The following is a 45,316-nucleotide window of genomic DNA, read 5'->3' on the forward strand; positions in this document are numbered from 1 at the left end:
GATGGCCCGGATCGAGCGACACGAACAGAAAGAGCACCACTTCCAGCAACCCGCCGGCTGCGGCCACCAGCCTGTCGCACTACCAGCGGCCCTGTGAACCCTCGAATGACTTACGAACTGGACCACTTAGGAATGGAGAAGTGCCGGTTGGCGGCCATGGACAGCTCATGCCCGCTGACCCCGGGGATGTGCCGGGCCGCCTCGTATGGGCCCATGTTGGTGCCCTTGACGAACGTGGTGATCACATACCGGCCGAACGGGTCGCTCAACTTGGGGTCGCTGCCCGAGGCCGGGCCGAAGCGGTGCCACCATTCGATCCAGTACGCGGTGCGGGCCACGATGCCCAGCAGCGAGCGCTCCGGCATCCGCGCCTTGATCGCCTGCTCCAGCTTGCGGGCCGAGGGCCGCTGCTCGTCGGCCCGGTGGGCGGCCAGAGTCGGCACGCCGGTCTTCGGATCGATGAACAGGTCCTCGTTGTCGGGATAGCCGCCGTCGGCCGCGGCTGCCGCCGCGGTCAGCTTCTCGCGCAGCTCGGCGGTGAAGGCTGCGGCGTCGAACGGCCGCACATCGCCGGCCTCGCGCAAGCCCACGTCCACCAGGTACTGCGGCAGCTTGGCCTCCACCACCTCCCAGCTCAGCAGCTGCCGACTCCAGTCGGCGTACTCCTCCGACCCGATCACCGCCACGTCCCCGGTGCGCAGTTCTTCGGTCAGGTAGCAGAACACCATCGCCTCGAAATGGCGGCGCACCAGCATCCCCGGCCGGTGACGGTCCCGCACCGCCTTCTGCCAGTTCTGGGTGGCGAACGAGACGTCGACCACCTGGCCGTCGGCGTCCACTTCGGGCAGGTAGTCGCGGGCGGTGCGATGGCGCCGCGCGTGCTCCAGCGCCCGCAGCACGCGGTCATCGGCGCTGGTGGCGCGGAGCTCCAGCAGCTCGGTCAGCTCGTACATCACCGGCCGGTCCTTGCGCAGTTGCCCGTACAGCAGCACCTCCCAGTTGTCTCCGTGATGGGCTGAGACCTTCTCGATCTGCTCGTACTGCTGGGCGAACCCGCCCAGCCCGTCCACCGCGGCGCTCACCGCGACCAGCGCGCCGGCCTGGGCCCGCACCGCACCGGTCAACGCCATCAGGGCCGCCACCAGGCGGCCGTTCAACCGGCGCGCGGCCTCGGTCACGTCGGCCCCATCGTCCAGTCCGGCCAGCGCCTGCACCACCTCACCGCTCAGCTCTGCAGCCTTGGCTCGACCGGCCTGCACCGGACCGCCGTCATCGACCTGCCGCAGCAGCGTGTGATAGTTGGCGATCAACGTCTCCACCAGAGCCTGCTGCCGACGGTGAATCTCCTCCAGTTCCGTCTTGGCCCGCTTGACCTTCGCCGCCACCCGCTTGACGAACATCGTGGCCAGCTCGTCCCGAGCCCGCATCCGCGCCTTGTGCACTAGGCAGGCCAGCAGCGCCGCCCGCTTCATCACCGCGTAATCGCCAAGCACTCCAGCATCGGCCATCGCCGCCTCCCCGGCGAAGTCGGTGACCTTGCCCGCAGCCACCTCCTGCAGCCACACCGTGCTGTCGCCCAGGCCATCGACCCAGGCCAGGTGCTTGGCCAGGTTCTTGAAATGCGACCAGCTGGCCCGTTCGGCGCTCTGTTTGAGCCGGTTGAACAGCGTCTTGCCGTCCGGGCCACGGTCAGTCAGCAGCTTCAGCAGCCGCTCGCGATGCGCCTCGCTCAGCCGCTCGTAAATTCCCCCGCAGATCACCTTGTTCACCTCGGCGCGCAGCGCCGACGCCATCGCATCCAGCGTCGAGAACGCGGGCAGCTCCAGCCCCGTCTCCACCAGCTTCTCCAACGCGGTGTTGATCAGATCGGCCGGGTCGTTCTTCGCGGCGGCCTCGGTCCGGATCACCTCGTCAGCGACCTTGCGGGCCTGCGCCTGATCGTAGGTAAGCCCGACTCGCTGGCGGATCAAGGCTCGATGCTGCTCCCCGGTACGGGGCGACGCGTGTACCGGCACGGTTCCCTCCGGCAGTTCCACCACCCGCCGGACGAACTCCGCCACCATCTCCGGGACATCGGCCAGCTTGGGAAAGCAGCCCATCCGCTGGTACGACTTCAACATCACCAGCAGCGCGAGCTGATGGTCCTCTGACTGGGTGCGCTCGGTCGCCCACGCGGCCTCCGCCTCGCTCGGCGAGAAGAACACATGCAGCTCACGCGCCGTGATCAGCCGCTTGAACCGCGGATACGCCGTCCGCTCGATCGAGGTCATCCGCCGCCGCCAATCTCCCCAAAGCCCGGCCTCAACCCCCGATCCACCGCGCTCACCGTAACGGCGGTCTCATCCCACCCGCCCCAAAGTCACCAAACCGCAACCGCGCACCTTCAAGATCGCGATTGTGGGTTTTGGACTTACCTTGGCTACACCCCTCTGACGTGACGATGAGAATATCCCCGGGTTGGGGGTGCGGCTGCTGCACGGGCCCGGCGGGCAGGGTAAGACCCGGCTGGCCGCCCGCTTCGCTGAGCTGTCGAGCCAGCCCGGCTGGCGGGTCTGGCAAGCCACCGGCAACCCTCCGGGAGCTCCCGCGGCCCAGAGCATCGCCGAGGCCGGCCCGGGCGGGCAGGGCTTGCTGCTGGTGGTCGACTACGCCAGCGCTGGCCGGTGCCGGCCCTGCAGGAGCTGCTGCAAGAGCCGGTGCTGCACGCGGGCTGGGCGCGGGTGCTGCTGCTGGCCCGCCCCGCCGGAGTGTGGTGGGAAAGCATCGCCGCCTGGATCGAGCGGGTGCTGGACGTCGACGCCGACGCCCAGGCGCTGCCGCCGCTGGTGGCCGAACCGGCGATGCGCCGGCCCTTGTTCGCCGACGCCCGCGATCACTTCGCCGCCCACCTCGCCCTGCCGCCCGAACAGACGGCCACGATCGCCCCGCCCGCCGGGCTGGCCGACGACGATGACTACGCCCAGGTGCTGACCGTGCACATGGCCGCGCTGGCCGCAGTCGATGCCTGCCTACACGGCGAGCACGAACCCACCGATCCGGCACGTGCCTCGGCCTACCTGCTGAGGCGGGAACGGGAACACTGGGCCGAACTGCACCGGCGCACCCCCGAACCACTGGCCAGCGACCCGATCACCATGGGCCGGGCGGTTTTCACCGCTACGTTCACCAGGCCGCTGACCCGCCCCGACGCTCGGCAAGCCCTGCGCCGGGCCGGGCTGGCCGACAGCACCGAGCAGGCCAACACCCTGCTGGATGACCACCAGTACTGCTATCCGCCCGCACGCGCCGGCACCCCCGCGCCGGCGAGCGCTCAAAGTCACAGAGGTGCTCCAGGTCAGTATGACGGCGAACATGGGGTTGCCGCGGTAAATCCGGCATTTACCGCGGCAGGGTTCCCGGCTGTCGTTCGGCGGCGGCAGCGAGTTGACCCGCCAGGTCCTTGAGGGCTTGGCGGAGTTCGTCTGGGCTGTGGATGGTGAAGGGCCACTCGAGCGAGGCGAGCAGGTGTGCCATGCCGTCAAGGCGTTCCGCCCGTGCCTGCATCAGCACGCCGACGGGTTGGGCGGTGAGCGTGACAGCCGTGTGCGGCAGCCTTCGGGCGATCTCGTCGAGAGGGCCGTGGATCGTCACCTCGACCTGCCAGCGGTAAGGCCCCTGGGCGAGGGTCGCAGTGAGGTGGGCGACCGGGTCGAAGCCATCAGGGGTGGCGAAGGTCTGTGGGCGGGGGGTGATGGAGGCGATGCGGTCGATACGGAAGGTCCGCAGGTCGTCGCGGAGGTGGTCGTGGCCGACGAGATACCAGCGGCCGGTATGGAAGACCACGCCATAGGGGTCGATGTCGCGCTCGGTCTGGTCCTGCCGCCAGGACAGGTAGGCGATGCCAACGGTCGTCTTGGCACGCGAGGCCTGGGCCAGGGCCAGCAGGACACCGCTCCCGGGTGCCTGCGCGCTCACAGCATTGGCGGTGAAGTACAGAGTCTCCCGCATGGCGGCGAGCGGTTCCCGCAGGGCCTGCGGAAGCACCCTCTCGATCTTGGCGCGGGCGCCCGCGCCGGCCAGCACCGTCGTACCCATCCCGAGCCGTTCGGCCGCAAGGAGTCCGAGGACGACGGCGAGGGCCTCGTCATTGGTGAGCACCAGGGGCGGCATCCGGTAGCCACGGGCCAGCTGGTAGCCGCCATAGCGACCGCGCTCGGCCTCCACGGGGATGCCCAGGTCGCGCAGGTGGGCAACGTAGCGGCGGACCGTACGGACATCGGTGTCCAGCCGGTCGGCCAGCTCACTCCCGGTGAGCCCGGCGTTCGACTGGAGCAGTTCCAGCAGGGTTAGCACACGGGTCAGGGGATGTGACACGGATCACTCGACATTTCAGGGCTGATTCTGTCCTGTATCCACTCTACGCTCCCCGCAGCACCTCACTTCAGGGAGATCACATGACCACCTTCGTACTCGTTCCCGGCGCCTGGCTCGGCGCGTGGGCCTGGCAAGACACCACCGACGCGCTGCAGGAGCACGGCCACACGGCGCTGGCGCTGACACTGACCGGCCTGGCCGAGCGCGCTGAGGAGGGCGGGCCCCAGACGGACCTGGACACGCACATCGCGGACATCACCGACTTCGTCGAGAAGAACGATCTGCGCGACGTCACCCTGGTCGCCCACAGCTACGCGGCCGCCCCCGTCACCGGGGCAGCCGGGCGACTCGGCGACCGGCTAGAGCGCGTGGTCTATGTGGACAGCGCCCCGTTTGCCGCAGGCATGTGCATGCTCGACCTCATGCCGCCGGAGGCAGCGGACCAGCTGAGCCAGCAGGTCGCGGCCCACGGCGACGGCTGCCGGCTCCCGATGCCGCCTTTCGAGATCCTGGGCCTGTCCAACAGCCTCGACGGCCTCGATGAGGACCGGCGGGACGTGCTGAGCGCACGTGCCACCCCTCAGCCCTTCGGCACCTACACCCAGCGGTTGGCCGGTCCGGTCGAGCCCGGCCCCGGTGTGGACCGTGTCCTGGTCGCCTGCCGCAACTTCCAGGGCCTGCTGGACAGCGGGGTGCCGATGCTGGCCTTCCTCAACCACGCGCCGTGGCGGCGCTTCGACCTGTCCACCGGGCACTGGCCAATGCTGTCGGCACCTGCCGAGCTCGCCGACATCCTCCACACGGCCGTCTCCTGACCGAGACTGATGTACAAGCCCATGCTTGACCGCGAGAGCGTCCGCGGGCTGCGGGCCCGCGCGCAGGCCCTGGCCGACGGAGTGCGGGAAGCCTCCGCCGCGGCGGTCGTCCGCCGGGTCTTCGCCATCCAGGCCCAGGATGCCATGGCCGCCGACCTGGGCATCCGGGTGCGCGGGCGGGACATCACGGGCGCCGGCATCCGCGCGGCGTACGAGGACGAGCGGAGCATCGTGCGCGGCTGGTTCATGCGGGGCACCCTGCACACCATCGCCAGCTCGGATGCCCGCCGGGTGCTGCGGCTGCTCGCTCCCCGCATCCTCGCCGCAACCAGCCGCCGCTACCACCAGCTCGGCCTGGACGACGACCTACGCCAGCGATGCGACCGTCTCATCCGGCGCGTCCTCGCCACGCACGGACCGCTCACCCGGCCCGAACTGACAGAGCACCTGGCCACTGTCGGCGTTCAGCCGGACGGGCAGGCGCCGTTCCACCTGATCCGCCACGCGGCACTCACCGGAGTCCTCTGCCACGGTCCTCGGCGCGGCGAAAAGGCCACGTATGTCCTGCTCGACGACTGGCTGCCGGCCGGCGCCGGGGACTCCCGGCGGGAGGAGGACACGGCCGTCGCCGAGCTCGCCCGCCGCTACATTCGCGCCCATGCGCCCGTAGGGGTGGACGACTTCGCCACCTGGTCGGGTCTGCCGGCCACCCTGGCCCGCAGGGCCTGGAAGACGCTGGCGCAAACCGGCTCGATCACCGAGTACGGCGCGCTGAGCGTGCCGACCGAGCGCATGGAGGAACTTCGGGACAGCCCCGGCACCCTTGATGTGCGGATGCTGCCTGCCTACGACAACTACCTCGTCGGCTACCGCGGCCGAGAGTTGTCCGTTCCCGCCGCTCACCAAGGCCGGGTCTGGCCGGGCGGCGGCATCATCCGTCCCACGGTTGTCGCGGATGGCCTGGCCATCGGAACGTGGGCCCGCCGCGATGCCGGCCGTGTTGTCCAAGTGGCCGCGTTCGAACCCCTGTCGTCGCAGATCCAGGCCCTGGTCGACGCGGAAGCCTCAGCGGTCACCGCTTTCTGCGGCCACCCGCCTGAACGGGCAGGGGCCTCCCGGTAGGCGCAGATACGGAGCCGGCCGGGGCATTGCAGCCGTGCCCGGCCGCCGTCCGGACGGCGGCTTCCTACCTGGTTCCTCATGCTCGGCCCAGGCGGACCCTTCGCCTCCCGCAAACCCGCCAGCGCCCTGCAACAGCAAGCAGAACGTGTCCTTGCCCTGCTCGCATGAGCGAACAGTAAGAAGGATTCACCCTCAGTCAGCCTCTGAACGGGCGCCGTGATCTGCTCGGCGGAACACGAGTGTGGGGATCTGTCTCCTCGTCATTGCTCCAGATCGTCGTCAGCATCGGCGGGGTCACGCAGGTCACGCAACCGGCCGGGAAGTTCGGGCCGGTTGAACGGGTAGGAGCCCACGAAGTTGATGTGCTCCCACTGCAGCGGGGACAGGTGGGCCCTGATCTCCGGACTGATCTTCATGCCGCCAGCCGCGAGTTTCTTCACCGCGGCGTCGATGTAGAGCGAGTTTCAGTAGACGATCGCGTTCAACCCTAGGCCGAGAGCGCCGAGCTGGTCTTCCATACCGAGCTCGTAGCCGCGCTTCAGCTGGCCCAGGTTGCCGAAGAACACCGCCCGGGCCAGCCCGTTGCGGCCTTCGCCGACATTCAACTGGGCGCCCATCATCCGCCGGTAGTCCTCCAGGTGGGCCACATGCAGCAGGTGCATCGACTTGAAGATCCGCCCGTAGTGCGCGAACGCTCGCCCCAGGCTGGTGATGCGGCCCTCGGCCATCATCATCCGGATCAGGTCATAGGCCCGCACCTGATTGGTGACCAGCGACCCGGCGACCTGCAGCATGTCCGGCCAATGCTGCTTGATCGCCGCGATGTTCACCCGCCGCAGGTTCAGCTCGTTCAACCGGCCGTACCCGGCTGCCGACGGTGTGGAGCGCCTGTCGGCCAGGCCAACATCGGCCGGGTCGATCCACCACTGCTGGGCATCGGAGATGTCGGCGATGCGGGGCGCGAACTGATAGCCGCAAATCGCGAACAGACCGAACACAATGTCGGAATTTATATGGACACTAGCTCAGGCAGAACTCGTTGCCCTCGATGTCCTGCATCACGAGGCACGACTCGTTTTCTTCATCGGCGGGCAGGAGCCGCACGCGTTTCGCGCCGAGAGGGATCAATCGTGCGCATTCGGCCTCGAGGGTTGCCAGGCGCTCTGCACCGACGAGTCCGGTGCCGACCCGCACGTCAAGGTGCAGCCGATTCTTGACGACCTTGCCTTCGGGAACGCGCTGGAAGTACAGCCGCGGACCGACACCCGAGGGGTCGCTGCATGCGAACCATGAGTCCCGCTGCTCGGGCGGCAGCGTGCGATTGAAGTCGTCCCAACTGGCGAACCCCTCAGGCGGTGCCGGCGCGACATACCCCAACACCTCGCACCAGAAGCGACCGACACGCTCAGGTGAAGCGCAATCGAAGGCGACTTGAATCTGCTTAACGGATACCATGGGAAAATCCTCCCATAGATCACTATGCGTACCGTAATCGCCCACCGTGCACCCCAGCCGGATTGGCGAAGTCCTGAAAAGATCCACAGCTCCAGCCTGAACGCCTCGCCCGCCGAAGGGTTGCGGGATAACCTTCGTTATCTGGCAAGACCAAGATCGAATGGCCATGGTAAGCAGGGAATCATCCCTCCACGATGGGCCGTTCGATTCCCAGTGGGTCGTGCGCCACGACCTGCTCGACGCCAACCCCATGGACAAGATCGACACCATCAAGGTGGCCAAGAACCTGCCCCGCCCCGCCCCGCCGCGACCGTCGACGTCACCAAGGTCCTCAATTCGATCTGCAGCCGCCGACCGCGCAAGGACGTCCCCCTCGACCGGCTCCGCGACCGGGTCCTGTTCGAGATGATCTACGTGTGCGGAACCCGTGCCGCCGAAGCCTGCGTCCTCGACCTCGACGACTTCGACCTCCGCCAAGACGACGAGCACGTCCGCATCTACGGCAAGGGCGGCACGGTCCGCACCGTCCTGCTCGACGACCACGGCTACGTCGCCCTCCTCAAGCTCTACCTGAGTCGCGCCGGTTGCCTCCTCGCCGACGACGTCGCAGACACCGAGATCCGAGCCGCCCGCCGACGCCGCGACCGCCGCTGACCTGCACGCTCACCTGCTCCACACGTCACTACACACAACCAAGATCAATCTCAAGAGGTCGGCGGCTACTGCCGCTGCGAATGAGCTCACCGACGGTGGATAGCAGCCGCTGATTACGCTTGAACCTGAGTAGAGGCCGCTGACCGCCTCACGGTGCGGCCTGCGCGCCGTAGCGATCCACGCAGTAGGAGCTCAGCCGCTCCACCAGCGGGGCGATCGTGGCGGCGGCATAGTGGCTGGCGGACCAGCCGGCGAACAGGCTGATCGAGATCGGGCCGTCGGTGCCGTCCACGCTGACCGGGTGCAGCCCGTAGCGGGGGTCGTCGGACACCACGGCCACGCCGCGACCCGCCGCCGCCAGCGCCTGCGCGATCTGCGGGATCGACGTCTCGAACGCGGTCGCGTAGCGCACCCCGGCGCGCAGCGCCGCGTGGTCGAACAGGCGCCGGGTGCCGTGCTCGGCGGTGAGCAGCAGCAGCGGCTGCTCGGCCAGCTCGGCGATGCCGACCCGGGCGCGCTCCTCCCACGGGTGGCCGGGCGGGGGGTAGGCCAGCACGGGCAGCCTGGCGACCGCCCCCCCGGCCAGGTGCAGCGGCGGCGGCGCCGACGAGATCGCCACGTCCGCACCGCGCCACAACGCGTCGTAGGCGTCGGCGGGCAGCACCTCCTGCACGGTGATCATCGCGTCGTGGCCGCCGGTCGTCGCGATGAACGGCGCGATCACGTCCGCGATGGTGGTCACCGGCGCGGCGATCGTGATCCGCGAGACCTGCCCGGTGCCCAGCGCGCGGGCCGCCTCCTGCGCCGCGGCGGCCCGCGCCAGCAGGTCACGGGCGATCGGCACGAACTGCCTGCCCGCCGACGTCAGCCGCAGCCTGCCGCCGCCGTGGTCGAACAGCGCCAGCTTCAGCTCCGCCTCCAGCCGGCGCAGTTGCCGTGACAGCGACGGCTGGGCCACCAGCGCCGCCTCCGCCGCCCGGGCAGTGGTGCCGTGGTCGACCACGGCCAGAAAATAGCGCAGGTGCCTCAGTTCCATCGGACCTATGCCTCCAAGGCATCGGGACTGAAGTGCATGGGTATTGGACGGCATAGTGCCTGATGGTGAACACTCCTCGCAACCACCCCAGCGGTGACCGGCGCCGTACCGGCTGAGGGCCTGCTGATGACCTTGAGGAGTCCACGATGACCATACGTGTGGGCCGCGTCTCCACGGCCGGTATCGCACTCGCGCTGGCGCTCACGGCAGGATGCTCAGGCGCCTCCGGTGCGCCCAAGGCATTAGCGAAGGCGGTGCTGAAGGTCGCCACCACCGCCAACGTCACCACCTGGGACCCGGTGAAGTCGTTCTCCACCGAGGTCTTCTACCTGGCCAACGTCTACGAGCCACTGCTGTGGAAGAACCCGCCTGGCTCCGCGCAGCCCTACACGCCCGCCCTGGCCGAGAGCTGGGAAGCCAGCGCGGACAAGAAGACCTGGACCTTCCACCTGCGTCCCGGCGTGACCTTTCACGACGGCGAGCCGATGAACGCCGCCGCGGTCAAGGCGTCCATCGAGGCGGCCAAGGACCACGGCGGCGCGGCGTTCATCTGGGCGCCGCTGAAGGAGATCACCACCCCCGACGACAAGACCGTCGTGATGAGCCTCAGCTACGCGGCGCCGATGGAGCTGATCGCCTCGTCGATGTACGGCGCGTGGATCGTCAGCCCCAAGGCCCTGGCCGCGGTCAAGGCCGACGAGAAGTACTACGAGAGCGGCAAGGACGGCGGCACCGGCGCCTACACGGTCGCCGAGTACACCTCCGGGCAGCGCGTGGTCCTCAAGAAGCACGCCGCGTACTGGGGCGGCTGGGACAAGGGCCAGTACGCCACCGTCGTCAACACGATCACGCCTGAGGCCGTGGTTCAGCAGCAGATGCTCACCGGCGGCCAGGTCGACATCGCCACCAGTCTCCCGCTGGAGAACATCGGCCGGATGCGCTCGGACCCGAAGCTGTCGGTCATCGACTGCGCCACGGCATCCAGCTACCTGGGCTTCTTCAACACCGCCAAGAAGCCGCTGGACGACCCGAAGGTGCGCCGGGCGCTGTCGTACGCGATTCCGTACAAGGAGATCATCGAGGTGGGCGCGCAGGGCTTCGGCACCCAGGCGCGCGGCCCGGTGCCGGCCGGGGTCTTCCCTTACTCCGAGAGCACCCCGCAGTACGTCCAGGACCTCGGCAAGGCCAGGGAACTGCTGGCCGACGCCGGTTACGCGGACGGCGGCGGCCTGAAGCTGAAGCTCACCTACGCGGCCGAGAACCAGTCGCAGAAGCGGTTCGCCCCGCTGATCAAGGACGCGTTCGCCAAGGTCGGCGTCACCGTCGACGTGCAGGCGATCCTGTTCAACCAGCAGTGGGAGCAGGCCAAGGCCGGCCCGGCCAAGGCGCAGGACATCTTCCTGCTGCTGTACTGGCCCACCTACTCCGACGCCGGCTCGGACAACCTGTGGTCGCTGTTCCACTCCAGCGAGAAGCCGTTCTTCAACCTCAGCTACTGGAACGACGCGAAGTTCGACAAGCTCGTGGAGAAGGCGGGCACCCTCACCGCGACCGACCAGGCCAGGGCCCGGGCGATGTACGGGCAGGCCATGAGCCGGCTGCACGAGCAGGCACCCGGCTTCTTCCTCTACGACGTGAAGGCCCCGCTCGTGGCGCCGAAGGGGATCACGGGCCTGACCTGCAACCCGGACTACTCCTTCAACATCTTCTTCCACCGGCTGGCTCCGGCATGACGCCGGGAGCGATGCCGCGATTCCTGCTCCGGCGGGCGGGGACCGCCCTGCTCGTCATGCTCGGGACGACGTTCGTCACCTTCCTGCTGGCCCGGGTGGTCCCCGCCAACCCGGCGGTCAGCTACCTCGGCCCGAAGGCCCGCCCTGACGAGATCGCCCGCATCGAGGCGCAGCTGGGCCTGGACCAGCCGCTGCCCTACCAGTACGGCCGCTACCTGTGGGACCTTTTGCGGGGCGACTGGGGCACCTCCATCGGCACCAAGCTCCCGGTCACCGACGAGATGTTCGGCCGCCTGCCGGCCACGCTCGAACTGCTGCTGATCGCGATGCTGCTGGCCTGCCTGATCGGCGTCGCCCTCGGCGTGGTCGCCGCGGCGCGGCAGAACCGGTTCCTGGACCACCTGATCCGGTTGCTGGCCATCGGCGGGGTGTCCGTGCCCGCGTTCTGGCTCGGGCTGCTGCTCCAGGTGTTCGTCTTCGGCGGGCTCGGCCTGTTCGAGCTCACCGGGCGGCTCGACCCGGACCTGGAGTTCACCGACCCGCTGCGCGAGATCACCGGCTTCCACCTCGTGGACGCCCTGCTCACCGGGCACCTGACCGCGCTGTCCGACGCGGCGGCGCACCTGGTGCTGCCCGCGCTGACGCTGGCGGCCTACCCGATCGGCGTCATCGCCCGGATGACCCGCGCGAGCATGCTGGAGATCCTGGCCGCCGACCACATCCGCGCCGCCCGCGCGTACGGCCTGCGGGAGCGGATCGTGCACTGGCGCATCGCGCTGCGCGGCGCGCTGCCGCCCACCACGACCGTCGCCGGGCTCACCCTGGCCTACTCGCTGACCGGCACGTTCTTCGTCGAAGTGGTGTTCAACTGGCCGGGCCTGGGGCTGTTCGCCTCCACCGCCCTGCTCAACATGGACTATCCGGTGATCATGGGCATCACGCTCTTCGGCGCCGCCGGTTACGTGCTGGTCAATCTGATCGTCGACCTGGTCCAGGCGCGCCTGGACCCGAGGGTGAGGTTGTCATGAGCCGTCCGCCGGGCATGACCGGGGTCGTCGAGGCCGCCGCGCCCACCCGGGCCCGCCAGGTCGTCGCCGCGCTGACCCGCGACCGGCTGGGCCTGCTGGGCCTGGTCCTCATCGCGCTGCTCGTGCTGACCGCGCTGTTCGGCCCGTGGCTGGCCCCCTTCCCGGAGCAGGGGGCGGGCCTCGCCGACGTGGCTCGGCACGACCTGCCGCCGGGCGGCGCCCACTGGCTCGGCACCGACCCGCTCGGCCGGGACGTGCTGTCGCGCATCATCTTGGGGGCCCGTCCCGCGCTGGTCGTCCCCATCCTGGTGGTGGCGCTGGCCGTGCTGATCGGCGTGCCGCTCGGGCTGGCCGCCGGCTACCGGGGTGGGCGGTTCGACGAGATCGTCATGCGGATCGCGGACATGTTCCTGGCGTTCCCGCCCCTGCTGCTGGCCATGGTGATCGTCGCGCTGCTCGGGCCGAGCCTGCTGCACGCGGCGCTGGCCCTGGCCGTGTCGTGGTGGCCGTGGTACGCCCGCCTGGTCCGCGGCCTGACCGCCGCGCTGCGCGACCGGCCCTTCGTCGAGGGCGCCCGCGCGCTGGGGCTGCGGCCGTTCACCGTGCTGTCCCGGCACGTGCTGCCCAACGCCGCACCGCCGGTCATCGTGCAGGCCAGCGTCGACATCGGCACCGTGATCCTCGCGGTCGGCTCGCTGGCGTTCCTCGGCCTCGGGCCGCAGCCGCCCACTCCCGACTGGGGGCTGATGGTCGCCGAGGGCCGCACCTACGTGATGACGGAGTGGTGGTTGTCGGCCTTCCCCGGCCTGGCGATCTTCCTGGCGGTGCTCGGCTTCAACCTGCTCGGCGACGCCCTGCGCGACGTGCTCGACCCCCGGTCGGTGACCCGATGACTGAACTGCTGACCGTCGACGACCTCACCGTCGAGTTCACGCGCGGTGGCGCCGCCGTGCGGCCCGTGCGTGGCGTCAGCCTCACCGTCGCGCCCGGGGAGATCGTCGGCGTGGTCGGTGAGACCGGCTGCGGCAAGACGCTGACCGGCCTGTCCGTCCTCGGCCTGCTGCCGCCGGGCGCCCGCGCGAGCGGATCGGTGCGCCTGGACGGCCGCGAGATCATCGGCGCGCCGCCGTCGGTGCTGCGCGACCTGCGCGGACGCCAGGTCGCCATGGTCTTCCAGAATCCCGGCACCGCCTTCGACCCGGTACGCACCATCGGCGCCCAGTTCGACCGCGTCATCCGCGCACACCGCGGCGGCTCACGCGGACGGGCACGCGAGCACGCCGAGCGGCTGCTGCGCGACGTCGAGCTGGCCGACACCGGGCGGGTCCTGCGGGCCTACCCGCACCAGTTGTCCGGCGGCATGCTGCAACGCGCCATGATCGCGCTGGCGCTGAGCTGCGACCCGCGCCTGATCATCGCCGACGAGGCCACCAGCGCGCTCGACGTCACCGTGGCCCAGCAGGTGCGCCGGCTGCTGCTGCGGCTGCAGTCGGAACGGGGCTTCGGCGTCCTGTTCGTCACGCACAACCTGGCCGAGGCGTACGACCTGTGCGACCGCGTGTACGTGCTCTACGCCGGGCAGGTCGCGGAGACCGGGCCGACGGCGGAGGTCTTCGACGCGCCCGCGCATCCCTACACCCGCGCCCTGCTCGACGCCCTGCCCCGCGCGGACCGTGCCGGGACGACACTGACCGCGCTGCCCGGCACCGTCCCGTCGAGCGTCCTGGCCGTCACCGGATGCGTGTTCGCCAACCGCTGCCCGCGCGCCGAGGAGACGTGCGAGCACAGCCCGCCCCCGCCGGCCGCCGTGACCGCGTCACGCACGGCGGCCTGCCACTTCGCGGACACCGGAGGCCCGGCATGATCCTCGACGTCCAGGACCTGCTGGTCCGTTTCCCCGGCGTGACCGCCGTCGACGGCGTGTCCCTGTCGGTGGCCGAGAACGAGTGCTTCGCCCTGGTCGGCGAGTCCGGCTGCGGCAAGACCACGCTCGCCCGCACCGTCCTCGGGCTGCAACGGCCCGACGGCGGCACCGTGGCCATCGCCGGGACGCCGCTGGCCGGGCTGCGCGGCCGCGCGCTGCGGCGGCTGCGCGCTCAGGTGCAGATCGTCTTCCAGAACCCGTACGCGGCCCTCAACCCGCGCATGACCGCGGGCCGCCTGGTCGACGAGCCGCTGCGGCTCGCCCACCCGGACGCCGGCCGCGACGACCGGCGACGGCGGGCCGAGGAGCTGTTCGACGCCGTCGGGCTCACCGGCACCCACCGGAGCCGCTACCCGCACGAGCTGTCCGGCGGCCAGTGCCAGCGCGTCGCCATCGCCCGCGCGCTGGCCGTCGGGCCGAGGCTGCTCGTGCTCGACGAGCCCACCTCGGCGCTCGACGTGTCCGTGCAGGCCCAGATCCTCAACCTGCTCGACCGGCTGCGCCGCACCCGCGGCCTGTCCTACCTGCTCATCTCGCACGACCTGGCCGTCGTGCGGCACCTGGCCGACCGCGTCGGCGTCATGCGCGCCGGCCGGCTCGTCGAGCAAGGGCCGTCGGCGCAGCTGCTCGACGCCCCGCAACACCCGTACACCAAGGCGCTGCTGGACGCGATGCCCGGGCGAGGGCGCGCCGCGCTGCTCGCCGACACCATCGAGGCGTCCTGACATGAGGAGAATCACGTGAGTCGCATCATCGGCATCGTCGCCGCCCAGGTAGCCCCGGTCGAGGGCGACCCGGAGGCGACGTTCGCCAAGTTCGCCCTCGAGGTGCGCACCTGCGCCGCGGTGACTCCCTCACTGGACCTGCTGGTCTTCCCCGAGTACTACCTGACCGGCATGGGCAGCTACGGCGCCGCCACGCCGCCCGGCTACCTGGACTCCGTCGCGCAGACCATCCCCGGGCCGCTGACCGACCGGATCTGCGAGCTGGCCAAGCAGACCGGGAAATGGATCATCCCCGGCTCCATCGTGGAACGCGCCGGCGACGCCCTGCACAACACGGCGCTCGCGATCTCACCCGAGGGGGAGATCGTCGCCCGCTACCGCAAGCTGTTCCCCTGGATGCCGTACGAGACGTCGGTGCCCGGCGACGAGCACGTCGTCTTCGACATCCCTGGCGTCGGCCGGTTCGGCCTGGCCATCTGCTACGACGGCTGGGTCCCGGAGATCATGCGGACGCTGGCCTGGATGGGCGCCGAGGTCATCCTGCAGCCCACCTACACCCGCACCAGCGACCGGGCTCAGGAGCTTGTGCTGGCCCAGGCCAACGCCATCACCAACCAGGTGTACGTGGTCAACCCGAACATCGGCCGGCTGTTCGGCACCGGCCGATCCGTCGTCGTGGACCCCGAAGGCCGCGTGCTGGCCGAAGGCGGCAGCGGCGAGGAGTTCCTCACCCTCCACCTCGACCTGGACCTCGTGTCGACGATCCGCGAGCACGGCACCGCCGGCCTCAACGCGCTGTGGAAGCAGTTGCGTGATGCCGCACCGCCGTTCCCGCCCGCCGTGCACGGGTACACCCAGGGCGAGGTGATGCGCGACCTCGGGCCGCTGCCGGGCACCCCGGCCACGGCCCACCCCCGGACCAACCCGAACGGCCGCCCGACCGCCGTGGGCTGAGCCCGGTCCCCCATCCGGTACCACCCTCGTACGGGAGGAACCATGCGCACACCCCCCATCCGCCGCCACGCATTACGACTGGCCCTGGCCGCGCTGCTCGGCACGTTCGCCGTCGCCACCGGGGCGTCCCCGGCGGCGGCCGCCGTCACCCCGGTACCCGGCGATCCGCTCACCGGCTCAGGCGCGGTCAGCCGCACCCTGCTCACCAAGGCCGAGCTGACCGGCGGCACGGCGACGTCGACCATCGCCGACAGCGCCTTCGCCCTGCCCGCTGCCGCGGCGATGCCGCTGCACACCTTCTCCGGCCGCCTGGAGCTCACCGGCGAGGCGACCGGGGGCGGCTTCACCGAGCTGGAGGACGACTTCGCCTACACCAACGCCGGTGACTCCCCGCGCAAGCACCTGCCGGAGATCTCGCTGGAGTTCGTGCAGAACGGCAGCCACCTCATCCCGGTCGAGCAGGGCCTGCGGATCACCGGCAACGCCGTGTGGAACCTGCTGGTCAGCCCCGGCCGGGCCTGGTCCGAGACGGGCGACGGCGGCTGGTCGCGGGCCTCGGTGCCGTTCGCGCTGGTGCAGCGCAACGCCAACTGCGTGCACAACGCCACCATGACGTTCCTGTTCAACGCCACCAGCGTGTCCCAGGTGCGTTACCAGGTCACCCAGGAGACCTGCCTGTACTTCAAGTTCGACCTGTGGGGCCAGCTCCCCGCGACGTACACGCCGTACCCGGTCGCGGGCGCGGAGGCCGTCCGGAACGCGCACGCGGCCGAGGTCGCCGGGCGGCTGCCCACCAAGCCGATCGCCGCCCTGGCCGCCGACCACCCGTCCGCCGGGCTCGACCTCGCCGCCTTCGGCAGCGGCGTCACGCCTGCGCACATGAGCGCGTACGGGCTGCTCCACGACGGGGTCAACTACGTGTCCGGGTGCTCCACCCGGCAGGGCACGTACCCGTTCTGCGAGGTGATGCGGCTGCCGTCGTACTCGACCGCGAAGTCGGCGATGGCCGGGACCGCGCTAATGCGGCTGACCCAGACCCACGGCACCGGCGTGTCCGGTCAGCTCATCCGCGACTGGGTGCCCGAGCACGCCTCGGCCACCGGTCGCTGGGCCGGCGTCACGATCAATCACACGCTGGACATGGCCACGGGCAACTACCGCTTCGCCACCTACATGACCGACGAAGGCGGCGCGATCGTGTCGGACTTCCTCTCCGCCGAGCCGTACGCAACCAAGATCGACCTGGCCTTCGACTTCCCATCGCGGGTCGCGCCGGGCACCAAGTGGGTCTACCACACCACCGGCACCTTCATCGCCACCCGCGCCATGCGCAACTACCTCGGCTCGGACCTGTTCGACGAGCTGCGCGACGGAGTGTACGTTCCCGCAAAGCTGAGCAGGGGCGCGCTGACCAGCCTGCGCACCGGCAACAGCGCCACCGGGCAGGCCTTCGGCGGCTATGGCCTGTTCTACAACCGCGACGACATCGCCAAACTGGCCAAGCTGTACAACAACGACGGCGGCGTCGCGGGCGGCGTCCAGGTGCTGCACCCGGGTCTGCTCGGCGCCACCATGCAGAAGGACCCGGCCGACCGGGGCATCGCCACCACCAGCGCGGCCGGCTTCCGCTACAACAACGGGTTCTGGGCCAAACAACTCACCCCGGCCGAGTTCCCGCAGTACGACTGCTCGTTCTGGGTGCCGTTCATGAGCGGATACGGCGGCATCACCGTGGCGATGCTGCCGAACGGCGCGACCTACTACTACTTCTCCGACAACGACGAGTTCTCCTGGTACGCGGCCGTGCACGAAGCAGGCAAGCTCGCCCCGTACTGCTGACCACTGCCGCCGGTGAGATTCTTGGTTTCCTCGCTGAATCTGGCCGAACGGGTTTCAGCGCCGTCCTGAAAGGGCTGGCCTGAGGTTGGCGGGATCCCGTCTGATCATCGCGACCAGGCGGGATCTTGTCGTTTCAGGGGCTTTCGAATCGGGTTCGTCCTGGTTGAGGAAATCGCGGCGCAGGCGCCCGGGAAGGCCCGGATTATGTCAGAGCGTTTTGTGGACACTGTTCCGCTATTACAAGGTGTTGGCAGCCGACGCCGATGATCGACCAGTTTGGACGGCAGCACCGCTCCGCACCGGAAGTTCCTTGGGTTCTGCGGCCAGACGGAGATCGGCGAGGCGAGCTTTGCTCCCCCTAGACTCCGTTTCATGATTGGCGGAGAAGGGTGAGGCCACCGCCATCGTGTCCATCAGCCAGGTGGACGCGCAGACGGCAGTCGCCGAGGATCCGAAGGTTTAGGCCCTCAGCTCCCGAACGTGTCCCCAGCCGCCAGGTAGCTGATCTACAGGTCTTCGGGGGCTAGCCCGAAGAGGTCGGGAAAGAGCTGGGCCTGATCGGGATCCGACGACTGCCCCAGACGATCACACACCATGGCTGATTGTTGACGGAGAAGGCTCATTGTCAGGTTGCCGGCGCGTCCTCGACGATCCACTGGATCCCATGCGGGATAAGAAAATCGAGGAAGGCGGTCGGGTGGTATGCCTGGGCGGGTGCGAGTACTCCCGGCTTGGCAGGTTTGGCGATGAGACGGCGGGCGCTTTCGACGGCGATCACCGCGGTAATGCCGTAGGTGTCGGGACCCTGGACGATGCCGCGGGCGCGGCGGCCGTCGGTACTGGTGGCGTCGAGCACGTAGGTGAAGTGCTGGGTGCGTCGGCTGTCCTCATCGGGTCCTTCAGGCAGGCTTTGGATGATCTCTGGCGTGAGCGGGGTGTTCAGCTGGGCGCCCAACGCCGCCTCGGTCAGCCCCTGGACATGCCGGACGCGGATATGACGGGGGATGGTCACTACCTCCGACACGGGGAAGGCCATCACCGGGGTCGCCTCCGACTGTCCGGGCAGCGTGATCGCGGTGTGGCGGGCGGGCATGCCGGGGCGCCAGTCGCCGTCGTGGTAGGTCATGCCTCCCGCCTTGATGGCGTCGGTCGTTTCGACCAGCGAACGCAGCGAGCCGCGTGACATGCCGCCGCCGACGACCACGTGGGTGGTGACAATCTCTTCGACCGATTCAAGGCGGTCGGCCAGGATGTGGGCCATGAGGTCGACCGGGACGCAGCCGTCGTTGGTGGCGGGTACGACGGTGACCCCGGCATTCTCCGCCTCCGTGGTGAAGGTGTCGAAGATCTTCTTGACGTAGAGCTGCTCGCCTGAGGTGTCGACGTAGTGGCAGCCGGCGGCGATCGCGGCGCGGACCACGGCCTCACCTGACGAGGTGAACGGTCCGGCGCAGTTGATGACGCCGTCGCAGTCGTGGAACGCGCGCACAAGCGCCTCATGGTCGCTGGTGTCGGCCACGCGTCGTTCCGCGTCGGGAAGACCGACCGCCGAGGCGGCCTCCTCCAGACGCGCGAGATCACGTCCGGCCATGACCGTCTCGATGTCGCGTCGTGCCAGTTCGGTGAGCACCAGCTTTCCCTGGTATCCACTCGCGCCATAAACGGCGATCTTCATGTCATCTCCTCACGATGGGAGCTGCGCGGTTGCTCAGCCCACAAGCACGTTAAGGCGCTGATGCAAGACGATTGAATGCGTGATGCGCTCTGGAGTTTGCGTCATCGTCTTCGCCGAGGCCGTCCTTGGTTACGCTGGCCGCGTGGATGTTCTGTCTGATGTGGTGAATGCGGCGCGTACCGGTCGACCCCACTCGGGCCGGGTGATCAGGTCCGCTCCCTTCGCCCTGCGGTCTCCGGCGATGCCGTCTGCCGGGTTCCACATCGTTCTCCAGGGAACGTGCTGGCTTCTCCCAGCGCAGGGTGAGCCGATCGCGCTCGGGCCGGGCGACGTGGCGTTCCTGCCGCGCGGATCCGCACACGGTCTGGCCGACGACCCGTCCACCCCTGTAGGCGAGCCGCCCACAACGCTCACCGGAGTCCATGATGGCCGCGAGGACGAACCCTCAGCCGACCGGCCGCCGACGGTGGTCATGCTCTGCGGCGCCTACCTCCTGGACGGATCCGGGCCACATCCACTCCTGAACGACCTGCCCGAGGTCATCCACCTACCGACGCGGGTAGGGCGCCACAGCGAACTCCGCGCCGCGATCGAACTCCTCGGCGTGGAACTGGACAGCGACGCCCGCCCAGGTTCCGACACCATCCTGCTCACCCTGCTGGACCTTCTCCTGCTCTACATCCTGCGCGCGTGGTTCGAACAGCAGCGCGTCTCTGGCCACTCCGCCACCGGCTGGGCCGCAGCCCTGCACGACCCCGCCGTCGCCGCTGCCCTCCGCGCCATCCACGAAGACCCCAGCCGGCAATGGACCGTCGAGGAGTTGGGCTCGCAGGCCCGCCTGTCCCGCGCCGCCTTCGCCCGGCGGTTCACCCATCTGGTCGGCCAGCCACCGCTCACCTACCTGACATGGTGGCGGATGACCACCGCCGCCCGGCTCCTGCGCACCTCCGACGCCCCCGTCAACACGATCGCCCAGCAGGTCGGCTACAGCTCGCAGTACACCTTCACCCATGCTTTCAAGCGCCAGTACGGGGCACCGCCCGGCAGTTACCGGCACCACGCCGGCCGAAGCACAACACCCGCGTAGGGATCTTCAAGGTTTGGCGGCCTATGACATGCTGGTTGCTGAAGTTCTGCGCCCCACCTCGCCTCCCCACGGCCAGACCCGTGCAGGGCAGGCCTGTCGGGATCAGAACGATTTTCAACACACTGCGGACCACGACTTGCCGACCCAGGGGCGGCCACGCGCCCAGATCGCCGGTCCGTCGCGCTCCCAACGAAATCCGGTGGCAGGACGACCTGATCAAAGTCTTCGGCAAGGCGATCAGAGGCACTATCCCTTTCTCCCGTACTTGGTCTGCCCCCTATGCGATCCAGCAACGCGCCTTCACCGACCGCGCCGGCTAACGACCGCGCAGCGCGGCCAGGGCGCACCCGACGCCCGCACTAGAGATGGCCGCACTCACCGCGATCGCCGCGCCCCATCCCATCGTCTCGACGGCCCCCGCATACAGCGGCGGCCCGAGCAGTGTGCCGAGGCTGCCCGCCTGCGTGAGGGCTGCGACCGCCACGGCGACGCGATCACCCGCCACCGCGGGAAGGGCCGCGAACAACGCGGAGACGGCCAGGCCGTTGAGCACGAGCACTGCCGCCGCGCACACGGCCACGACCGCCACCGGCATCGGCGTGAAGATCCCGGCGCTCAGCGGTGCCATGAGCAACGCCGCGGCGATCAGCCTGGCGGGTCGTGCGCCGCCCCGCAGGCCCGCGCCCGCGGCCAGGCTGCCGAGCACGCTGCCCGCCGACACCACGGCGGTCAGCAGGCTGGAGCTCGTATCGGACAGGCCCGACTCGGCCGTGAGATAGGCGGGAAGGATGGTCACCACGCTGACCCCGATCAACGCGATCAGCGCGAACCCGGCCGCCACGGCGGCCACCGCCCAGCCCGCACCGGCTCCGGATCCCTGATCGGCCCTCTCGCGCCGGCCGGTCCGGGTATCGCGGGGAAGCGTGGCGGCCAACCCCGCCACCACCAGGGTGATCCCCCCTACACCGACCGCCTGGCCACGCCATCCGGCCGTTCCCACGAGCGCCGCCCCGGCGGTGGCCAACGTCAGCCCGGCCGGAATGCACAACCCCCACAACGCCAGCGCGCTCTGCCGCGCCCTGCCGGTCGGCAGCCGGGCCAGCAGGCTCGGCCCGGTGATCATCACCAGCGCATAGCCTGCGGCCTGAATCACCCGCACCGCGAACAACGCTGCAGCGCCGCCCGCGAACGCCGCTCCCAGCCCTGCCGATGCGAGCACCAGCAGAGCCGCCAGGAAGATCCCGCGCAGCCGCCGGCCCTCCAGCCAGATGCCCAACGGCAGACACGTGAGCCCGGCCACCAGCGTGATCAGTGACGACAGCCAGCCCACAGCGCTGAGCGGCAGGGCGAACTCCTCGCCCACCGCCCCGAGAAACGGGATGAATTGCCCCAGCGCCATGCTGGCCACCACACCCGCCGCCAGCACGACGGCACCGACACGAGCGCTCATCCGGGCGCACCTCCCCATGCATCAGGGAGACGCGACCGGACAACCCGGCCCGACCCTCAAACCCCGGATGGGCGACGCCTCAACGAGGATCCTCAAGCGGCGGACGGCCAGGCCGCCGCGATCATCCTACGTCCCAGATTTCCGAGGCGGACACATCGGTTTGCATGCTCAGTAAACCGATGTGGCCGCATTGATCTGGAGTGGGTTGGCCGGTGGGAGCGATCCTGGCGCGGGTGTGCGCGGCGCAGTTCATGGTGGTGGTCGATGTGTCGGTGATCAACGTCGCGCTGCCGTCCATCCGAGACGCCGGGTCGGTGACGTGGGCGACGTGCAGCAGAGTATCGCCGTCGTCGCCGGCCAGCACCGCGTACGAGCGCAGCCGCGCCCCTGGCCACGGCGGCGCCTGCCACGCCGCCGCAGTGGCCTGCGCTGCGGCCTCCTGCCGCTGCGGCGAGCCCACCCTCTACGTTCCGAACAACGCCATGCACTCGGGGTCCGGAGCCGCGACAACGTCGGGGCGTACCTCGATCACACCTGACCTCCTTCGCACCCGCCTGCGGGCCATCCCTCAGGCCCATCCTCAAATCTCGACCGCAGGAGAGATCAAGGCGGCAGACGAGCTCGGACACTCCGGTCAGGCAGGGCCGCCGGTCAGCTGGCCGGCGCGCCGCTGCAGGTCGGCGGCGAACTCCTCGGCCCTGCTCAGCTGAGTGCGCAGCGCCTCGCAGCGCTCGCGGGTGGCCTGCTCGAACCGGCCCAGCCGCGCCAGCAACTGCTCGCGCTCGGCCGCCTCCAGGGCTGCCGCGCCGCTGTTGTCGAGCCGATCGGTGATGGACAGCAACTCGCCCATCTCCTCCAGCGTGAAGCCCAGCGGCTTCATCCGGCGGATCACCATCAGCCGGGCCACATCGGCCTCGGTGTAGAGCCGGAAGCCGCCCTGGCTGCGGGCCGATGGCCGCACCAGGCCCACCTCGTCGTAGTGCCGGATGGTCCGCAACGACAGCTCGGTGCGCGCCGCCACCTGCCCGATGTGCATGTGATCCCCGCTGTGATCTCTGCCACTGCTCGCCGGATCCGGGACTTCGCCCTGGGTGGCGGAAAGCGCCGATCCGTCCATGTTTCGCACGACCTCACTGCTCAACTGGTGGCGGCGGTGCGGGCGGCCATACCCGACCCCGCCAAATCTCTACCCTAACGTTACGGTAGAGTTGCCGATGGCCGGACCGCATTGGGGTGTCCCGGCACAGACCGGACATCCCGCCACTCTGGCACATCCGGCCCACGACACGTACCGGCGCCGGCCGAGCGCCAATCCCACGCGAGGTAAGGAACATCGACGCGCGCATGCCTTTGATCACCACCGCCTGCTGCCCGCCGTGACCTGCCCGCGGCAGCGCCGCTGACATCATCGTCCGGCTGGCCGCCTTCTTCGATTCCGGGCCCCGCCCGCGAGCGTGCCCCTGCGGCCGCTGCCCGGCTGCCTCCCTTCCGTGCTGCCTCCTGCCCTGGCCGTGGCACGCTGCCCGCTGCCCCATCGAGGGCTGTTCCATCCGTGAAGGACGCCTGTTGCCTCGCTCATCTGTGCCCGCCCGTCCGTCAACGACCCTGGCCGCCCGCCTGCGACCCGGCCGCCCCGGCTGGATGAAGCCCTCGGTGGCCCGCACCGAGATCCTGTCCGGCCTGGTCGTCGCGCTCGCCCTGATCCCCGAGGCGATCTCGTTCTCCATCATCGCCGGAGTCGATCCCAGCGTCGGGCTGTTCGCCTCCTTCACCATGGCCGTGGTCATCGCCATCGCCGGCGGCCGGCCCGCCATGATCTCCGCCGCCACCGGTGCCATCGCCCTGGTCGTCGCCCCGCTGGCGCGTGAGCACGGCCTGGGCTACCTGATCGCCACCGTCATCCTGGGCGGCCTCATCCAGATCGTGCTCGGCGCGCTCGGCGTGGCCAAGCTGATGCGGTTCGTACCGCGCAGCGTCATGGTGGGCTTCGTCAACGCCCTGGCCATCCTGATCTTCATGGCGCAGGTGCCAGAGCTCATCGACGTGCCCTGGATCGTCTACCCGCTGGTCGGCGGCGCGCTCGCGCTGATGGTGTTCCTGCCCCGGCTGACCAAGGCGATCCCGGCGCCGCTGATCTCCATCGCCGCGCTCACCGCGCTGACCATCGGCGCCCACCTGGCCGTGCCCACCGTCGGCGACCGCGGCACCCTGCCGTCCTCGCTGCCCATCCCCGGCCTGCCGGACGTGCCCTTCACCCTGGACACGCTGACCCTCATCGCGCCGTACGCGATCGGCTTCGCCCTGGTCGGCCTGATGGAGTCGCTGATGACCGCCAAGCTGGTGGACGACATCACCGACACCCGCTCCTCCAAGACCCGCGAGTCCATCGGCCAGGGCATCGCCAACATCGTCACCGGCTTCTTCGGCGGCATGGGCGGCTGCGCCATGATCGGCCAGACCATGATCAACGTCAAGAACGGCGCCCGCACCCGCCTGTCCACCTTCACCGCCGGCGTGCTGCTCATGGTCTTGTGCATCGTCTTCGGCCCGCTGGTCTCCCAGATCCCGATGGCCGCCCTGGTCGCCGTCATGATCCTGGTCTCCTTCGGCACCTTCGACTGGCACTCCATCGCCCCGGGCACGCTTCGACGCATGCCCGCCGGCGAGATCACGGTCATGGTCGTCACCGTCGCCGTCGTCGTGGCCACCCACAATTTGGCCTTCGGCGTCGTCGTCGGCTCCCTGACCGGCCTGGTCATCTTCGCCCGCCGCGTTGCCCACCTGGCCAACGTCACCGCCTGCCTCGACCCCGACGGCCACCAGGTCGTCTACGCCGTCACCGGTGAGCTGTTCTTCGCCTCCAGCAACGACCTGGTCTCCCAGTTCGACTACGCCACCGACCCCGACGACGTGGTCATCGACCTGACCGACGCCCACATCTGGGACGCCTCCTCCGTGGCCGCCCTGGACGCCGTCGAGGCCAAGTACGCCGCCCGCGGCAAGACTGTACGGATCATCGGTCTGAACCAGCCCAGCGCGCGCATGCACGGCGCCTTGTCCGGGGAGCTGTCCGGCAGCCACTGACCTGGCTGACCTGGCGTCCGCCTGCCAACTCCAGATTGGGCCCCAGCGCGGACCTGACGTCTGAGGTAGTTCGTAAAGCGATGGTCACCGAGTGGGTGCCGACTCTATGTGCGAACATCGGGCGATGCTGACCGAAGAGATGGTGGTTGACGCGCGGATGCCCGTTGGTCCGGTGGTTTCGCCGGATGGGCGGTGGGTGGCATATGGCGTGATGCCAGGCAAGACGGTCTGGGTGGCGGGGGTGGACGGGAATGCGCCATCGAGGAAGCTGGGGGAAGGGATCGACCCCAAGTGGTCAGCTGACTCGCAGTATGTCTACTTCCGGACGGAAGCGCAGCTGCATCGGGAGCGGGCTGAAGGGGGCGACCGTAGCTCGTGGAAGGGCGAGGTGAGCACCTACCTACCGCTCGCCGACTCCAACACTGTGGTCGTGCTCTCGCCGGACCTTGGCGAGAGCGATCCGTGGGTGTGGAGCGAGGCTGGGAACCATGGCCGGCTGCGGCTGCTCGACCTGCGGAGCGGTGCGGTCAAGACCCCAGAGGTCTTTCAGGGGCGGCATGTGGTCGAAGTGGCCGAGCGGCCCGGGGGCGGGATGCTCGCCGTACTCACGCAGGAGTCGGCCGATCCCGATCCCGGCGAGCTGACGCCACGCCTGCACCTGTTCGACCCGGCCACCGGCGAGGTGCGGGAACTGGGCGCGGCGGCCGTGTCGGCGGGCTCGCTCACCTGGTGGGAGGGAGAGGACGGGTGGCATGTGGCATACGTCGCGACGACACCGCCCGGCATCGCCGGCGGGAACGCTGTGCTGGATGTCGCGCTGACGGAGGGGAAGCACCGTAATCTCACCGAAGGTCTACCGGTCTGCCCGCTCAACCTGACCGCTGGTGGGTTGGCTCTGGTCGCGAACGGGCTGGACTCCGCGATCCATCGCCTTGACCCGGCCACGCGAAGGCTCGTCGAGGTTCTGCCCCTGCGGGGCCTGGCGTTGTGGCTGACGGCCAGCGCGGATGGCGCGACGGTCGCGGTGGCCAGGAGCGAGGCGCACGAGGCACGATCGGTCTTCGCGGGTCCTGTCCAAGGTCCGTTGGTACGGCGCAGTGACACCGCACCCGAGCTGCGGGACATCGAGTGGGGTGCCCAAGAACGCCTTTCCTATCGCGCGAAAGACGGGTTGGACCTGGATGGCCTACTCGTCCTGCCGCCCGGCAAGTCCCGCGAGGACGGCCCGTTCTCCTTGGTCACGATCGTGCACGGCGGGCCTTATGGACGCTGGGCCGACCAGTTGCTCCTGCATCACTACGAGCCCGCGCAGTGGTTGGCCGCCGAGGGTCACGCCGTCTTCCTGCCCAATCCCCGGGGTGGCCAGGGTCACGGGCACGCCTTCGCCACGAACGGCATTCTCGGCAGGGAGGAGTGGCATGACCTGCTCACCGGCATCGACCTGCTGATCGAGCAGGGGGTGGCTGACCCGGACAGGTTGGGCATCGGCGGCTACAGTCACGGCGGATACATGGCCGCTTGGGCAGTTGGTCAGACCGACCGCTTTAAAGTGGCGCTGGTGGGTGCGGGGATCAGTGACTGGGGCATGCTCGCCGCGACCGGCGAACTCGGCGCGTTCGAGGCGGCGCATGGTGGCAGCACCGGCTGGGAGGGGGTGGGCCCGCACCCACATGACGAGCGGAGCCCCATCTCCTACGCCACCAAGATCCGAACCCCGGTCCTGATCGTTCATGGTGCACAGGACACCAACGTCCCGCTCAGCCAGGCGGAGTTCCTTCACCGGGCCCTGCGCAGGTTCGACGTGGAACACGAGTTCGTCGTCTACCCGCGTGAGGGCCACAACATCGCTGAGCGAATCCACCGTATCGATCTGCTACACCGTACCAAAACGTGGTTCAGCCGCCTGAACGCGTCTTAATCAGTCCGGTCGATCTCGCGAGAGACCACCGTTTTCCAGCCCACGAAAGTACTTGCTCGGGGCTCTGGGGCTAGAGCATCTCATCCTCCCAGTTCGGCTCGTCGGGGTTGCGGAGCTGCCGGACGCCGGCGGGGCCGAGGTCAGGCTGGGCGAAGGAGCAGGTGCCGATCATGTTGATGTGCTGGCGGACGAAGGGTGACAGGCGTGCGACGTCTTCTTCGGTCAGGGGTAGCTCTCGGCTTTGAGCTGATCGAGGGCCCGGTCCATGTAGAAGGTGTTCCACAGCGTGACGCAGTTGAGCACCAGGCCGAGGGCATTTGATCATCTTCTCCGGCCCGGGGTGCCTGCTCGGCCGAGTCGTTGTCGGCGAGGATGCCGTCGTTGCCGAAGCGCAGTCAGGCGGAGAAGCCGTTGAAGCCTTCGACCTTGTTGGCGACCGCGGTAATGCGCCGCCGCAGGGCCGGGTCGGCGAGGAAACGCAGGAGCGCCATGGTGCGCACGCTGCGGCCGACCTCCCGAATGGCTCGGTACGTCTGGTCCTTGCGCGAGTGGGAGCCCAGCCGGCGCAGCAGGGTGATGGAGTTGAGCCTGCCCTCGCGGATGGAGTTTGGGTGCTTGCCGGTAGTTGTCTAGCTCACTGGGTGTGATGGCGTGGAGGTGAGCGTGTCCCAGGCGGCCATCGCGCAGGTGATGACCGCTTCCAGCTCGGCGCGGCTGGCGCCGTCGCGGGCTTGTATGGATAGGCCTTGCACCACGGTGGTGTAGTAGCGAGCGAGGGCGTCGAGGCTGGCGGGCGGCGCGGTGAGGTCGCCGTCGGTGACGCCGCGAGCGAGCCGGTCTCTGATGGTGCTGAGCATGTCGCGCCGCAGGTCGGCCAGGAACTCCCGGGCCGCGTGGTTTTCCACGGCGCCGGTGGGCGCGGCCAGGATGAGCATGCAGTAATGCGGTGCGTCCGAGTGGGTGATCTCATCGGCGGTGGCGCGCAGCATGGCGTGGATAGCGGCGCGAGCGGTCGGCTGTTCGCGCAGCGCGCGCCTGGGCGGCTCGCCTGAGGTCGTGCCATAGAGCGCCATGACCTGGCGGAACAGGTCCTCTTTGCTGCCGAAGCAGGCGTAGATGCTGGCCGAGGCGATCCCCATGGCCTGGGCCAGGTCGTTGAGCGAGGTGCCCTCGTAGCCCCGTTCCCAGAACACCCCCAGCGCCTTGCGCAGGGCGGTGTCCGGGTCGAATGTGCGCGGCCTGCCGCGGGAGCTGGAGCCCGGCGCCCACGTCATCGGCGTCGGCATCGGAGGCGGCGCCTTCGCCGAGTACATGGTGCTGCCCGCAGACGCCGCGGTCCCGGTGCCGACGGGCTGGGCTGATGAGCAGGCGCTGGGCCTGGTCGTGAACTGGCCGACCGCACTGGCGGCGCTCAAGCCACTGGGCGGCGTCACCGCGGGGCAGAGCGTGCTGATCCACGCCGCCGCCGGCGGGACCGGCCAGGCCGCAGTGAAGATGGCCAAACACTACGGCGCGACGGTGATCGCCGCGGCCTCGCCAGGCAAGCACGAGGTGGTACGGGCGCTGGGCGCCGACCACGTCATCGACTCCCGCGGCGGCGACATCGCCGCCGAGGTCCTGCGGCTGACCGGCGGCGCGGGCGCCGACCTGGTACTGGAGTCGGTCGGCGGCGCCACCCTCAACGCCAGCCTGGCCGCGACCAAGCGGGTAACCGGCCGGGTCGTCGTCTACGGCCTGGCGGGCGGGGAAGCCGCGATCACCAACTGGGACCTGGTGTACAAGCACCAGATCCACGTCATCGGCCTGAACATCGGCCTCCTGATCCAGGCCGCACCGCAGATCTTCGGCGAGGTCATGGGTGAGCTATTCGCGCTCATCGCCGCCGGTGTGCTCGGCCCCGGCCGGCCCACCGCGTACGAACTGGCCGACGGCCCGAAAACGCTCGCGGAACTGGAGACCAGAGCCACCATCGGCAAACTGGCCCTGTTGCCATGAGAAAACGCCCTAGTGCCGAGCCGGAGACGCCGCACACCGAAGGGTTCCATCACAGGAGTCGAAACAGATGGCCGCAACCGTGGACCCGGCCGCCAAGCAGATGGCGCGATTCGTCGGGTAGGCGTTGTAGACGTAGCCGAGGCGCCCTTCGGTCCGATGGCCTTCACAACCGGAATTTGCGGAGATGAAGTGGTCCCCGTTGCCAGGGATGTAGCACCGATAGAGGGGAATGGTGTTGGGTCCCTGCCGAGTGTAGATGTGGCCGACCGGGCCGAGCGGCCGCAGCCCTTCGCACCCTGGCTCGAGGCTGAGCAGGTTGTGCCCGCCGACCTGGCATTCGAACAGCGGAACAGTTCCTGCGACATGGTCGCGGCGCAGCCGCCAACTGCCTTCGGTGGTGAAGCCGGGCGGCAGGGTGCGGGAGGAGGCCCAGTGGCCGCGGGTGGGATGGTTTCCCCGCGTGAGCCTGGTGAACGGCAGATGCTCGAAGCCGCAGGACAGCTGGGACGGCGTCAGGTCGCTGCGGTTGGCCATAGCCCAGGCGGCCCAGGCGGGCTTGGCGGTGCCATCGTGGTTGCGCAGACCGAGCGCGAGCCCGCCGGAGACCTCGTCGGGATGGTCGCTCATGCGGTGGTAGACGTAGTTGACGATGCCGGGGGTGGCGAGCACGTTGCGGAAGGACTGGCACACCGCGCTGGCCTGGCGTTGGGGCGAGGACGGGGTGAGGGAGTTGACTCCGCTTTCGGTGAGCTGCACCTGTGACCACGCCGCCGTCTGGGCGGGGAAGGTCGCGCGCAGCCAGCCCACCAGCACGCCGAGGTTGCCGTAGGTGACGTAGGGATAGTCGTCGGTGGAGAAGACGTCGCTGCGCAGGTCACGCGCGTACGGGTGGAAGGCCACGCGCCACTGCCTGTTGCCGGCCCGCTCGGCCAGACCACGCAGCACCGTCTGACCGGCCAGGGTGGCATCGGTTGCGGCGGGCCGCTCCAATTCCATGCCGAACTGGTGATCCAGCGAAATCAGCACGTGCGCGCTGGGCTGCTCGGCGACCACCCGATCGTAGGCGGCGTTGTAGTTCGCCGAGATCTCCTGCAACCACCCCCCGGTGTCGCAGGCCGTGCCCTGGCCGCAGCCGATGTCGAACCAGACGTTGCTGTTGACCTCGTTGCCGATGACGAAGTCGGCCACCCGGCCGTGGTCGTGCAGCCCGTCGTATCGTTCGGCGAGCATGCCGGCGAACCGGGCGTAGTCCGCCGGGTTGTTCGGGGTGCAGAAGAGGTCGAAACCGGGAGCGGCAGGGGAGCACGGCTTGCCGGTCCGTGCCCAGCCGGGCGTGCCGTACACGATGCCAGTAACCACCAGGCCGCGTGCGCTCCAGTCGCGAATCTCAGCGTCCACTTCGGCCGGCACGGCAAAGCAGCGGCCGTCGTACTCTTGCTCGCTCGCAGCGCACGGCGCCTGCTTGACTTGCGGATCCCAGCGGGCCCACACCAAGTTGATCGCCACGCCGCCGGTGTTGCTCCCGGCGATCTCCGCCTTGTCCGGCCAGAAGTCAGGCTGAATGGACTTGATCCGGTACGCGTCACGTACCGGGTAGGCGAGCGCACCGTCGCTCGCCTGCGCGGTGGCGGGCAGCAGTGCGGTCAGGAGAAGGACACCGATGCACAGCCACCACCCTCGATAGGTCCGCATTGGGGTCCTTTCTCATGGAAGAGACGGAGATCCGCGCCGCGCTCACTCGGCGGCGCGGATCTCCACCGAGACCGTCAGCTCAAGGGGATGGCGTTCAGGACCCTGGCGGGAATCACCTGCACGTTGCTGGACTGCTGCGCGGCCGTTCTCCGCCCCGCATTGATCAGCCACACCGTCGCCGAGTCGGGAGACTTGACGTAGGTGCCGTCGGCGATCTGTTCGTTCAGGTTGTCCCAGACGCGTACCGGGATGGTTTGGCGGGGTTTGTCGCCGTAGCCGGAGGCGGTGAGTTCGGCCATGGTGTGGAACTCGATCTTGGCGCCGCCGACGATCGCGGCCTCAGATGTCGTGCCCGCCTTGGCGATCCGGGTCCCGTCTTTGATCTGCCTGGTCAGGCCGTCCCAGACGCGGACCGGGATGACCTGGCGCGGCTTGTCCTTGTAACCGGAAGCGGTGAGCTCTTCCATGGTGTGGAACTCGACCTTGGCGCCGCCGACGATCGCGGCCTCAGACGTGGTCCCCGCCTTGACAATCCGGGTCCCGTCGGCGATCTGTTCGTTCAGGTTGTCCCAGACGCGGACGGGGATGGTTTGGCGGGGTTCGTCGCCGTAGCCGGAGGCGGTGAGTTCGGCCATGGTGTGGAACTCGATCTTGGCGCCGCCGACGATCGCGGCCTCAGATGTCGTGCCCGCCTTCACAATCCGCGTGCCATCCCCGATCCGCCCCGGCAGGGCGTCCCAGACGCGTGCAGGCAGGATGTGCAGGGGATCGTCCGCATAGCCGGCGCTTTCGAGTTCCTCCATGGAGATGAAGGGAATCTTCGCCCCGCCGACGACCGCCGCTTGGGCGGTGTCGCCGGCTTTGCCGATGCGGACTCCGTCTCCGATGTCGTTCGGCAAGGCGTCCCAGACGCGGGCAGGCACCACCTGCACCGGACGATTGCCGTAGCCGGAGGCGATGAGCTCATCGATGCTGGTGAAGGGCATCTTCGCGCCGCCGATGATCGCCGCCTGCGCCGATGAACCCGCGTTCTTGATCCGCGTACCGTCTGCGATCTTCGTTGGGAGGGCGTCCCAGGTGCGGGTGGGGATGGTCCACACGGGTCGGTCACCGTATCCGGAGCCGTTGAGCTCCTCCAAGCTGGCGAAGGGCATCTTCGCCCCGCCGACGACCACAGCCTGCGCGGTCAGAGTACCGTTCTTGATCCGGGTGCCGTCCATGATCTGTGTCGGCAGGGAGTTGAAGACCCGCTCCGGAACGGCCCGCACCTTCGATCCCCAGTCGGTGCCGAAGCCGGCGTCGATGACCTCTTGTGGGCTGCCGAAGTTCACTCTTGCCAAGCCGATCATGGCGGCTACTGGAGTCGACCCGTTGGACCCTTGGAGCAGAGTGCCGTCATCGGGAACGGTGGGCAGGGTGTTGAAGTGCCGGGAAGGGATGGCACGTACCTTCGACGCCCAGCCGGCGCCGTATCCGGCGTCGATGACCTCCTGAGGGTTGGCGAACGGAATTTTCGCACCTCCCAGGTACATCGCGACCGCTGTGGAGGCGCCGCCGGATGTGCCTTGGACAAGGGTCCCGTCGGTGGGGATGAAGCCGATCCGGTTGTAGCTGCCGGCCGAGATCGCCACCACGCGGCTGGCCCAGTCGGTGCCCTGACCGACGTCGATGACCTCCTGAGGATTGGCGAAGGGCACCAGGGCGCCACCCAGCGTCATGGAAACAGGCAGGTCGGTGTTGCCGTCCTTGGCCTGCACCAGGTTCCCGTCGGCCGGAACTTGGTTCATGTGGTCGCGGGCGTCGATGGACCAGTCGGAGATTTTCACCGGCGTGCCGCAGGTCACCGGGGCGGCGCAGGAGTCCTGCCAGACGGGGAAGCCGCCGACGAAGATGTAGATCCGGCCGCGCTGGTCGATCGCCGAGGTGGCGTTGCGGGGGGTTGCAGGACCTGCGTTGATCACCCCTTGCGTGGTGGGGCGTGGCGTTCCTGAGCAGATGTTGTCGTTGCAGGTGGCCTGCCACACCGGCGCGCCGCCGACCATCTTGTAAATCCTGCCGGTGTCGGTCGTGTGCAACAGGGTGCCGTCGGCCAAGCCGCGCACATCGGTCACCGGCTGCGGACCAGGCGGAGGAGCGGGCGTGCCACTGCCGGGGGGTTGCCCGTAGCCGCCGCTACCGCCACTGTAATAAATCGACTTCGTGCACCTTGTTATTGGGTCGAGCCAATGACAGATCGTTGAACTAATGGGAACCTTGGCCGAGCGGTAACTGGTGACGTCGCCGCTGACACACCACCATGTGCCCAAGATGTTGAACCGCTCAACGTGCTGGATGTTGCGATACGCCATTCTAACGAATTCCGCGTATGCTTGGGCATACCCCACCCTCTTGGGTGGAACGGTAGGTACGGCCCCCACCCAGGTCGCGGTCTTTTCAGTTGTGGTCGTGACGATCCCGATGCTACGGGATGCGCCGACTATCTTGGCGAATTCGAGCGCGGTGTTCACACTCGCTTCTATCGATAGCGATTCCTCTTTAATCTCATGCATCGGCATCAGCAGGTCGCGCTTCGCCGCCGTTAGGGACTCTTATTAGAGCACCTTTCGGTTCTATGTCTCTGCCGCTGGAGAGTATCTGTACCGTGGCGTCACTGGGCTGTGGCCCACCACAAGGGTACGGGGGACTGACCCAACCGTCAGCGTTGGCCGGCGGAGGATTTATCGTCGCAACGGACAGGCTCGCACCGATAAGGGCGGCCATTGTTAATATTTTTCTCAGCTTTGTCATTTCTTCCTCGGGAAACGTTTAGATACGGGTCGAGCGGCGATCGGCGTGCGAAGCCCGCTTTGGGATGGCTGTCGCATTCCCCGGCTCCTGCTATGAGAGTCGCCACGAGCAGGAGGGGCAGTTCGTCGCGTCGTGTCGTCCTGTCTTGGGTTTGATGGTCGATCGCTTCTGTAACGCTCAGGCATGCCGCGGCCTTCGGGCATGTCATTCGGGGGGGCGTCGGGCGCGCCCGCGGGTGCCGATGTGGTCGTGAAACGGAAAGCGATATCGCTTTGATGTAATGGTGAATGAGCCGCGCATCGCGGGTGCTTATTGAAAACAGGGCTTGGCATCTCTGTATAATTACACCTGGTACGGCCGGATCGGCTACCGTCGATACGGCCAATAATCACCGGTTTCCTGCCAGGAGCCTCAGCGGTGGGCAGCGGCCCGACCGACGACCTCTCAGAGCCGTTGGATTTGACCGAAGGCGCACGGGCTGAAGCCCGGGGTTCCGCAGTTGGCAGTCGCACGTGAGCCCGGATTGGGTGTCGACCTGGCAAACGTATGCAGGGCCGAGGGGTGTCGTGTGCCTACGCCCTCCGCGGCCGGTCGCTGATCGGGTCAGTGCCGTCGCGCCGAGCCTCAGGCCCGTACCTGGAGCCGGCCACGGTGCGCGAGGCCGTCGCGCAGGACATCGCCGTCCTCGCCGTGCCCTGGCGCGACCTACCGGCAGCCGTCAAGGCGACGGAGGGGAGCGACTGGGGCGGCCGCATCGTCATCGACACCACCAACCCGCTGGGACCGCCCGACTTCAAGGTCGCCGACCTGGGCGGGCGCACCTCCAGCGAGGTCGTCGCCGACCTCGTCCCCGGCGCCCGCCTGGTCAAGGCCTTCAACACCCTCACCCCCGCCGTCCTCGGCGCCGACCCGCGCACACCCGCCGGACGCCGCGTCATCTTCCTGTCCGGCGGCCACGCCGACGCCTACGACCGCATCACCCGCCTGATCGAGCACTCCGGCTGGGCCGCCATCGACCTCGGCCCGCTGGCGACCGGCGGACGGCTGCAGCAGTTCCCCGGCGGGCCTCTGCCCACCCTGAAACTCCTGCAGCTGTTGGCGCAGTCGCTGGTTGTCTCGGGCCAGTTCGCGGTTGCGGGCGTTTGCCGCCTCAAGGCGATGGAGTAAGGATGCGTCGTTGCTGCGGTGGTGGGCTGAGACCGGTGCTTTCGGAGATCTGCGGCTGAGGTCGCGGAGCCGCTCGACCTCGGCTCGGAGGTCAGCTTGGGTGTAGAGCCATGATCAGGGCCCGCAGTGGGCGACACTCGGATTTGTGCGATTCCTTCCGCTCGTCGCAAGGTCTGTATTGATATGCCGACCGATTACGCTGTCAGGCTGCTGGGCGCGGCCATCGACTATGCCCATGAATGCCTGACCCCCGTGCGGCCGCAGGACCTGCCGATGCCGACGCCCTGCGCTGTCGGAGATGTCGAGGCGCTGCTGTGGCGCCTGAACGACGCGCTTGAACTCCTCTACGAGGCCCTCACCGAAGCGGTGATCGGCTGGCGGCCGGTCAGTCAGGCGGGGGACGATCCCGTTGCCTTCTTCCACGTCCGGACGCGCAGGCTGCTGGCCGTGGCCGCGACGAGCGCGCGCCCGGACAGCCCTATCGCGATCGGTGACCGCTACCTGCCCCCGGGGTCTCCTCCTCGCCGGGGGCACGGTGGAGATCACCGTCCACGCCTGGGACATCGCCTGGTCCTGTAGACGCGACCGGCCCGTTCCGCCGCCGCTGGCCGCCGGTGTTCTGGAGCTCCTCCCCTGGTCTTGACCACCGGTACCAGCCACTTGCAGCATGGCTCGCCCGATGGAGGCGGCCCAGGCGACCGACTCATGGCGCGGTTCGGACGACGCGTCTCGTCGTGACCTCACTGCAGAGCGCTCGGTACGCCGAACCAAGATGCAAGTCCTCCTTACCGAACACGGTGATCCGGCTGATGCCGCCCGACGTGACGGTGAGGACGGCGAGGCCGAAGGCCTCGTAGGCGCCGTCGCCACGGCGTAGGTAGGCGGCCGCGGCGGGCTGCCCGTTGGCCTGGACGGGAACCATCCGCCAGGTTCCGGGAGAGCCGAGCACCCGGGCGAGGTGACGCAGGCAGGTGTCCAGCCCGGAGAACCACGTGGAGTACCCGACCATCTCCAGCGCGGCGTCCTTCCGCAAGGCCCGCTCCAGAGCCGCCTTCTCAAAGGCGGTCATGTACTGCTCCAGCAGGTCCTGGATATCAAGCTCGGTGAGTTTCTCGTGCGCGGTGTCGACGTTGGTCAAGGCCGCGCGAGCGCGCTGCAGCGAGCTCTTGACCGCGGCCACGGAGGTCTCCAGCATGGCCGCCACGTTCGCTGCAGGGAATTCCAGCACCTCGCGCAGCAGGTAGATGGCCCGCTGCCGCGGCGTCAGCTTCTGGAGGCTGGCAATGAGCGCGAGGCGCAGCTGTTCCCGCGAGATGACAATGGAGGCGGGATCGCCCGGGCCGGGCGTGACCATCGTGTCAGGGATCGGCTGCAGCCAGAGCACGTCTCCGCTCGCCGCTTCGAGCGAGGCATCGGGGTCGCCGCTCGCCGGCCCGAGGCCGGAGGGCAGAGGACGCCGGTTGCGTTGCTTGCGCTCGTTCAGGTAGGCGTTGGTGGCGATCGTATAGAGCCAGGTGCGCAGGGACGAGCGTCCTTCGAACTCCTCAAAGCCGCGCCAGGCGCGCAGGTAGGTCTCCTGCACCAGGTCTTCGGCCTCGTGCACCGAGCCCATCATGCGGTAACAGTGCGCCAGCAGCTCGCGACGGTATGGCTCCGCGAGCGCGGCGAACTCCTCGATCGTGCTCACCGTGGTCCTCCCTCGCCTGTTGTGTCGGCTCTCGCTGAGCCGCCCCAATGGGGACCATCCAGAGCGGCCAAAGGAATCGCCGCCGAGCGGTCGAGGCCGCGGCGTCGGGCTCGCCGCGGCCATGCGCACCATCGCCAGCACGGCGGTGCCGGCCTCGACTGCGCGGAACCGGATCACCTCCGGTGGAGGTATGGAAGGCGATCGAGGAGGTGGTGCCGCGCGAGAAGCTGGTCTCGGCGGTGGAGACGGTCGCGGCGTTCGTGCCCGCGGCGCCGGAGATGTAGGTGAAGTCGGCCGGCAGGCCGGTGCGGTCGAAGACCTCCAGCAGCAGCTCGGGGAAGTCCAGCCGGGGCAGCATGTCACCCGGCTGTGGCGCACCAACACCCGGGCTGTCTACGGGCCGCTGGAGCACATGTCCCGCCACACCGTCCGGCTGGACAAGATCCGCGCGCACTGGGGCGACATGCTGCGGGTGGCCGGCTCGCTGACAATGGGCACGGTGCGCGCCTACGACCTGATCCGGATGCTGTCGGCCGACGGCCGCACCACCGGCCTGGGCGAGGCGTTCGCGCACTACGGCCGGATTTCCAAGACGCTGCATCTGCTGCAGTTCATCGCCGACGAAGGCTATCGGCGGATGATCGGCACCCAGCTGAACGTGCAGGAGGCCCGCCACCGCCTGGCACGGAAGATCGCCTTCGGCAACCGGGGCCAGCTGCGTCAGCGCTACCGCGAAGGTCTGGAGGATCAGCTGGGCAGTCTGGGTCTGGCGTTGAATGCGGTCATCTGGTGGAACAGCCTGTATCTGGATGCTGCCGTCAAGCAGCTGCGTGCCGACGGGTTCCCGGTCACCGATGAGATGTGCGCGCGGCTGTCGCCGATCCAGTACGACCACATCAACTTCCTGGGCCGCTACGCCTTCTCTCGCGCTGATGTGGCCGGGGGTTTGCGTCCGTTCCACGACGGCGCCCACGAGAGCACCTGAGCGTCGGTTCAGGGCACTGGTCAGGCGGCCGCGCGGACATGAGCTGGGTGAGGTGAGGGTCAGGCGGTGGTTGACCGCCACGGTGCATGGGGCTCGGTACGGCGGGTGTCGGCGCGGACGCTCAGGGCGTAGATGGGACGGCCGTTGCCGGGCGCGGCGCCGAGGTAGAGGTGGCCGGTCAGATGGCACCAGGCGGGCAGGTCGATCGGTGCGGCGGGGTCGGTGGCGATGAGGTGGACGACACTGCCGGAGGGCAGGCCGGCTACCAGGCGGCTCAGCTCGATCAGCAGTTGCACGCAGCGGCGGTCACCGCCGTCCAGTACCACTGGCACGGCCGGATCGCCGGCACCGCCATCGGCAGGGCGGTCATCCTCAGGGGCGGCGTGCGCCCGCTCGTCATTCATGGCGTGGCCTGTTCTGTGGTGCCGGGAAGGCCAGGCAGCGGGTGAGAGATGGTCGGGGCCGCGCTGATGAGTGCAGCAGTTGCGGTCTCGATGTCGGTGCTCCAGCGGCCCAGCGACAGCCGGACCGCGCTCAGCGCCCTATCGGCCTCCAAGCCCATGGCCGACAGCACGGGCGACGGGGTGCGGGTGCCGCTGTGGCAGGCCGAGCCGGTGGAGGCCGCCACCGCGGGCGCGGCGGCCAGGAGATCGTGCCCGGGGATACCGTCGATGCTGATGTTCAGGGTGTTCGGCAGGCGCCGACCGGCGGGGCCGCTGAGGTGAACTCGTCCTGGCAGCGCCGCGTCCAAGCGGCGGTGCAGGTCATCGCGCAGGTGCGCGAGGCGGGAGGGCGCGCCGGTGGCGAGGTCGTGCGCGGCCAGGTCGGCGGCGGCGCCGAGAGCCACGGCCAGGGCAACGTTCGTGGTTGGCGGCCATCACCGACACCAGCACGGTGTCCTCAGGGCGGCGGCCAGCGCGGCCGGATTCACCAGCCCGTCGCCGCCGACCGGCAGCACGGTGACGCGGGCGTCGTGCAGGCGGGCCAGCGCGTGGCAGGTTTCCAGCACGGCCGGGTGCTCGGTGGCCTGGGTGATCACGTGCGGGCGCGGGCGGCCGGCTGCGAGCACCGCGCCGCGCACGGCCAGCAGGTTCGCCTCGGAGCCGGAGGCGGTGAACACCATCTGCGCTGCCTGTGCCCCGATGAGGGCGGCGACCTGCGCGCGGGCGTCGGCGAGCGCGCGGCGCGGCCGATCGGCGTACGGGTGGCTGCTGGAGGGGTTGCCGAACCAGGCGGTCAGATACGGCAGCATCGCCTCGGTCACCCGCGGGTCGACGGGCGTGGTGGCGTTGTAGTCCAGGTAGACCGGCCCGTCCATAGGCCCGTCCATGGGTCCGCCCGTGAGGTGACACCGGCAGGCCGGGCGGACTCACCGGATGAGCCGGGACGCGATGCGCGCGCGTCGCTCATGTCAGCTCCCCGGCGTCGACGGGCATCTCGGCCAGCCGCCATTCGAGCATGCCGTCGGCCAGGCGGATCGCGTGCCGTCCGCGGTCGGTCAGCAGGCGGACCGCGTCGTAGGCGAGCACGCAGTATTCGCCGCGGCAGTAGACGACGATTTCGCAGTCCTCGGGCAGTTCGTTGATCCGGTCGGCCAGGTCGGCGACGGGGATGCAGACGGCTCCGGGGATGTGACCGGCCAGGTATTCCTCCACCGGGCGGACGTCGAGCACCACGACGTCTTCCGTCTGGAGGCGGGCGCGCAACTCCTCGCGGGTGACCTCCGCCGCGCCGTCTCGGCCGAGGTAGGCGTCCCGCGCCGCCGGGACGGCGGCCTGGTGGTTCTCAGCTACCTTGCGCAGCAGCGCGAACAGCTGGGCGACGTCGTCGCCGGCCAGCCGGTAGTGGATACGCACGCCGTCGCGGCGGGTGGCGACGAAGCCGGCCTGCTTGAGGGTCTGCAGGTGGGCCGATGCGGTGGTCAGGTTCAGGCCTGCGGCCTTGGCCAGGGCCTCGACGGTGCGTTCTCCCTGGGCGAGCAGGTCGAGCAGTTCGAGGCGTTTGCCGCTGGCCAGAGCCTTGCCGCTGGCCGCGAACGCGTCGTACAGGTGGGTCTTGGCCTGGGCGGGAGTTGCGTCACTCATCCAATCCTCCATTAATCTATGGAATATCGTACCAACAGGGAGCCGTGTGCGCTCCCTCCCGCACCGCCGGGGGGGCAGATCGTGGAGGACATCGTGGGATTCGCCGAGGACCACCTGATACCGCTGGTGGACGAAGGGCTGGGCAACAGTGCCTACCTGGTCGATCTGGGGGACGGCCGGGCGCTGGCCGTGGACGCCGGCCGTGACCTGCGTGCGCTGGACGCCGCCGCGCGCCGGCGTCGCCTGACGGTCGCCTATGCGGCCGACACTCACCTGCATGCCGACTTCCTGTCCGGCGCCGTGCAACTCGCCCACGACGCGGGGGCGACCGTGCTGGCCTCCGCGGCCGGGCAGCGCGCGTTCCCGCACCGCGCCTTGGGCGACGGTGATGAGGTGGATCTGGGCGGGCTGCGGCTGCGTGCGCTGGCCACGCCCGGGCACACCGACGAGCACCTGTCGTTCCTGCTGCTGGACGAGGGGCAAGAGCTCGGCGTGTTCACCGGCGGGTCGCTGATCGTGGATTCGGCTGCCCGCACCGATCTGCTCGGCGCCGAGCGCACCGAGGAACTGGCCCGCGCCCAGTACCGCTCGCTGCACCGGCTGGCCATGCTGCCGGAGGCGACCGCGGTGTGGCCGACCCACGGCGCGGGCTCGTTCTGCTCGGCCCCGCCTGGCACCGAGCGAACCTCCACCATCGGCGCGCAGAAGCAGACCAACCCGTTGCTGGCCGCGCCGGACGAGGACACGTTCGTCCGCCGGCTGGTGGCCAGCTTGGGCTCCTACCCCGCCTACTTCGCCCGCCTGACCGAACACAACCGGCGCGGCCCCGCCATCCTGACCGGCACGCCGCCACTGCCCGCGCTCGATGCCGGGCAGGTCAAGGCGCTGATCGCCGATGGCGGCCAGGTGGTTGACGTGCGTCCGGTGGCCGAGTTCGCGGCCGGTCACATCCCCGGCGCGCTGTCCATCCAGCTACGCGAGCAGTTCGCCACCTGGCTGGGCTGGCTGCTGCCCGACACCACGCCCCTGGTCTTCGTGGTGGGTGACGGTCAGGACCTGGCGGAGGTCGTGTGGCAGGCGTACAAGATCGGCTATGAGCGGCTGTCCGGGCACCTGGCCGACGGCATGCCCGCCTGGCTGGAGGCCGGACACCCGCGGGCCACCACCGCGTTCGTCACCGCCGACCGCGTACCAGCCCGCCCGTACTTGGACGTGCGGCAGGAGACCGAGTACGCCGCCGGGCACGTGCCCGGCGCCCTGCATCTCGAACTCGGCGACCTCGCCCGCCACACCGCCGACGCCCCGGCCGGTGTCGTGGTGGCCTGCGGGCACGGCGAGCGCGCCATGACCGCCGCGAGCCTGCTGGAACGCGCCGGACACACCGACGTGACCGTCCTGGACGGCGGCCCGGCCGACTACGCCGCCGCCCACGGCCTGCGGCTCGACACCGTTGACGCCGGCACCGCCGATGGCGGTGCTCGGTGAGCACCGGCACCATCCCCCCGGTGCGGCTCGGGCTGCGGGAGAACTGGCTGCAGTTCACCCTGCTGGTCGTCGTCAACATCTGCGTCGGCGGCCTGGTCGGGCTGGAGCGCACCACCGTGCCGCTGATCGGCACCGACATCTTCGGGCTGACCAGCGACCTGGCGGTGTTCTCCTTCATCATCGCCTTCGGCCTCACCAAGGCGGCCACCAACCTTGCCGCCGGTGCGCTGACCGCGCGCTTCACCCGCAAACAGCTCCTGGTCGCCGGCTGGCTGATCGGCACGCCGGTGCCGTTCATGCTGGCGTGGGGGCCGTCGTGGTGGTGGATCGTGGCGGCGAACGTGCTGCTCGGCCTCAACCAGGGCCTGGCCTGGTCGATGACCGTCAACATGAAGATCGACCTGGTCGGCCCGGCCCGCCGCGGCCTGGCCACCGGGCTGAATGAGGCCGCCGGTTACACCGCGGTCGGCGTCACCGCGCTGCTCACCGGCTACCTCGCCACCGCCTACGGGCTGCGGCCCGCGCCCGAGCTCATCGGTGTGGTCTTCGTCGCCACCGGCCTGATCCTGGCGCTGACCGTCCGCGACACCGCCGCCCACGTCGCCCTCGAGCTCGCCCAGCACCCCAAGCCGCTGCCCGACGGCGAGAACATCGGGCTGGCGGCCACGTTCGCCCGCACCTCCTGGCGGGAGCGCTCGCTGCGCGGCGCCAGCCAGGCCGGGCTGGTCAACAATCTCAATGACGGCCTGACCTGGGGCGTGTTCCCGCTGCTGTTCACCGACTACGGGCTCGGCCTGGCCGCCGTCGGATTGATCAAGGGCCTGTATCCGATCCTGTGGGGCATCGGGCAGATCCCCACCGGCCATCTGGCCGACCGTATCGGCCGCAAACCCCTCATCGTCTACGGGATGCTGGTGCAGGCCGGCGGGTTCGTCCTCGCCCTGGCGCTGCTGGAGCGCCCCCTGCTGGCTGGAATCCTGTCGGCCGTGGCGCTCGGCCTGGGCACCGCGATGGTCTATCCGGCGCTGATCGCCTCCGTTTCCGATCACGCCCACCCCGCCTGGCGGGCCAACGCGCTGGGCACCTACCGGTTCTGGCGCGACATCGGCTATGCCGCAGGAGCCCTGCTCGCCGGCCTCCTGGCCGACGCCTTCGGACTGGAAGCCACCGTCATCGCCGCCGCTGTGCTCACCGCCGCCTCCGGCCTGCTCGCCGCCCGCTGGATCACCGAACACCACAGTCACTGAGCCCCGGCAGGCGGCCCGCCGAACGGCCATGCGCGGGTCAGCCGGGGGCGCGAGTGGCCCGCTTGGTCTTACCTGCAGGGCTGCGTTCCCGCGCCCGTCAGCTCGGCATCGAAGCCGGCCACGGTCAATGCGAGGGGCGTGGTGCCCATAGCGTCCCTCCCTGCTGTCCGTATCGATGACGCCTTTGGCCGCGCCTGGCCATGCCGCTCACTCATCGCCGCCCCGCACAGCTGTACCGAGGATGTGGAAGGAGACCGGGGTGCGCGCGGGCGGGAACAGGAAGCGGTCCAGGTGGTCGATGCGGAACCCGGCCCGCCGGAGTTCGGCCTCGGCGTCGCGGCCGAGGCGGCAGCCGCCGACCAGATGCGGCCAGATGGTGGCATCCAGCACGTCCTGAAGGCGGGCCAGGCCTGCCGTGTCGGCTCGTACGTGCTCCAGAAATCGGAGCTGCCCGCCGGGTTTGAGCACGCGTCGCGCTTCGGCCAGCGCCGCACCGACGTCGGGTAGCGAGCACAGCACCATGCACATCACCACTGCGTCCGCGCTGTGATCGGCTGCGGGCAGGTGCTCGGCGACGCCGGGCACCACCTCCACGGGGACCGCCGTCTCGGCGGCGGCGGCCTGAGCCTGCGCGCGCAGGCGTGGTTCCGGTTCCACTGCGATCACCCGCCTCACCTCGGCCGGGTAGTACGCGAAGTTGACGCCGTGCCCAGCGCCGGCCTCGACCACCTCGCCGGACAAGCCGGCCAGCAGCTCGCGACGGCGTTCGGTCATGCCGCCCCGGTCCATGCCGGCGGCCATCTTCGGATACATCCGGCCGAACAACGGCCGCCGCCTGTTCACCTGCCTGCTCGCCTTGGCCGCGCTCATGCCGGTCACCAGGTCACCGGCAGCGCGGTCAGCCCGCCGGTCAGCGTGCGCTTGTCGAAGGTCAGCTCCTCCACCGCACAGCCCAGCTCCAGGGTGGGGAAGCGGGCGGCGAGCTGGGAGAAGACGACCTGTAGCTCGATGCGGGCCAGCGGTGCGCCGACGCAGTAGCGGGCGCCGTGCCCGAAAGTGAGGTGCGGCACGGCGGGCCGGTCGACGTCGAACCGGTCGGGCTCGGCGAACACGCCCGCGTCGTGGTTGGCGGCGCCGGTGTCGAGCAGCGCCAGGTCCCCGGCGCGGACGTGCACGCCGGCGATGTCCAGGTCTTCGCGGGCGTAGCGGGGGATGCCGCCGCCGCCCAGGTTCGGGGCGCGCAGGATCTCCTCCACCGCGGCGTCGATCCGGGACGGGTCGGCGGCCAGGGCCGGCCACTGGCCCGGGGTGGCCAGCAGCCACAGCACGCCCTTACCGATCGCGGTGACCGTGGTCTCGTGCCCGGCGAACAGCAGGAACATCCCCATCGCGGCGGCCTCGTCGTCGCTGACCCCGTCGGTGGCGGCCAGCCGGGAGATCACATCGGCCTCCGCGTCACCTGCGGCGCGTTTGCGGGCCACCAGCTGCTGCCCGTAGGCGAACAGTGCGCCCAGTCCCTGAGCCGAGCGGGTGCGGTCGGTGATGTCGGCGGCGTCCTGCGTCCAGCCGCGGAACTGTTCGCGGTCCTCGTACGGGACGCCGAGCAGCTCGCAGATGGCGGCGATGGGGAGGGGCAGCGCCAGCGCGGTGTGCAGGTCGGCCGGCGGCCCGGCCTTCTCCAGCTCGTCGAGCAGCTGGGTGGTGAGCGTCTCGACGCGGCCGCGCAGCGCCCGCATCCGTTTGGGCGAGAAGTGCGGCTGCAGCAGCGCGCGCATCCGCCGGTGGTCGGCCTGCTCGGTGTCGAAGCCGCCCATCGGGCCGCCGAACAGCTCGGACTCGCCGGTACGGGAGGCGCGTTCGGGCTCGGGATGGGCGCGGCCGAGCCGGGCGTCGTCCAGCAGGGCACGCACCTCCTCATACCCCGTCACCTGCCAGCCGGGATGACCGACCGCGGTGCGGATGGCGTGGATCGGGCCTTCGGCCTGCAACCGGCGCAGCAGCGGCGGCGGCTCCAGCGGGCCAGGCTGCTCGAACGGTAGCTGTACGGGATCGGACACAGCCCCTCCTGAAGTAGATGCGGCTTTGTAGACTTCTATGTATAAGAAGTTACATGTATACTTTGCCTTCTACAAGTGGAGGTCGGGATGAGCACTGCAGCGGGCCAGAGTCAGCACGAGGCCGGGCCTGCTCGGCCGGTGCGCAGGTTGCGCCGCGCGGAGCGGCGTGAGCAGATCCTGGACGCGGCCACCCGCGCCTTCGCCCGCGCCGGCTACGCCGCCACCGGCCTGGACGACATCGCCGCCGAAGCCGAGCTCACCCGGGCGATGCTGTACCGCCACTTCGACTCCAAGGCCGACCTCTACCGGGCCGTACTGGACCGCGCCTGCACCCGGCTGGCCGAGGCCACCGGCGCCGACAACTTCGACGACGACGCCATCCCCGCCCTGCTGCGCGCCGCCGCCGCCGACCCCGACGGGTTCCGGCTGCTGTTTCGCTACGCGGCCCGCGAGCCCGACTTCCGCGAGCTGATCGACTCCATCACCGCAGCCTCCCGCGAGGTCGGCCGACGCAACCTGGCCCGCGTAATCCCCGAGGGGCCGTGGCTGGACTGGGCCGCCAACCTGATCCCCGCCTTCACCCTGGAGGCCGTCATCGCCTGGCTCGACGCCGGCCAGCCCGACTCCGACCAGGCCGCCGACCGCATCACGGCGGCCGTGCACGGCGTCATGGCCGCCGCCCACCCCACTCCGTAGCTCATAGCCGCCACGCCGTTGATCATCGAGAGGGATCGAGTGGTGAGCCGAGACAGAGCGAGTACATCGAAGGGCTGGCGGCGATGAGGTCTATGCCGGGGGTGTATGGGGAACCAGTTCCTGGCTTTCCGGATCGGCGCTCCAGTCAGTGGTGGCGCCTGTGGCAGCGGTGAAGCGGACCGACAGATGTTCGCGGCCGCTGTCGTGAGTGAAGACCACCAGCGCATCGACCCCGGCCACCTGGCCCGATCCGTAGGCGAACGCCGCACCATGGAACCCTGCGCCCTGCAGTTCTCCGGCCGCCAGCTGCACGGGGCGGACATCGACGCGGCTTGCGCAGACGATGCGAAGACCACGGAGGGCAAGCAGGTGCGGCGGGTGGCTTTCGCGCTGGAGGTACACCTCGATCGGCTCGGACGCTGGCTGAAGCAGGCGCGGCCGGGTCACGTCGATGACTAGTGCCGTATCAGCCAAGGTTCGCCCTGTAGTGCCTCAGGTCGCGGATGGCGCAGGTCTCGGCGAACGCGACGTCTGAAATCCGCCAGCATGCTCACGGTCGGTCGGGCGAGAATCCGCTCGTGA

At 69.5% G+C, this 45,316-nt stretch carries 41 protein-coding genes and 2 pseudogenes; 21 read left to right on the plus strand and 22 right to left on the minus strand.

Annotation, left to right across the window (positions count from 1 at the left end; translation table 11 throughout):
• Window positions 1-110: 110 nt before the first annotated feature.
• Window positions 111-2,270 (minus strand): DUF4158 domain-containing protein, encoded by a 2,160-nt coding sequence (locus ETD86_RS20130; RefSeq protein ID WP_138667696.1) that lies wholly within the window; start codon window positions 2,268-2,270, stop codon window positions 111-113.
• A 393-nt stretch (window positions 2,271-2,663) separates the two neighbouring features.
• Between ETD86_RS20130 and ETD86_RS20135 the strand changes: the two genes are divergently transcribed.
• Window positions 2,664-3,443 (plus strand): hypothetical protein, encoded by a 780-nt coding sequence (locus tag ETD86_RS20135; RefSeq protein WP_138667697.1) that lies wholly within the window; start codon window positions 2,664-2,666, stop codon window positions 3,441-3,443.
• Here ETD86_RS20135 and ETD86_RS20140 read toward each other — a convergent pair.
• The gene (locus ETD86_RS20140; RefSeq protein ID WP_246148024.1) at window positions 3,379-4,332 is read right to left on the minus strand and encodes a helix-turn-helix transcriptional regulator; all 954 of its coding nucleotides are present in this window, start codon (window positions 4,330-4,332) and stop codon (window positions 3,379-3,381) included. The genes ETD86_RS20135 and ETD86_RS20140 overlap by 65 nt on opposite strands.
• A 101-nt stretch (window positions 4,333-4,433) precedes the next feature.
• Between ETD86_RS20140 and ETD86_RS20145 the strand changes: the two genes are divergently transcribed.
• Window positions 4,434-5,168, plus strand: coding sequence for an alpha/beta fold hydrolase (locus ETD86_RS20145; protein ID WP_138667699.1), 735 nt, complete (start codon window positions 4,434-4,436; stop codon window positions 5,166-5,168).
• A 21-nt stretch (window positions 5,169-5,189) separates the two neighbouring features.
• Window positions 5,190-6,290, plus strand: coding sequence for a winged helix DNA-binding domain-containing protein (locus tag ETD86_RS20150; RefSeq protein WP_138667700.1), 1,101 nt, complete (start codon window positions 5,190-5,192; stop codon window positions 6,288-6,290).
• A 260-nt stretch (window positions 6,291-6,550) separates the two neighbouring features.
• Here the strand turns inward: ETD86_RS20150 and ETD86_RS20160 are convergent.
• Together ETD86_RS20160 and ETD86_RS20165 are read right to left on the minus strand one after the other, a co-directional pair.
• Window positions 6,551-7,288: pseudogene (locus ETD86_RS20160) on the minus strand (Tn3 family transposase).
• A gap of 22 nt (window positions 7,289-7,310) precedes the next feature.
• Entirely contained in the window at window positions 7,311-7,745 is a 435-nt protein-coding gene (locus tag ETD86_RS20165; RefSeq protein WP_138667703.1) for a VOC family protein, read from the minus strand.
• A gap of 405 nt (window positions 7,746-8,150) precedes the next feature.
• On the opposite strand from ETD86_RS20165, the gene ETD86_RS57075 reads away from it, so the two are divergent.
• Window positions 8,151-8,399, plus strand: a complete 249-nt coding sequence (locus ETD86_RS57075; protein ID WP_211370178.1) for a site-specific integrase — start codon at window positions 8,151-8,153, stop codon at window positions 8,397-8,399.
• A 148-nt stretch (window positions 8,400-8,547) separates the two neighbouring features.
• On the opposite strand, the gene ETD86_RS20175 is transcribed toward ETD86_RS57075, so the two are convergent.
• Window positions 8,548-9,435: a LysR family transcriptional regulator gene (locus ETD86_RS20175; protein WP_138667704.1), complete on the minus strand. Its 888-nt coding sequence runs from the start codon at window positions 9,433-9,435 to the stop codon at window positions 8,548-8,550.
• 146 nt (window positions 9,436-9,581) lie between these two features.
• On the opposite strand from ETD86_RS20175, the gene ETD86_RS20180 reads away from it, so the two are divergent.
• From ETD86_RS20180 to ETD86_RS20210, 7 genes are read left to right on the plus strand one after another with little or no spacing between them, the layout of a single operon-like run.
• Window positions 9,582-11,168, plus strand: coding sequence for an ABC transporter substrate-binding protein (locus ETD86_RS20180; RefSeq protein WP_138667705.1), 1,587 nt, complete (start codon window positions 9,582-9,584; stop codon window positions 11,166-11,168).
• Window positions 11,169-11,179: 11 nt separating this feature from the next.
• A complete protein-coding gene (locus ETD86_RS20185; protein ID WP_138667706.1) occupies window positions 11,180-12,196 on the plus strand; it encodes an ABC transporter permease in 1,017 nt (338 codons plus the stop codon).
• Complete coding sequence (locus ETD86_RS20190; RefSeq protein WP_246148025.1) at window positions 12,193-13,089, plus strand: ABC transporter permease; 897 nt, start codon at window positions 12,193-12,195, stop codon at window positions 13,087-13,089. Before ETD86_RS20185 ends, ETD86_RS20190 begins: the two co-directional genes overlap by 4 nt.
• Window positions 13,086-14,060, plus strand: a complete 975-nt coding sequence (locus ETD86_RS20195; protein WP_138667707.1) for an ABC transporter ATP-binding protein — start codon at window positions 13,086-13,088, stop codon at window positions 14,058-14,060. Before ETD86_RS20190 ends, ETD86_RS20195 begins: the two co-directional genes overlap by 4 nt.
• Window positions 14,057-14,845, plus strand: a complete 789-nt coding sequence (locus ETD86_RS20200; protein WP_138667708.1) for an ATP-binding cassette domain-containing protein — start codon at window positions 14,057-14,059, stop codon at window positions 14,843-14,845. Before ETD86_RS20195 ends, ETD86_RS20200 begins: the two co-directional genes overlap by 4 nt.
• A gap of 15 nt (window positions 14,846-14,860) precedes the next feature.
• A complete protein-coding gene (locus ETD86_RS20205) occupies window positions 14,861-15,799 on the plus strand; it encodes a carbon-nitrogen hydrolase family protein (RefSeq protein ID WP_138667709.1) in 939 nt (312 codons plus the stop codon).
• Between the two features lie 42 nt (window positions 15,800-15,841).
• Window positions 15,842-17,638 carry a serine hydrolase domain-containing protein gene (locus ETD86_RS20210; protein ID WP_138667710.1) on the plus strand — a complete coding sequence of 599 codons (1,797 nt, stop codon included), beginning with the start codon at window positions 15,842-15,844 and terminating at the stop codon, window positions 17,636-17,638.
• A 625-nt stretch (window positions 17,639-18,263) separates the two neighbouring features.
• On the opposite strand, the gene ETD86_RS20215 is transcribed toward ETD86_RS20210, so the two are convergent.
• Entirely contained in the window at window positions 18,264-19,313 is a 1,050-nt protein-coding gene (locus ETD86_RS20215) for a saccharopine dehydrogenase family protein (protein WP_138667711.1), read from the minus strand.
• A gap of 82 nt (window positions 19,314-19,395) precedes the next feature.
• Between ETD86_RS20215 and ETD86_RS20220 the strand changes: the two genes are divergently transcribed.
• Window positions 19,396-20,400 (plus strand): AraC family transcriptional regulator, encoded by a 1,005-nt coding sequence (locus tag ETD86_RS20220; RefSeq protein ID WP_246148026.1) that lies wholly within the window; start codon window positions 19,396-19,398, stop codon window positions 20,398-20,400.
• A gap of 316 nt (window positions 20,401-20,716) precedes the next feature.
• Here ETD86_RS20220 and ETD86_RS20225 read toward each other — a convergent pair whose 3' ends face one another.
• From ETD86_RS20225 to ETD86_RS20235, 3 genes are all read right to left on the minus strand, one after another.
• Window positions 20,717-21,850, minus strand: a complete 1,134-nt coding sequence (locus ETD86_RS20225) for an MFS transporter (RefSeq protein WP_170223173.1) — start codon at window positions 21,848-21,850, stop codon at window positions 20,717-20,719.
• Between the two features lie 121 nt (window positions 21,851-21,971).
• Window positions 21,972-22,310 (minus strand): hypothetical protein, encoded by a 339-nt coding sequence (locus ETD86_RS55270; protein WP_170223174.1) that lies wholly within the window; start codon window positions 22,308-22,310, stop codon window positions 21,972-21,974.
• 174 nt (window positions 22,311-22,484) lie between these two features.
• Window positions 22,485-22,886 (minus strand): MerR family transcriptional regulator, encoded by a 402-nt coding sequence (locus ETD86_RS20235; protein ID WP_138667715.1) that lies wholly within the window; start codon window positions 22,884-22,886, stop codon window positions 22,485-22,487.
• A 605-nt stretch (window positions 22,887-23,491) separates the two neighbouring features.
• Between ETD86_RS20235 and ETD86_RS20240 the strand changes: the two genes are divergently transcribed.
• On the plus strand, window positions 23,492-24,934 hold the full coding sequence (locus tag ETD86_RS20240; RefSeq protein WP_138667731.1) for a SulP family inorganic anion transporter: 1,443 nt from the start codon (window positions 23,492-23,494) through the stop codon (window positions 24,932-24,934).
• Window positions 24,935-25,145: 211 nt separating this feature from the next.
• Window positions 25,146-26,852 (plus strand): S9 family peptidase, encoded by a 1,707-nt coding sequence (locus tag ETD86_RS20245; RefSeq protein ID WP_246148027.1) that lies wholly within the window; start codon window positions 25,146-25,148, stop codon window positions 26,850-26,852.
• A 222-nt stretch (window positions 26,853-27,074) separates the two neighbouring features.
• Here ETD86_RS20245 and ETD86_RS60130 read toward each other — a convergent pair whose 3' ends face one another.
• From ETD86_RS60130 to ETD86_RS20260, 3 genes are all read right to left on the minus strand, one after another.
• Complete coding sequence (locus tag ETD86_RS60130; RefSeq protein ID WP_281286935.1) at window positions 27,075-27,155, minus strand: Tn3 family transposase; 81 nt, start codon at window positions 27,153-27,155, stop codon at window positions 27,075-27,077.
• A gap of 92 nt (window positions 27,156-27,247) precedes the next feature.
• Window positions 27,248-27,454 carry a Tn3 family transposase gene (locus tag ETD86_RS59175; protein WP_138667717.1) on the minus strand — a complete coding sequence of 69 codons (207 nt, stop codon included), beginning with the start codon at window positions 27,452-27,454 and terminating at the stop codon, window positions 27,248-27,250.
• A gap of 27 nt (window positions 27,455-27,481) precedes the next feature.
• Window positions 27,482-28,126: a TetR/AcrR family transcriptional regulator gene (locus tag ETD86_RS20260; RefSeq protein ID WP_138667718.1), complete on the minus strand. Its 645-nt coding sequence runs from the start codon at window positions 28,124-28,126 to the stop codon at window positions 27,482-27,484.
• On the opposite strand from ETD86_RS20260, the gene ETD86_RS20265 reads away from it, so the two are divergent.
• Entirely contained in the window at window positions 28,083-28,847 is a 765-nt protein-coding gene (locus ETD86_RS20265; protein ID WP_211370180.1) for a zinc-binding dehydrogenase, read from the plus strand. The two genes, ETD86_RS20260 and ETD86_RS20265, sit on opposite strands and share 44 nt — an antisense overlap.
• 9 nt (window positions 28,848-28,856) lie before the next feature.
• On the opposite strand, the gene ETD86_RS20270 is transcribed toward ETD86_RS20265, so the two are convergent.
• Window positions 28,857-30,539, minus strand: a complete 1,683-nt coding sequence (locus ETD86_RS20270) for a DUF5722 domain-containing protein (protein WP_211370181.1) — start codon at window positions 30,537-30,539, stop codon at window positions 28,857-28,859.
• Between the two features lie 74 nt (window positions 30,540-30,613).
• Window positions 30,614-33,046 carry a hypothetical protein gene (locus ETD86_RS20275; RefSeq protein WP_138667719.1) on the minus strand — a complete coding sequence of 811 codons (2,433 nt, stop codon included), beginning with the start codon at window positions 33,044-33,046 and terminating at the stop codon, window positions 30,614-30,616.
• A gap of 886 nt (window positions 33,047-33,932) precedes the next feature.
• Here ETD86_RS20275 and ETD86_RS20280 point away from each other — a divergent pair.
• On the plus strand, window positions 33,933-34,493 hold the full coding sequence (locus ETD86_RS20280; RefSeq protein ID WP_211370182.1) for an NADPH-dependent F420 reductase: 561 nt from the start codon (window positions 33,933-33,935) through the stop codon (window positions 34,491-34,493).
• A 183-nt stretch (window positions 34,494-34,676) separates the two neighbouring features.
• Window positions 34,677-35,072: a hypothetical protein gene (locus ETD86_RS20285; RefSeq protein WP_138667721.1), complete on the plus strand. Its 396-nt coding sequence runs from the start codon at window positions 34,677-34,679 to the stop codon at window positions 35,070-35,072.
• A gap of 124 nt (window positions 35,073-35,196) precedes the next feature.
• On the opposite strand, the gene ETD86_RS20290 is transcribed toward ETD86_RS20285, so the two are convergent.
• Complete coding sequence (locus ETD86_RS20290; protein WP_425465647.1) at window positions 35,197-36,228, minus strand: RNA polymerase subunit sigma-70; 1,032 nt, start codon at window positions 36,226-36,228, stop codon at window positions 35,197-35,199.
• A 73-nt stretch (window positions 36,229-36,301) separates the two neighbouring features.
• Here ETD86_RS20290 and ETD86_RS20295 point away from each other — a divergent pair, with 73 nt between their 5' ends.
• Window positions 36,302-37,165: a Tn3 family transposase gene (locus ETD86_RS20295; protein WP_138667722.1), complete on the plus strand. Its 864-nt coding sequence runs from the start codon at window positions 36,302-36,304 to the stop codon at window positions 37,163-37,165.
• A gap of 59 nt (window positions 37,166-37,224) precedes the next feature.
• On the opposite strand, the gene ETD86_RS20300 is transcribed toward ETD86_RS20295, so the two are convergent.
• The 4 genes and pseudogenes from ETD86_RS20300 to ETD86_RS20310 form a co-directional block, all read right to left on the minus strand.
• The gene (locus tag ETD86_RS20300; protein ID WP_246148029.1) at window positions 37,225-37,497 is read right to left on the minus strand and encodes a sulfurtransferase TusA family protein; all 273 of its coding nucleotides are present in this window, start codon (window positions 37,495-37,497) and stop codon (window positions 37,225-37,227) included.
• Window positions 37,498-37,565: 68 nt separating this feature from the next.
• Window positions 37,566-38,021: pseudogene (locus tag ETD86_RS57080) on the minus strand (hypothetical protein); the annotation flags it as partial.
• A 21-nt stretch (window positions 38,022-38,042) separates the two neighbouring features.
• On the minus strand, window positions 38,043-38,495 hold the full coding sequence (locus ETD86_RS57085; protein WP_211370184.1) for an aminotransferase class V-fold PLP-dependent enzyme: 453 nt from the start codon (window positions 38,493-38,495) through the stop codon (window positions 38,043-38,045).
• Window positions 38,496-38,571: 76 nt separating this feature from the next.
• Window positions 38,572-39,249, minus strand: a complete 678-nt coding sequence (locus tag ETD86_RS20310) for an ArsR/SmtB family transcription factor (RefSeq protein ID WP_138667724.1) — start codon at window positions 39,247-39,249, stop codon at window positions 38,572-38,574.
• A gap of 81 nt (window positions 39,250-39,330) precedes the next feature.
• Between ETD86_RS20310 and ETD86_RS20315 the strand changes: the two genes are divergently transcribed.
• Both ETD86_RS20315 and ETD86_RS20320 read left to right on the plus strand, forming a co-directional pair.
• Window positions 39,331-40,734, plus strand: coding sequence for an MBL fold metallo-hydrolase (locus ETD86_RS20315; protein ID WP_246148030.1), 1,404 nt, complete (start codon window positions 39,331-39,333; stop codon window positions 40,732-40,734).
• A complete protein-coding gene (locus ETD86_RS20320) occupies window positions 40,731-41,981 on the plus strand; it encodes an MFS transporter (RefSeq protein WP_211370185.1) in 1,251 nt (416 codons plus the stop codon). The genes ETD86_RS20315 and ETD86_RS20320 overlap by 4 nt, the downstream gene beginning before the upstream one ends.
• A gap of 207 nt (window positions 41,982-42,188) precedes the next feature.
• Here the strand turns inward: ETD86_RS20320 and ETD86_RS20325 are convergent, their stop codons facing one another.
• Window positions 42,189-42,851: a class I SAM-dependent methyltransferase gene (locus tag ETD86_RS20325; protein WP_138667726.1), complete on the minus strand. Its 663-nt coding sequence runs from the start codon at window positions 42,849-42,851 to the stop codon at window positions 42,189-42,191.
• A gap of 5 nt (window positions 42,852-42,856) precedes the next feature.
• Complete coding sequence (locus ETD86_RS20330; protein ID WP_138667727.1) at window positions 42,857-44,038, minus strand: cytochrome P450; 1,182 nt, start codon at window positions 44,036-44,038, stop codon at window positions 42,857-42,859.
• An 87-nt stretch (window positions 44,039-44,125) separates the two neighbouring features.
• Between ETD86_RS20330 and ETD86_RS20335 the strand changes: the two genes are divergently transcribed.
• Window positions 44,126-44,734 carry a TetR/AcrR family transcriptional regulator gene (locus ETD86_RS20335; protein ID WP_138667728.1) on the plus strand — a complete coding sequence of 203 codons (609 nt, stop codon included), beginning with the start codon at window positions 44,126-44,128 and terminating at the stop codon, window positions 44,732-44,734.
• A gap of 90 nt (window positions 44,735-44,824) precedes the next feature.
• Here ETD86_RS20335 and ETD86_RS20340 read toward each other — a convergent pair whose 3' ends face one another.
• Window positions 44,825-45,208: a hypothetical protein gene (locus tag ETD86_RS20340; protein WP_138667729.1), complete on the minus strand. Its 384-nt coding sequence runs from the start codon at window positions 45,206-45,208 to the stop codon at window positions 44,825-44,827.
• Between the last annotated feature and the right edge of the window lie 108 nt (window positions 45,209-45,316).

This window comes from Nonomuraea turkmeniaca, assembly GCF_005889735.1.
In the GTDB taxonomy this organism is placed as follows: Bacteria; Actinomycetota; Actinomycetes; order Streptosporangiales; family Streptosporangiaceae; genus Nonomuraea; species Nonomuraea turkmeniaca.

Excerpts from the sequence above, each read along its gene's own strand:
- ETD86_RS20130 (WP_138667696.1), bottom strand. The coding sequence starts at position 2,270 with ATGACCTCGATCGAGCGGACGGCGTATCCGCGGTTCAAGCGGCTGATC.
- ETD86_RS20145 (WP_138667699.1), top strand. The coding sequence starts at position 4,434 with ATGACCACCTTCGTACTCGTTCCCGGCGCCTGGCTCGGCGCGTGGGCC.
- ETD86_RS20150 (WP_138667700.1), top strand. The coding sequence starts at position 5,190 with ATGCTTGACCGCGAGAGCGTCCGCGGGCTGCGGGCCCGCGCGCAGGCC.
- ETD86_RS20165 (WP_138667703.1), bottom strand. The coding sequence starts at position 7,745 with ATGGTATCCGTTAAGCAGATTCAAGTCGCCTTCGATTGCGCTTCACCT.
- ETD86_RS57075 (WP_211370178.1), top strand. The coding sequence starts at position 8,151 with ATGATCTACGTGTGCGGAACCCGTGCCGCCGAAGCCTGCGTCCTCGAC.
- ETD86_RS20175 (WP_138667704.1), bottom strand. The coding sequence starts at position 9,435 with ATGGAACTGAGGCACCTGCGCTATTTTCTGGCCGTGGTCGACCACGGC.
- ETD86_RS20180 (WP_138667705.1), top strand. The coding sequence starts at position 9,582 with ATGACCATACGTGTGGGCCGCGTCTCCACGGCCGGTATCGCACTCGCG.
- ETD86_RS20185 (WP_138667706.1), top strand. The coding sequence starts at position 11,180 with ATGCCGCGATTCCTGCTCCGGCGGGCGGGGACCGCCCTGCTCGTCATG.
- ETD86_RS20190 (WP_246148025.1), top strand. The coding sequence starts at position 12,193 with ATGAGCCGTCCGCCGGGCATGACCGGGGTCGTCGAGGCCGCCGCGCCC.
- ETD86_RS20195 (WP_138667707.1), top strand. The coding sequence starts at position 13,086 with ATGACTGAACTGCTGACCGTCGACGACCTCACCGTCGAGTTCACGCGC.
- ETD86_RS20200 (WP_138667708.1), top strand. The coding sequence starts at position 14,057 with ATGATCCTCGACGTCCAGGACCTGCTGGTCCGTTTCCCCGGCGTGACC.
- ETD86_RS20210 (WP_138667710.1), top strand. The coding sequence starts at position 15,842 with ATGCGCACACCCCCCATCCGCCGCCACGCATTACGACTGGCCCTGGCC.
- ETD86_RS20215 (WP_138667711.1), bottom strand. The coding sequence starts at position 19,313 with ATGAAGATCGCCGTTTATGGCGCGAGTGGATACCAGGGAAAGCTGGTG.
- ETD86_RS20220 (WP_246148026.1), top strand. The coding sequence starts at position 19,396 with ATGCGCTCTGGAGTTTGCGTCATCGTCTTCGCCGAGGCCGTCCTTGGT.
- ETD86_RS20225 (WP_170223173.1), bottom strand. The coding sequence starts at position 21,850 with ATGAGCGCTCGTGTCGGTGCCGTCGTGCTGGCGGCGGGTGTGGTGGCC.
- ETD86_RS20235 (WP_138667715.1), bottom strand. The coding sequence starts at position 22,886 with ATGCACATCGGGCAGGTGGCGGCGCGCACCGAGCTGTCGTTGCGGACC.
- ETD86_RS20240 (WP_138667731.1), top strand. The coding sequence starts at position 23,492 with ATGAAGCCCTCGGTGGCCCGCACCGAGATCCTGTCCGGCCTGGTCGTC.
- ETD86_RS20245 (WP_246148027.1), top strand. The coding sequence starts at position 25,146 with ATGCCAGGCAAGACGGTCTGGGTGGCGGGGGTGGACGGGAATGCGCCA.
- ETD86_RS20260 (WP_138667718.1), bottom strand. The coding sequence starts at position 28,126 with ATGACGTGGGCGCCGGGCTCCAGCTCCCGCGGCAGGCCGCGCACATTC.
- ETD86_RS20270 (WP_211370181.1), bottom strand. The coding sequence starts at position 30,539 with ATGCGGACCTATCGAGGGTGGTGGCTGTGCATCGGTGTCCTTCTCCTG.
- ETD86_RS20285 (WP_138667721.1), top strand. The coding sequence starts at position 34,677 with ATGCCGACCGATTACGCTGTCAGGCTGCTGGGCGCGGCCATCGACTAT.
- ETD86_RS20295 (WP_138667722.1), top strand. The coding sequence starts at position 36,302 with ATGCGCACCATCGCCAGCACGGCGGTGCCGGCCTCGACTGCGCGGAAC.
- ETD86_RS57085 (WP_211370184.1), bottom strand. The coding sequence starts at position 38,495 with ATGGACGGGCCTATGGACGGGCCGGTCTACCTGGACTACAACGCCACC.
- ETD86_RS20310 (WP_138667724.1), bottom strand. The coding sequence starts at position 39,249 with ATGAGTGACGCAACTCCCGCCCAGGCCAAGACCCACCTGTACGACGCG.
- ETD86_RS20325 (WP_138667726.1), bottom strand. The coding sequence starts at position 42,851 with ATGAGCGCGGCCAAGGCGAGCAGGCAGGTGAACAGGCGGCGGCCGTTG.
- ETD86_RS20335 (WP_138667728.1), top strand. The coding sequence starts at position 44,126 with ATGAGCACTGCAGCGGGCCAGAGTCAGCACGAGGCCGGGCCTGCTCGG.